We start from the raw sequence: 57,671 nt of genomic DNA, 5'->3' as shown, positions 1-57,671 counted from the left end.
AATGTACAATATATGCAATTTGAGCACATAAAAAATATAGATATAGAGGATAGTGATAGTTTAAATAAAGAAATATTTAAATTAGATAAGTACTTGAGGTGGATAAGCGATGTTATCAAAAAGATTAATGAGAGTATAGAAACTCTAAGTACTGAACATGCTTCCAAAATGAATGACTTATCATTATGGAAAAACTTAATAGGGGAAAGTAATAACTCAATTAAGCTAATAGAAGTTTATAATCATAGGAACAATACTATTACCAATTTAGATAATAAGCTTGAAGAAGTTTACCGTCTAGAAAACTTTCTGAAAACTGTACAAGAAAATGAGGACAAGAATAATTTGATTAATCAATATAAATCAGATATGAAAATTTTAAGGAGTAATATCTCAAAATTGATTAATAAACAAAATGAAATAACCAAGTTCATTGACAATGCATACAATAAAATAGGATCACAAGCCCTTGAGTATTTTAATCAACAGGATTCTAGTATTCAAAAATATTTTAGATATTTGAATCCGATGCCCACAAGTAATAAGGTAATATTTAAATCAGAAAATAAAGATGAACTTGAATTAATAATGTCTGTTGAGGGAGAAGATGGAGATTATACTGATTTGTCTAATGTCCAATATTCAATGAGTTCTGGGCAACTTAATGTTTTAGCCATTTCTTTATTTTTAGCTATTAATGAGGGGCAAACATTAAGTAAACTAGATTTAATTGGAATAGATGATCCAATACAAAATATGGATGATGTTAATCAATTTTCTATTTGTGATGTTTTTTCAAATATAAGAAAACAATTAATTTTATCTACCCATGACTATGATTTTTTAAAACTGTTTATTAAAAAAAATGAGCATAGAGTTAATGATATCAAGGTTTTTATGTTGGAAAGTGATCGGTTTGCAAATACTCTTGTAAAAGAAGTCACGTTTTAAATAGACATCTTTCTTTTGGTTTTGTACTAAATTAGAAAGAATTTCACGATGAACAGTATCATAAATAAATGGCTTTTTTAATAGTTAAAGCACCATTCTAGAATAAGTGGAATGGTGCTTGTCTTCTTTAGATGAACATTTGTTTGGCGAAAGCTTGTTTTTGGTTTTGCAATTCTGTCAATTTATTCGACTCTAATATAATTCTTTCATCAATTTTATTAAAAAAGGATCCCAGCATCTTTTGTTCTTCATAACAGGGAATGTTACAAAAAATAGCTGCAATTGTTTTTTTTGATAAACTAGGAACACCAGTAGACTCATCATATTTGTTCCAGTTTATATACTGAAACATAAGATAAATAAAATTGAGGTCGTAAGATTCCCTAGGTATACAATAAAAAAGTGTATCTACAGTCCAAAAGGGTGCTTTTAATTTTTGAGGTTGATTGATACTCCCTTTTCTTCCAATACCGATCGCGTCTTTATCAGACAGTGCTTTATTAACACTTAGCATATAGCCTCCCGTTCCATAAACCGGTATACTGCCTATATCTAAATGTTTATAATCTCTACCAGAATGGACTTTAATGATTTCTCCTAAAGGTTTTAATTCCCAATTAGAAAATACTTGTCCATTTCTATCCTTAAACCGTAATTCCTGGCTGAAAATTTTCTGCATAAATCCTTTTTTTTGTTCTTTCAGCAACTCGAGCTTTTCTTGTTGAAGTTTGATTTTTCGATCGAAATAATTCATGAACTCTGCTATTTTAAATTGTTCATTTTGAGAAGGCATAGCAACTTCAATTGAGCCTAAAATAGACTGACTCACATTAAACCGTGTACTTCCTCCTGCTTTAGAGCCAATTTCATGACGTATTCTTGGTGATTCAAGATTGAGTTTTAAAAAGTATGGATGGTATTCTCCTTGCTTTTTACCACGAATTACAAATCCACCGAATAAAGCAAACTTAATTTTATCTAAGTAAACAGAACTTTTACCTACATCTTCTCTAGTTTCTGAGCTACGTAAAAATAATAGATCTCCATATTCAACTTTATTAGAATCCTCGACCTTTTGGGAAACAGATACAGAACCAATAATATCATCATATTTTATTGAATTATTATTTAGGATGTCTAATACATTAATAAATTTGCGACCATAACCATAACTGTCTTTATCAGCGTTGATACCATTGTTAAATGACATTAAATTGCTAAGAAGAGTCTTTTTCCACTCGTCATTAAAACCTCTAAATCTCAATTTAGGCGCATTCATATCTTACAGCCCCAATTCTTTAAAGTACTTCTCTAACTCACAATCCACTTCTGTAATTTCTTTCTCAATTTCTTTTAGTCGTTGAGCTACGGATTGTAAATCAATGGGTTCTTCCAATTCAAATGTGTCGACATAGCGAGGGATGTTTAAGTTATATTCATTTTTTTTGATTTCCTCTAAAGTAGCTGCATATGAATACTTATCGATAGTTTCACGTCTTAAGAATGTATCAATTATCTTCTCAACGTGCTTATCTGATAAAAGATTTTGATTTTTTCTTTTTTCAAATTCATTCGATGCATCAATAAATAATATATTCTCACCATTTTTCCTGCATTTTTTGAATACCAAAATACAAGTAGGAATGCTCGTGCCGTAGAATATGTTCGCGGGTAATCCAATAACCGCATCCAAGTAATTTTTTTCTTCAATCAAATACTTTCGAATAACTTCCTCTGCAGCACCACGGAAAAGAACGCCATGTGGTAATACGACTGCCATTGTACCGTTATCGTCTAACTGATGTATTAAATGTTGAATAAAGGCAAAGTCCGCTTTTGATTTAGGTGCAAGCTTTGCATAGGCACTAAAACGTTCATCATCTTTAAACTTGTCATCATCAGCACTCCATTTTGCACTATATGGAGGATTCGCTACGATTGCTTCAAAGCGTTTTCCTAAATGTTGAGGCTCTTCTAGTGTATCCGCATTACGAATATCAAAGCGTTGGTATGGAACATCATGTAGTAACATGTTCATTCGAGCCAAGTTGTATGTCGTAGATACTTTTTCTTGACCGTAGTATTTGTGTACTCGTGCTTCTTTACCAACACGTAATAATAAAGATCCTGAGCCACAAGCACCGTCATAAACATCACGAATTTCGGTTTTTCCAGCTGTTACGATTTTCGCTAAAATTTTTGATACTTGTTGTGGTGTATAGAATTCTCCAGCTTTTTTCCCAGCGTTAGCCGCGAATTGAGAAATCATATACTCATAAGCATCACCTAGAACATCTATTTCTGCATTGTTTTGTTCAAATGGTATATCTGCAATATTCACGATTACTTTGCTAATAAGAGTTGAACGGTCTTTTACTGTACGTCCTAGACGAGATGAAGCCAGGTCCATGTCATCAAATAAGTTTTGGAAGTCATCTTGACTCTCTGTACCTAATGTGGATGTCTCAATTGCTTTGACACCATTTTGAAGCATTTCCACATCAAAGTTTCCATTTGCTCCTTTTTCAATTTCATCAAGGAAATGTGAAAATAGGAACTGTGGCTCTACAACATAGCCTAATTCACTAATCAAGTAATCTGCTAATTCTTCACGATACTCTTCATTTTTCCAAGCATCTGCGTACGAGATGTTATCCTCTTTCAATAATATGTTTGCGCGGGTTTCTACTTTTTCCGAAAGGTAGCGGTAGAAGATTAACCCTAAAATATAATCTTTAAATTCGCTAGCATCCATTTGACCACGTAAGTCATTTGCCATTGCCCATAATTTTTTGTGTAACTCAGCTTGTTGCTGACGTTGTTTTTCACTTGTTGTCATGTGTAATTCTCCTATTGCTGTGTATTTAAAAAAGCTCAGTTTGCACTAGTAGTAAATACTAAGCACTATATTTTTCAGTGAATTCACGAATAAAAGTCGTAATAGCCTTTATTGCCTTATTCTTCTTCAAGAAAGTACCAGATAAAGAGTCCATTATTGTACCTTTTTCTATTAGGTTCGAGTATTCATAGGTTGTGACTTGTTCACGTAGTATAGTATCTTCTATTTCAACTTGTTGAGCAAATTCTGTTAATTCTTTTTCACTCATTTCTTCTTCATAACGATTGTATGCATCCATGACTGATTCATTAGGTGATAAAGTTGGTGCAACTTTATCTAAGAAGCCTTTAATCAGTTCAATTTTTAGACGAAGCTTTGGATCAGATGCATGATCTAGTTCCTGTTTGATAAAACGAATTTCTTTCTCACGTTCTTTTTCGTCTTTCGTGTTCAAGTTAGCAATCAGACTCAAAATGTAGCTTACATTAATTCGATCTGTATGCATTAGCTCTAATTCGAAGTCAATATCATGCAAAATCGATTCTCTTGGTACTTCGCTACGCTTGAAGTCTTCATATAGCTTAAAATATTTGCTCTTATAATCTTCATATGATTGCTGTGAAATGGTTAGCTCTTTTTCATCAAACTTAAAATCAGAAAAGGACTGTAACCGTTGAAGCAATTTCGTGACATTTTTGAAGGCGATAATAAACTGTCGTTTTTCTTCTTCTCTTTCCAGTGCATCTACTTCTTCTGGAATGACAGCAATTTCCCTTAATTTTTTCACTGCTTCTCGAAAAGCTTTTAGGTATTCCTCATAGCTACCCATTAATACCGTATCAACATTATCTGTTCTAGAGAATAGCTTTATCGCTTCATCTGTATTGGATTTTAAATTGCGATAGCAGACGATATTTCCATATGGCTTTGTAGGTTTCTCTACACGATTTGTACGACTATACGCTTGTAGAAGGTCATGATAAACCATGTTTTTATCAACATATAACGTATTCAGTGGCTTACTATCAAACCCGGTTAAGAACATTTTTACAACCAATAAAATATCAATTTGCGCATTCTTTACTTTCTTAGAAACATCGGAGAAGTAACGTTCCCAGGTCTCTGTCGAATAGTCTGTGTCGTACATTTTGTTATAGTCTGTAATCATCCGGTCTAGAGCTTCACGAGAATGCTCAACAGTACCAACACTTTCCTCATTTTGTCCGTATGAGTAGATTCCAGCAATTTTTAAATTGTGATTTTTCGATTTTAGAATATCGTAGTACTTAATTAGTGTCGGAATGGAATCAACCGCAAACATAGCACAATAGCCTTTACTATTTGAACGACGAACATGGTTATTTAAAATATGGTCTGCCACTAGGTTAAGACGTCTCTCATCATGCCATACTTCATCTGTATCAATGGCCTGTACTTTTGTTTTATCATCTTCATTAATCCTAGCGTTGAATGTACGAATATATTCCACAGAGAATCCGAGTACATTTCCATCGCGAATGGCATCTTTGATGAGGTAATGATGTAGACACTTCTCAAATAGGTCAGCAGTAGTACGACCGTCTTGGCTCTTATTTTCGACAAAACGTGGTGTTCCCGTAAAGCCGAAGTATTGAGCATTTTTGAAATGGTGATCAATCTCTTTTCGCATGTCCCCAAATTGGCTGCGATGGCATTCGTCAACGATAAAGACGACGTGCTCTTGTTTGTACGGTTCCATGATCTGAGCATATCGTTGATTTTTCACAGCATTGTTCATTTTCTGGATGGTTGTCACAATAAATCGTTTCATTGGATTTTGGATTTGCTCGATAAGTATTTCGGTTTTATCCGTACGATCAACCGCTCCTTTTTGGAACTTGTTGAATTCCGAAATTGTTTGAGTGTCTAGGTCTTGGCGGTCAACAAGAAAGAATACCTTCTTAATGCTTTCTTCATCTGCTAAGATTTGACCAGCTTTAAAAGAGGTTAAGGTTTTACCAGAACCCGTTGTATGCCAAATAAAGCCATTATTATTGGTTTCTGTTGCTCGTTGTACCAACGCTTCAACAGCGTACACCTGATAGGGCCGCATAACCATTAATGCTTTGTCTGTATCATTAATGACCATATAACGACTTATCATCTTTGCTAAATGGCATGGCTTAAGGAATGCACTTGAAAAGTCCTGTAAGTTCGTAATCAGTTCATTGGCTTCATCTGTCCAGAAGAACGTAAAGCCAAACTGAATGTCATAGTCAGAGTTAGAAAAATACTTTGTATCGACACCATTACTCACTACAAAGATTTGCAGGAATCGATACAGACCATGGAAGGTATGACGACGGTAACGCTGAATCTGATTGAATGCTTCTTTAAAATCTAATCCACGTCGTTTCAGTTCAATTTGGACGAGTGGCAAACCGTTAATTAGGATCGTTACATCGTAACGGTTTATATATGTTCCTTTAACAGTAGTTTGCGTCGTTACCTGGAATAGGTTTTTGCACCAGTCTTTCGTATTCATGAGTTCTACGTATAACTGTGAACCGTCTTCGCGTTCTATTAATAATTTGTCACGCAAGATTTTCGCGGAATCGTAAATACTTTTGCCCTCTATGAGTGTAAGAATCCGATTGAATTCTATATCTGTTAATGGTTGTCCATTTAGTTTGTGTTCATTAAATGCATTGAGTTGCTGCTTCAAATTCGCTAATAATGCGTTATAGTCAGCAATCTTCACTGCCTTGTAGCCTAGATCAACAAGCTGTTTATGTAATTTTCTCTCAAGCTCTGCCTCAGGCTGGTATGCCATGTTGTAGCCCCCCTTGATACCAGTTTCATCTTCCCTTATTATACTGCAAATTAATGGGTGAAGTTTCGTTTTTTGTGGTGGTTTCCAGAAATTGTTGTTGTGTAGAAGTGAATACATTAAGAAGACAATACTTAAGTTCCCGTATGTGAGAGGAGTTTTTCTTATTGAAAGAAAAAGAACTTATGTTCGGAGATAAAATGTTGTTATATGAGGAATATTCTGTATAATTAAAATAAAAAAGTCGAATTATTGGAGGTCGGATAATTTGTCGCTCATTGAAACTTATAGAAGGACCATTAAGAGAAAAAAAGAAGAGTTAAGTAAACTGAGGACTTCAAAAGCTATAGTGGTAGGAAAAGTACCATCCCATAAGAAGAAAATTCTCTCAGCACAAGCAACTATCGGTAGAACAAAATCTGCTACCACAATGGGTTCTAAATCTAGAGAAATTGAAAGGGAAGAAAAGAAACTAGCTGATATTGATAAAAAGGTTGCTGAAATTGACAAGAAGATAGCAAAAATTGAAGGAGACATAATCTCTGAAGAAAAAAAGCTAGGTCGTGAAGTAGAACGAGAGCAAAAAAAAAGAGATACTGCTGAAAAGAAGAGAATAGCTGCTAACGAGAAACGTATGAAGGAGGTAAGTGGGATGTTGGATAAACACGGTAAAATGCACCAAGAGACCAATAAGACGTTGGAAGAATTGAAAAACCTCCCAGAAAAGATTAAAGTCTTATTCATGGCTTCTAATCCATTAGATGCTCAACCTCTAAGATTAGATGAAGAAGCGAGAGCAATACAAGAAATGATCAGAAAATCAGAACATAGAGATTCTGTATCCTTTGAAACTCGATGGGCGACTAGAGCACTTGATGTAATACAAGCAATTAATGAAGAAGAACCTACAATCATTCATTTTAGTGGTCACGGCTCTGATACAGATGAAATAGTCTTCCAAGACAATCAGGGAAATGCAAAATTTGTCTCTAAGGAGGCAATAGTTCAAACAATGATGAGTGCATCAGCTGACATTAAATTGGTATTTTTTAATACCTGTTTTTCCTACGGACAAGCAGAGGCGGTGGTACAACATGTAGATGCTGCCATCGGGATGACAACAACAATTGGTGATGATGCAGCAAGGGTATTTGCTGCACAGTTTTATTCTGCTATAGGTTTTGGATTATCTGTAAAAAAAGCATTTGAACAAGGTAAAGCAGCACTAATGCTTGAGGGAATTCCAGAAGAAGATACTCCACAATTGTACGTAAAAGATGAAATAAACCCTAATGAATTAATTATCGTTAAACCTCAGTAAAGTTAAGGAGGGCTGAATATGGATGAAATTTATCATTATCCTCCTGAATTGTCTAACTTGTTAGTAGATACGATTCCATTACTTTTTAGATCTAAAAAAGATGTTCTGGTCTTTTTTAAAGGCTCTGGGGTATCGAAGCAGTACACATTGGATATAGAAAACAGAGTAAGAGTGGATCGTCAAAGTGTAACAAAGTATGAAATTGTTAGAGTTGTACTCAGTAGGCTTAATGAAGCTGGTGAAAAGGCATTACGGGAGCGCCGTGAAATTTTAAAGAGGATAGTAGAATTTGAGAGTTTTTCGACCTGCTGGCCGGATGATCAGTTAAAGGCCAGAGGGCTGGTAGCTGAAATTCAAAAAGTTATTAATACCAAAGATGCTTTTACAAGGATGAAAATTGCTCGTGAAAAAGAAGTTGAGAAGAACTGAAAAGAGTATCATTTGAGGGTTGAAGAGGCTCAAAATCGTCGATTAGAAAGAAGTAAAATTAAAGAAGATTTTAATCATCTATTTTCAATGACAAATCCCCACAAAAGGGGTAAGGCGTTAGAGAATGTTCTAAATAATCTGTTTAAAAATTATGGAGTCCTCATAAGGGAATCATTCGCTTTGAATGGAACAGATGGAGAAGGTATCATTGAACAAATTGATGGAGTAATAGAGTTAGATAACAGAATATTTCTAGTGGAGATGAAATGGTGGGATAAACCGGTAGGAGTGGGTGAAGTATCTCATCATTTAGTCCGTATTTTTAATAGGGGTCATGCCTGTGGAATTTTTATTTCAACGTCACCATTTACACAGCCTGCTGTTACAGTATGTAAGGAATCACTTTCAAAGGCATTGATTGTTCTAGTAAATTTGGAGGAAATATACAAGGTCCTCGATCAAGAGGGAGATTTAAATGAGTACCTTAAAAGAAAGATACAAGCCGCCATCATAAACAAGGAACCATTACATTTTCCTGTATAGAGAGGGTCTCCTAATTGGAGAGTTACTTTTTTTCTAGTAAGAAATGCAGGACTTCTCCGTCAAAACTTGTTAATAACGGTACCAGAAAAATTCAACTGAACATTATTATGAAAGTTTTGTGATCGATAAAGAACTTAGTTCACGAAATATTCGAAAATAGCCATTTATCCCTGCGTTGATAGGGAGAAATGGCTATTTTTTATTGAACTTTAAAGGGAAATCAAATTAAATGAGAGTTTTTCTGAAGAGAAATTATATACTATAACCCTTGCAATTTGGATATGTCAATGTTCTGCAGAAACAGGATGAAAAAACAAGTCAGTGATTAGTGTTGCGTGTACGCAACACAAAAGAATAGCATTTACATTCATATTTGGAAAAAATTATAATGTTCTTGAGGTGAAAATCGTGTCGAATCTTGACTTTAAAACAATTATTGACGGCGTCGGATACAATCAATTTGGAAAAAGCGTTTTGGCGACCCAACTCCGTTTCTCTACACTTGAGGCCCTGTTTGAGGTAGATCCTGAAGTACAACGAAACTTGGACCCGATACGAAGGGGGGAAATAAGACAATTTATACTAGATTCACTGAAATCTATGGAGTTTTATTTTTCACCTTTTATCTTTTCAGCTAGAGGAGCGATTAAACAAACTGAACATGGCTGGGAGCTGGAACCGGGAAGTAAGCTGTACATCCTCGATGGCCAGCATCGTGCGGCTGCCCTAACGTCTGCATTAAGCCATTTGCAATCACAAAAGGAAGCAGCAGAAGAAGTTGGGGACGTAATAGAAGCCCAGACTATTCAAGAGTACATAGAAAAACTAAAGGACTATCCTGTAGCGATGCAGGTGTATTTGGACCTCACTACGCAAAATGAGAAGCAGATGTTTACGGACATTAATACTGAGCGAAAAGAAGCGCATAGTGGACTCATTATGAAATACGATCATCGCGATAGCTATACGGAATTGACGAGAAAAGTAGCCAATCAATTGGAAGAACATTTTGAAATTGAACAAGAATTATCTAGACTAACGCATCAGAACTCCGCAGTCACTTCACTTACAATTATGAAAAGATGCTTGCTCGCATTGTTTGAAGGATATATAAGTGTCAAAAAGGGCGAACCGAATTTTGGTAACTATAAACAGGATGAAGTCATGGACATATCTCTGGCATTCTTTGAATCGTGGGTGAAGTTATTCCCAAAACAAATGGCCAACCGCAAAAAATATGTAACGGGCTTGACCGGAATTCAGGTTGCATTGGCCCTTACAGTCCATGAACTCAACAAGAAACATGGAATACCTCACCTAGAAGCCATTCAGCAGCTTCAGTTTCTTAAGCCGTACTGCAAGTGGCAACATGATGATCCACTCTTTTCCCATATTTACGATCCAGCAAAAAGAAGAATCACACATCACTCATCGTCGACTTCAATCCAAAGAACAGTTGTGAGATTTTTAGCCAATATAACTAAAGAAAGGATTGGATGAATGTGATCCTCAACGATGTTTTTACAAAAAGACAATTGATTGCAACGTATTCGATAACTGAGCTATCAGGCTTAGTTCATGATGGGCAAGTGAAATTACGCCATCTAAACAAACTGCATGTAAGAGCTATAAAGAAATATATATTGGAAAATGTAGTAACTGAGCAAATTTATTTTCCGCCTATGGTCGCGAATGTGGCTGGAATTGGGACAGAGAAACCATTGGAACTCACGATAGTTGATGGAAATCAAAGACTAGCAGCTCTTTGTCAAATTGAAGAATTAGGTTATAGGGCAGCGAAAAGTGACGATCCTGAGGAAATGAAAAAAGGTTACAAGTTGCTTCATTTTATCCAACATACGGAAGTGGCCATTCAAATTTTTGAAGGACTATCAGAAGAAGAAACGGATCAATTATATATTGATTTGAATACAAAGGGTAAAAAGGTGGCGCTGTCCAAACGGATTTCCTTTGATTCGAGAAGCCCATTGAATATTATCACAAACTCCGTTTTGAAAGCTAATACACAATTAAAATTAGCAGGGGTTGAAATTGAAAAAGTTTCAGTCGTACGGCCAAAGAACAAAAAGCTCCTTTCTTTGTCACATCTGCGCCAAATTGTGGCGACTTTTATAACTGGAAATATGACGAATAGTACGATCGAGAATGAAAATTTTGAAACGTTCTTAGAGGCTGAGGACTATGTTCAATTAATTAATGCTTGGTTTGATGAATTATTTCGACTGTATCCACCTGAACGAATTGGAGATTTTCAGGGATCGATGTTGGCGAATCATCCTTTGCTGATCAGTGTTGCTTTTTTTGCGAATAAAGGCTTGGAAAAGTTTCCGTTTGAAGTGCGAAAAAAAGAAATGGTCAAGCGAATGCGTAGATTGAAAGATGTCAATTTTAATAGAGAGAACCCGGTTTGGAAAGAGTTTAAGGGAACGAATAGAGCAGGTTACTATTATTTGGCCAATGACAAAGCAAGTCTAGTAAAACTTGTGCGTTGGCTAGAAGGGCAAGGGAGGTGAGTGGAATGTGAGCAATAAAATAAAAACCCCATAGGTAGCACAGTCCTGGCAGACAGTACCTATGGGATTCGTAAGTTGGGTATACCAACCTTAAGTTAGTATACCCTTTTTCGTAAAAAAATCACAGATCTAAGATGTGAAGAAAAATCAACGAAATGAAAGAGGGATATGAAATGATTATTCGGAAGAACTATTTAATTAATGCAAAGACAGTTCTATTTTACGGAATCTATTATGAAAATGGAGCACTATTCACACTTGTAATTGAAGGTAATGATAAATTTCTTGTCGCAATGGCACCGCTTAAACTTATTGATAAGACGCTGATTAGTTATGGATCAAGCTTTAAAGGAGCACTGGAAAGTTCGCGGAAGCTATTAGGTGAAAATAGAAAAATGTACCCTCTCAAAATTGATGCCTCCCTGGACATTTGGATATTTCCTTCAAAGTCATATAAAAAAGAGAATTGTGTTTGGTTTGCGTTGAATCATGTGGAAAATACGAAACTATTAGGTATTAAAGACACAAAGGTGTTTTTAGATTACGGACATGAGATTAATATTGAAATGCGAGAGACTTCCTTCCGCAACAAACGTGGAAGTGCTGAGGATTTGAGGGATATAATTTTACGAAACACGAAGGGGGAGTTGAAGTATTCGGATGTCCCAACGGAACGCTGGACCATTGTGGAAGAGATGGGGAAGTATGAGTGTAGGGGAAAGAAAGAGGAAGAATAGCAGAAAGAATAAAATCCATAGATACATCAAGTTTTGGTGTGATTGAAACTAGGGAATTATAAAAAAGTCCCTACGAAGTAAAAAATACGAGTCTAGAAAAATCTATCCCAATAGGATAATTTGGTATAATAATTTAAATATTATATAAAAAAGGAGAAAAAGAATGAGCAGCAATAATGCTAATAGTAATAATGTTAATACTCAATCAACACCTAAACCAATTGGAGTAACTCCTAGAAGGGAAACAAGAGCTGGAGAAAGACCATCATTTCAAGCTCCTGTGCCACCTAAAACTAAGTAATTATTTTTAATGAAGTTTTTTTGGGATTTAATTCATTAATTATTAGGCCAGATTTTGTGTCTACATATGATCTTGTGATTTCATAGTTGTAAAAAGCGTGTGCTATATCCCACCCTTTTGAAGTATCGATTATTAGTGACTTCTCTGTTTCAAAAGGGCGGGACATTCTAATAACAGGACCACAGATCTTCTCTACAGGATTATCTATCTTATAAATCTCTACAATAAGTTGAGCCTCTTTTTGTTCCTCTAACCTATAGAAGAAACTTTCCCAAACAGTCGGATCTTCAGAAAGTTTAATAATTTTTCTTTGAATTCGTACTTTATTTATGATTTCTAGAACTCTAATATATAAATACTTAGACCAGATATATGCAACAGTAAAGCTAAATATCAAGCTAAGGATTAGATAATAAAAAAGAAATAAGAGGTTATTAGATAAATAGGTTAAGTCTTTTAGACTTAGGATAAGATCTAGATTTAAAAAAGATAGATTCACTTTTAACGCTCTAAAAATAAGGTTGAGAAGTAAAAACAAACCATCATAAACAAGAACTGTAAAAAGAGTGGTAGGAGCCCATAATAGTGCTGTTAATCCGACCATTTCGGTAGTTGTGTGTTTTACTACTGGATTGATCCCGAACATTTGAAGCCAAAAGTAAGTAATTAATCCAGGTAAGGAAAAAATAATTAATGACATAAATTGTTCCACCAAAACACCCCGTATATTGTCCCAAAGTAGATTGTTATGTTCGTAACAGTTTCAAAATCTAAAAAAGGAAAGCTTTGTTACATTTAATATTTTTTTTTATATTTAGTAGATCCATTGCTTATAAAATTGCCCGGATTTTTCACCAGTACCAAGTCCTAAAAATAATGCGTACTTATAATTTAAGTTTTGTTGTGATTTGTAATATTGTAGTTTCTTCATGTCAAATTCATCAGCGTGTAAATTCTTTTTCATTTCAATAACTAATAGATTATTTTTTGTGCCCCTTTGATGCACTATTATATCGGGATTTACAAGTCTATTTTCATTGCCGGATTGAGATTTGAGATCCTCTAATATTTTTTTATCTCCCAAATTCCTATTATACTCACAATCAACACACCATTCTTTAAATTGTTGTTCTAAATAGACGGCTAACCTATGTGAAATGGATCTTTCGTTCGAGTTCTTCATTAGAAGATAAATGTCTCTCGAGAAAAGAAGGTTTAATGCAGTATGTACTTTTTCTTCAACCAGCTTAAAATCCTCATTCAAAATAATGTTCCCCCTAAAAACTATAGCAAAATTCTAAAAAGTTGAAAGTTACCTGAATATAGCATAGTGATTGTTAGTGATAAAATTCCTAAGAGTTAAAAAAAACAATTTTGTAGTATTAATCCTCTAATTTATCTATGATTTAAACAGACCCTCTAATTCTCTATACCATATCAATAATTTCAGGTTCATCATTACTTTCTGTGTTTTGATCTTGAATAAATAGCTTGTAGGCAACATTCCCTATGGTATTTGTAGCAACTGCATCTACGGTACCACCAATAATTCCTCCTGCTAAAGGCACCATCTTACCTAAATTTATGACTCCTTTTTCTCCAAACTTTGTTAGTAATCGAAATCCTACAGTTTGGTTGATTTTTTTAACTACTTCGAAAGGAATTTTTTTAATACTGGTTACTACAAGTTTTTTTCCTATCTGAACGCCTGCATTTTTAAGAATATCTTTAGCACCATTTCCAGCCAAACATGCATAAACAAAAGATTTAACCTGGTCATCTTTCACGTCATAACCACCCATATATGCAATAGCTGCAACCATTCTCATTTGAACTAAAATAACGCTAGTTATATTGGCGGGAACAGCAACAGGTAATGTAATTAGTCCCCCCAATCCCGTTAAAAATCCACTAGTAGCACTTTTAGTGTTTTGCCATAGTATTAAATTCTTAACTTTTTCATCTAATGTCCCACTCTTTTGTAAGTAACTATCAGCTAATTCTATGGCTGTGTCCATTCCAGGAACACCACCATTAATCGCTTTATCATAAGACCAATCTAATGCCTTCATTATTGCATCGTGTGTTAAAGATTTTGTTTTAGACATTATTACTCACCTTTCTTCTAGGAAAATATGGTAATATTATACTATAAAAATTCGTGCGAATATTACTATTTTTTCTCTAGCAAAACATTACATAGAGGTGTGAGCATGTTGTTAAAGGAAAATGGTTTTCCAAAGTATCTAAAAAGGATGCTTATTAGGCAAGGGTTTAAAAGCTAATCAGATCAATGCCTATAAGTAGAGAAGTCAATATAAAAATGATAATTTTATTCAAATGTCGGAGAAATGGAAATATAACCCCTAAAAAACACTGAATAATCAGTGTTTTTTAGGGGTTTGTATACTTTAGGGGAGCATCCGTGAAGAATGTTTATCTTGAATTAAATACAACGGCTCAAACTATTTTGAATTTGATATAATCTGAAATATATAATTTGCTTTAAAGGAAGGTAGCTGAATGAGCCAACAAGTAAAAACTTCCGTAATAAACATAAAGGAATTGTTAGAACTTAATTTGTTTATTCCAGAATATCAAAGACCATATACATGGAGCACAAAGAATGTTGTCCAGCTTCTAGATGATGTCGTAAAGTTCTCTAAGTATCCTGAATATCGAATAGGAACCATCATTTTACATAAGAATGAGAAATTAGATATTGTCGATGGGCAACAACGCATTATTACGAGTTTGCTTATCTCTAGATTTTTAAAATCTAAGGATACACAAAAACTAACTATACTAGACATTCCTAATCATGAAAAAACAATTGAAAATGTCAAAAATAATTTCAAAATCATTGCCGAATATTTCGAGCGAAATCCTAAAGCAAAAGATATTCTTGAAGACTATTTTTTAGAAAATTGTACGGTTTTAGTTTTAGAATTGAATAAATTAGACGAGGCATTTCAATTATTTGATTCCTCCAATAACCGAGGGAAAGCCTTGTATCCTACTGATTTATTAAAGGCTTATCATTTACGAGAGTTAACAGGAAACGAAGAGAAAAAATTAGAGATGGTTGAGTTATGGGAAAAGATTAAACCCGAGCACATTTACATCCTATTCTCTGATTATTTCTTTAGGATCAAACAGTGGTCCAGGAATAAACCTGTTAAAGATGCAGGCTTCACGAACAATCATATTGATTTGTTCAAGGGCGTAAGTGAAGCAGATGATAACAAACATAACAATTGGTCAAAATCGCTATTAATGGCTAAAAATTTTGTAGATACGTATAATAGGCAAAATCAAACGATGATTGAATTTAATGCGATGCCCCCTTTAAACTATCCTTTCCAGATTGATCAACCAATGATTAATGGGGAGTACTTCTTTAAATTTGTAGACTATTATTATTCGTTAGCTAAACGTTTAGGATGTCTAGAAGGGGAAAAACAAAGTGCAACAGAAGCAACTGAGATTGTTCAGTTGATCAACCATTTGGAAAAAAATAAGTATTTCCGATATGTAAATTCTTTGTTTAAGACCACTTTGTTATATGTAGTAGATAAATTTTCTTATAAAGAACTAGAGTCGATCGAAAAAATATGTTTTAAATATGCGTTTTATCCCCGTTACAATTTCGAGCAAGTGCAAAAGAAAACGATTAATAAATTTGTGCTTGATAGTGAGTGGGGAGTTGCTAACTTCTTTAATCACATAAATGAATCGTATTCCATTAGCGATGTCCTTCATTTTGAAATAACGACAAGTCATGAAAAACTCAGGAATGCAAATAAAATGCAAGAAAAATATGAAGAAGTACATAGCTTATACTTTAAAGGTGGTAACGAATGAAAGATTTTAGTATTAGGGATATATTTACCGGGAACTACAGCATTCCGATATATCAAAGAGCGTACGCTTGGAGCGATAAGGAAATCGAAACGCTTGTTGATGACATCTATGATTATTATTCTCTTAAAACTAATCAAAATTATTATATCGGTTCGCTTGTCGTGCACAAAGATCATGATGATTTGGAGAATGTCATTGATGGGCAGCAACGATTAACAACATTGTCGTTACTCATCTGTTATCTAAAAAATGAATCTAACTATAAAGATTTAGTGAAGGACATTCACGTTAATCTTCATTTTGAAAGTCGGAAACGCTCAACTGATATTTTTAAGCAGTTAAAAAAGAATAATGAGAAAGTATTCGATGAATCAAACGAATTAGTCGATGGCTATCGAATTTTAAAAAAGAAATTAAACAGCGAGCAATATGACGAAGAATATTTCCAGTACTTGATTGGTCATGTGATCCTGATCAAAAATGTATTGCCAAAAGATACGGATCTTAACCATTATTTTGAGATCATGAATAACCGTGGGGAGCAACTTGAAAAGCATGAAATTGTGAAGGCTCATTTGTTGGGACGACTAGATGAATCAGATGAAATTGGTCGAAAGGTTTTTACAGAAGTTTGGAATGCCTGCCAGCGATTAGATAAATATGTACAAATAGGGTTTAACCCGGTTATTCGTGAGAAGATTTTTGGCGAAAAATGGGATGAATTTATGCCAAAGGAATATGCTTCCATGAAAAAAGTATTCGAAGAAGGTAACGAAAATGACGAATCGTTTTCTGGATCTATAACAATTGATGAGATTATTCAGTGGGGAGATTCAGATAAAGAACAAAATAAGAAGTCCCATAAAGAGGACGATGATACTGGAAGATACCATTCCATTATTAATTTTCCTAACTTCCTGTTGCATGCATTGAAACTGTTTATTGGTGAGAGGTTTGACTGGAGATATGAGTCTAAGGGGCTCTCTCTGGATGACAAGAAATTAGTCGAACAGTTCGAAGTTCACATCACGAGCGCAAAAGATGCAGAAGGTTTTATGTACTCGCTGTTGAAAACCCGGTATGTTTTTGATAGTTATGTCATCAAAACGGATAATTTAAATGATGCGACAGATGATGACTCCAATTGGAGTTTGCATAAACCGTATAAATTGACAAGCAAAAGTGGTAATAAATTATCACCGCGTAATACTTTTAGAGATGAGAATACGCAAGAAATTGTAGTCAAAATTGAGTCCATGTTTCAAGTGACAGACCCGCGTCAAATCTATAAGAGCTTCCTTTTTGGTATTTTAAACATTTTGAACGCATGGGTCGATAATAAAGAAGATGAGAAACTGCTTGTAAATCAATTGCTTGATTTCGCAAAAGAGCGGTTTAGAGCTGTGACTGTTGAGGGTACATTTTTTGATAAAGGTGTTCATACACCAAACTATGTTTTTAATTTCTTAGATTTTGTACTTTGGTATCAACAAGTAATTGAGGGAAAGAAACATCGTATTAAAGCGAGTGACTTTGAATTTAAGTATCGAAATTCAGTCGAACACTTTTATCCACAAAATCCTAATCAGGCTGAAAATCATGAACGACTAGACAAAGACCATCTTGATAATTTTGGCAACCTTTGTATCATGGCAAGGAGACATAACTCACTTCGTTCAAACCTAATGCCAGCAGCAAAAATCAAAGAATTCAGCTCAACGAGTCAGAGTTTGAAATTTGAGTTAATGGAAAAACTGGCTAAACAGAATGACGATTGGAATGTAAAGGAAATCATGGATCATGGTGATGAGATGAAAAAACTGTTATTAGAATTTATCTCTTAAGAGATAGCGATCTTCCCTAATTGTTTGCCCAATCGTGGAAGCAGGGAAAATGTATGCAGGTGGGGCAGCCCCCCATAATCCGCAGGTGAGCCCGATTTATGGGTCCCTAGAAGGGTTAGGGCAGTTGACCGTTTTTGCTGGGACAGATGAGATTATGTTGCCTGATGCAAGGCGCTTGAATCAGCTTGCAAACGCGAGCGAATCGAAGATCGGATATTTTGAATATCCGGGTATGTTTCATGCCTGGCCCATTTTTCCCATCCCTGAGGCTAGGCAAGCCATCGAGCAAGTAAGGAGCATTGTGAGAGGAGGAGAACATTGTTAAGATGAAAAAAGCTGTCATTTTTGGAGCGAGTGGGTTCGTAGGATCTAATCTTCTGGAACAATTGCTGATCAATGATGAATATGTACAAGTAACGGCCATTGTTCGAAGAAGCTTGCCGGTCAACCATCCGAAGTTAAAGATACTAATCGGGGATTTTAATACTTTGCTTGACTTGTAGAATCAGATTGAGGCGGATGAAGTATTCATTACTCTTGGTGGTACAACACCACAGATTGATCATGATTATCCGATTTTTGCCGCACAAGTTGCCAAAGAAAAGGGAGCGAAATCCGTTTTCGTGGTTACCGCAGTAGGTGCCAGCGTACATTCACGTATGTCCTATGTGAAAATTAAAGGTGAAATTGAGCGAGATTTGATTACATTGGATTTTGAACATACCCATATCTTCCGTCCATCCATGATTATGGGGAACCGAGGGGAGTTTCATCTGGTAGAAAAAATCATGATGGCCTTATGGAGAATTCTTAACCCATTTTTCATAGGAGGAATGAGCCGCTATAAAGGGATGGAAGCAAAAAACATTGCAAGAGCAATGATCTACGCAGCAAAAAATCGATTTGAGAAAGTAAAGGTATATCATTGGAAAGATATGAATGATTTATTGCTGAACAATAAGGGATAATCTTGGAATGCTGCATAATATTTTTAGGTGATGGAACATAGGCCCGATTCCACTAAGTTAGGAAGAGGGCAAAAAAACCAATCTCTCATTTATTGCCACATGCACTTCACGCACGTCGAAACGCCTCGAAGTTAGTGCCAAAAAATTAGAATCTGCAATAAGCATTTAACCGATGTGGCGTATGTGGCGTATCTCGTGTTAAAAGAAGGCAACTAACCTTTATTAGGGGAAGCTGCCTTTTTGGCGATTCCTGCCACGTCGGAACACTTCTTTTTGACTAACCGGAGCGAAGGGAAACGTTACACCTCAGGGGCTAAGGCCTCATTTTTTCGTAATCGATGACGTAGGAATTGACAGGTTAACCACTTTCCTCGTAAAGTTGCTTATAATGCAAATTATTACGGAGGAGAACAAATGCAATTCATTAATAATATGCTGCTGGATATGGAATTAGATCCTAGATTAGTAGAATATCTTGCGATTATCATCAAGATTCTGTTGATTGGGCTAATCTGTATTGTGGCGAATTTTATTTCAAAGAAAATCGTGATCAGGATCATCACACGTATCGTGACAAGGTCCAAAGTCAAGTGGGGTCCAATCATTTTGGAAAGACAAGTATTCCGAAAGTTATCCCATATTGTTCCTTCGATTATTATTTATTCGTTTGCTTCAACTTTTCCAACCTATGAAACAACCATTGAGAAGTTGGCTATTGCCTATACAATTATTGTCGGATTGGTGTTTTTACAGAGCTTACTAAATGCGCTAAATGATATATATCAAACCTTTGAAATCTCCAAGGTTAAGCCGATTAAAGGGTATATTCAGGTGGTTAACATTATTATCATGACGATTGGGTTCATTTTAGTCATCTCGAACCTAATAGGAAAGAGTCCTCTTATTCTATTAAGTGGGATTGGTGCTCTCTCAGCTGTTGTGATGTTAGTGTTTAAAGATTCGTTATTAGGACTAGTGGCAGGAATACAGTTGACGGCGAATGATATGGTTCGGGTTGGTGACTGGATTGAAATGCCGAAATATGGAGCAGATGGGGATGTTATTGATATTTCTTTGAACACTGTAAAGGTTCAAAATTTCGATAAAACGATTACGATGCTCCCGAGTTATGCTCTTATTTCCGATTCCTTTAAGAACTGGAGAGGGATGCAAAGCTCAGGCGGTCGACGAATCAAGCGAGCTTTGTATATAGATACCAGTAGTATCACGTTTTGCAACGAGGAAATGATTGAGAAGTTTTTAAAAGTTCATTACCTTTCTGACTACATTATTCAGAAGGAAAGAGAAATTACCGAGTACAATGCCAAAAATCAAATCAATCGGGACAATCCTGTGAACGGTAGGGCCCTTACCAATATCGGTGTATTTAGAGCGTATATCAGCCATTATCTCAAAAATCACGATGGAATCAACCAGAATATGGGCTTAATCGTTAGACAGCTGGAACATAGTGAACATGGGTTACCTTTGGAAATCTATGCATTTACAAAATCTGTTGAGTGGGCAGTGTATGAATCTGTGCAATCTGATATCTTCGACCATCTTTTTGCAGTGGCGCCTGAGTTTGGACTAAGAGTATTCCAGAATCCATCTGGGGCTGATTTAAGAAACATGGTGGAAGAATCGAGTAACAAAGACTTGGTTGAAGAAAGAAGCTATTAATATCGCAACAAAACCGACTGGATGAGCATTTCACAGTCGGTTTTTCTATTAATATTTAAATACCGAGTACTTGAGCCTTTTTCTTACAAGCTTTAACAAAATCATCAAAAATGGATATGGACGGCCCATCCTTTTTTACGGTCATACATTCAGGATGCCATTGTACTCCTAGGACAAAGGAATGCTTTCTACTTTCAAAAGCCTCAATAGCCCCATCCGATGACCTTGCGCACACTTCAAAGTTTTCCGGAACTTTTCGGACTGCCTGGTGATGAAAGCTATTCACCTTGAATTTTTCTGCTTGAGTGATCCTGTACAGTAAAGAATCTTTGTTTACATCAACATAATGGGATGCATGCCAGATTGGAGCTTTTTGCGAGTGTTGTAAAAGGGTTCCAGGATACTGCGCATGGATATCCTGATAAATATCTCCACCAGCTACAATACTTAGGACTTGGCACCCCCTGCAAATAGCTAGAATGGGCTTATCAAGGGCTAGGGCTTTCTTGATCATGCTTATTTCAAAGGCATCCCTTTCTGGATAGACACTTCCGAGATTAGGATGAGGCTCTTCACCAAATAAGGTTGGGTCCACATCATTTCCTCCTGTAACCAGTAACCCATCCATTTTTTCTACTAATAAATCAATATTTTCTCCATCTAATAGATTGGGAAGAACAATAGGAATTGCTCCAGCTCCTACTACTGAATTGATATTGTCCATGGAAACGGAGAGATGGCGACCTTCTAAATCTGAAGTAATACCTATAATTGGTTTCATATAACACCTCTTTTGGATGATGATTATTGATACTATCCTATTCATAAAATAAGAACTTTAATACATTTAGTTAATTGATAGATTTATACACTACTGTTTTAGGATACTTGTTAGTTTAGTACAGTAATCAAATCTTCCTCTTGTCTAAAATCGCTTTCAGTTCATTAAACGAATGGCAATCATGTTCAAGTACTAGTTCCCAAACCAATTTTGAATTCTTAGGACCGACGCTAGAGAGCATGTATTTACTCCATAATTCCATTTGCTCTTTCTGCGTTAATCCAATTCTGTGTTTTAGAAGAACTTTTAGATCACTATAAGTGAAATTCTCCTCTGAAGGGGTAAAAGAAGTTCTTCGTTCTTCCAATTCTTTTAAGTGTATTTGCTTTCTTTCATTTTCTTGCCTCAATTGTTCCTCGTGTTCTTTTTTCTTTTGAATAAGGATCTCATTAAAATGATTCCTTAGTTGAAGGTCTATATCTGGATTACTTAATTTAAATCCATCGTCTATAACAAGAGCTTCAGAAAAAGATATTTCGTAGCCTCGATTTAGTAGGAATGCACGATAAGGTCTTACAATTCGATCTTTTAGAAAACGTTGGACCTTTACAATTAGTTTATCTTCAGTTGAAAAAATGTAGTAAAGGCTTCTTACATCTATCTCTTTGTTAAGCGTAGTAGAAGGGTAGTTAAAGTATTTAAAGAACATAGAATCTTTCATATTTTCCTCAATCAGTCTATCCCAACGTTCATCTTCTTTTGTTTTTGCCGATATTGCGAGTTCTGCATCCCATAAAACCATACTATTCTTTTCTAATTCAATTGATTGCTCCTTCATTTCAATAAACCATATAGGTTCTAGTCCTTGTTCTACAAAATATTCATGTCTATTTATTATGTCCTGTGCTAGTTTGCTATCTTGAGAAGGACTTACATTTGTAATGACTGAGATTGAATATGCTCTGTCATTAACCTTCACCGAAATATCTGGATAATATTTATAACTAGGATTCGCTTTGTAACCGTAATTCACAATAACGTTAGGATTAATCTTTGCTTTAATGGATAACTCATCATAAATGATATCTACTAGAACTTTATGAATTTTTGTTTCTCGTTCATTTTGTTTTTCATATCTTTTTTCTGCTCTATCAATTTTCCTTGATTCTTCACAAGCCTCAGAATGCTGATGGGAAAAATATAGCCCTTTTATATCGCCAAATTTAACAATTAACTTTGCTTCACAATACGGACACTTATACAAACTCTTATTTGCTAGTTTTTTATAATTTTCTACTGCGTCTCTAGATGTTGAATATGGGAGTTGAACAATTTCTTCGTCGATGACGTGGATTGCTTCTCTCATTTTCTCACCTCAGTTATTTTTTCATTTCAAGAGATACACTGGTGATGTGGATAATTAATTGGATGTTATTTCGATGGGCCTAAATCATTTGGTGTAAGGTGTGTAAGGAGCTATTGATCTCATTTCAATCGAGTGAAAATGGATTATATTTACAATATTCGACAAATAATAAGTAAATTCCTTCCTTAATTTCACTATTTTGTACATAGCGGTTATATCCTTGAAGCGATAAGAAAGACCACTGTTTTTGCTGCATTAAGCGTCACAAAACGTGGAACACAAGCTTCCTATCCAGGTCCTGAAATATTAGGGAAGTTTATGAAGGAAAGAGTTTTAAATAGGGAAATTTGAAAAAGGCATTTGGGAATAAGCGTATTCCTAAATGCCTTTTGAGTTTGCTGAAATTCATTTTTAGAACGGGACGAGGGACCTGTCCCCGTGGCCGCCGCCTTGTCTCGTTTAAAATACTTTCGTTGTCCAGTCTTCACAGTTCCAAATATCTGTCGCAATTTCACGATAGAAATCAGGTTCGTGGGATACCATTAAGATACTTCCGCGATATGCCTTTAGAGCACGCTTCAATTCTTCTTTTGCGTCCACATCTAAGTGGTTGGTAGGCTCATCTAGAATTAATAAATTTGTTTCTGTGTTAATAATTTTACACAAACGAACTTTGGCTTTTTCGCCACCAGAAAGGACTTGGACTTTACTTTCAATATGTTTCGTCGTTAATCCACATTTTGCAAGAGCAGCACGAACTTCAGCTTGATTCATACTTGGGAACTCGCTCCAAATCTCTTCTATACAGGTGTTGGAGTTGTTCTCTTTCACTTCCTGCTCGAAGTAACCGATGTATTGATATTCACCGCGTTCCACTTTTCCTGAAATCGGTTTAATCAACCCAAGAATACTTTTTAAAAGAGTAGACTTACCAATACCGTTTGCACCTACGAATGCAATCTTTTGTCCACGTTCCATTTTCAAATTCAGTGGGCGAGAAAGTGGTTCATTGTAACCAATAACCAGATCTTCAGCCGTGAAAATATAACGACTAGCAGCACGAGCTTCTTTGAAGTTAAACTCTGGTTTCGGCTTCTCTTTCCCTAATTCAATAACTTCCATTTTGTCGAGCTTCTTCTGACGGGACATCGCCATATTACGAGTCGCAACACTTGCCTTGTTACGAGCAACGAAATCTTTCAAATCAGCAATTTCTTGTTGTTGACGCTTGTAAGCAGATTCTAGCTGTTGTTTCTTCATTTCATGTATTTTTACGAAGTTATCATAGTCACCAGCATAACGATTCAATTCTTGGTTTTCCATGTGATAAATTAAATTAACTACATTATTCAAGAATGGAATATCATGTGAAATCAAGATAAATGCATTCTCATATTCCTGTAAATAGCGCTTCAGCCATTCGATATGCTGTTCATCCAAATAGTTCGTAGGCTCATCTAGTAATAGAATTTCGGGCTTTTCTAGCAAAAGCTTAGCTAGCAAAACTTTCGTACGTTGACCACCACTAAGATCATCTACATCTCGGTCGAGCCCAACATCGTCTAATCCTAGTCCGCGAGCAACTTCCTCAACTTTTGAATTAATTTGATAAAAATCATTACTATCTAGCGTTTCTTGTAGCTCTCCAACTTCGGCAAGTAAGGCATCGATATCAGCGCCTTCATCACCCATTTTTCCATAAAGTTCATTGATCTCTGTTTCAGCATCAAAAAGATATTGAAAAGCAGAACTCAAAGCATCACGCATCGTAGTACCTTTTTGAAGTACAGCATGCTGATCTAAATAACCAACACGAACTTTTCGTGACCACTCCACTTTTCCCTCGTCAGGTTGTAGATTCCCGGTAACGATATTCATGAAAGTAGACTTACCTTCACCATTTGCACCAACTAGTCCGACGTGCTCGCCTTTTAAAAGTCGAAAAGACACATTATTAAAAATTGCACGGTCACCGAAACCGTGACTTAAATTTTGTACATTTAATACGCTCATTTTCTTAACCCCTTATCTATTGTCACATGTGGATATCTTACTAAATTTAGAATGTTTTTTCTATCTTGAAGTTATATTTTTGTAAAAATGTTATTTGGTTTTTAAGGGTAATTGAAGTCTGCCCCTTGTTAATTAACCGGTGAGTCACAATAGTCCAGAGTCTATTATACAACCGAACCAGGATGTAAGATATGAGGTTTTCCTATGTGGGAATAGTTGTACAAAAAATGAAAGAATTGGTTGGATTCTTAACTAAGAGACTACGCAGACGAAGCATCTTATGTTTCTGATTTGGAGGACGCTGGCGTTTTTTACCATTGAAAAATAGGCGGAAAAATTCCGGCTAAATCAAGAAATTCACCTATTCCCCTTACAAATAGGAGGAATTTTTCCGGTTTAGCTATACATTTTTATGATTTTAAGGCTCTTTAGGTCATTTAAGCGGAAAATGTCCGCCGAATTTAGCTAATATTCATTCATTTTTCAAATTAAACGGAATTTCTCCGGTTGAGTGGGGACACCTGTCGAAAATCAAAAAATCAAGAATAAACAATAACAGAGGCTATACTAAAAAAGACTTTGTGAATTTTCCCTAAAACTTCGGAATGGAAATAGTAGATTATATAGACAAAACGTATGATTTTCTGTATCTTAAGTAAGGCATATTTCTAAGGAGGAATTAGACATCATTGAATACTCAAAATCATACCTCAGTAAAAATCGTTACAGCTGATCCATCTGCACTTGGGCTGTTTGGTTTAGCAATTGTTACACTTGTAGCATCATCACAAAAATTAGGACTGACAGAAGGCACTGCATTGATCCTGCCGTGGGCTTTCTTTTTAGGTGGTCTTGCACAATTGATTGCAAGTATCTTAGATTCAAAAAAGAATAATGTATTTGGAACAACGGCATTTGGAGCTTTTGGCTTATTTTGGTTTGGTGTCGGAACAACATGGTTGATTCAAATGGGTGCTTTAGGTGAAAAGGTCCTTGCTAACGCGGATTCGAAACAGTTAGGTGTTGCATTTATCGGTTATTTAATTTTCAGCTTATTTATGACGGTCGGTGCAATGGAAACCCATAAAGTACTGTTTTTTATTTTTGTACTATTTGATTTCTTATTCATCGGATTGTCCCTAAGCTCATTTGATATTATGTATGAATTTTCACATATGCTTGCAGCAATCTCTGAATTGTTCATTGCTTTACTATCATTTTATGGTTCTGCAGCAGCAGTTTTAAATACACATTTTGGGCAAGTGGTTTTACCAGTAGGTAAACCATTTGGCATATTTACAAAACAAAATAAAAGAGAAACGAAAACTGAAAAACAGTTCAAAATTAGTTAAGCACCTATACATCTTAATATTCGTATTTTAGAGCACCTCCATTGGGGATGCTCTTTATTTTTTATTGCTTTTTAATCTGTAAAAAAGGGCTTATTGGCATAGTAATACATGGTTGCCATCATCAACTCGCCGCCTATTAGGTTTCCGATCGTAACAGGAATTAAATTTCGAATCATTCCAGCGACAGAAATCGTTTCAGGATGTTGATGAACAAGAGCGATAGCAAAGGTACACATATTTGCGATACTATGTTCATATCCCGAGATGAAGAAACAAAAGACAAATAGCATCATGGAGAACATTTTCGCTCCGTTCTCCACAAAGGACATCGGAATAAAGAACGCTAAACAAACCAACCAATTACAAAGGATACCCCTGAAGAATAATTGAGGTAGAGACGCATGAAGTTTGTGTTCCACAACGCTCATGAGGAAGGTAGTCGATTCCGTCGTTTCGAATAACCCTGTTACATAGATCAAAAAAGCGAAAACAATTGCACCGATAATATTTCCGATGTAGCTATAAAGTAATAAATGAAATACTTGCTGCCATTTCATTCGGTTCCTTAAGGCACTAAAGGTATAGTAAAAAGTATTCCCTGTAAATAAATCACCGCCACCAAATGCAATCAAGATAATCGCTGCACCAAAAGTCAAAGCAGCCATAGGGTATGCAAGAGGTGACTTAATCAAATAAAATAAATTCCCTGTTTTAAAAGCTACTATAACACCAAATCCAATGAACATACTGGCAAGCACGGCTCTAGAAATATAACGGGCTCGGCTTTGTTCGAAGATTTTTAGTTTTTTCATTGCTAGCTTTTCAACTTCAAGCAATGGTTTCGTTTCCATAAAATCACCCATTTCTAAATTTCCCAACCTAACGTTTTTTTATTTTCAAATTTTGCGATTGTGCCCGTTTAACTAGATAAATCTCAAAAGTCTCTCACTAGTTATAGTTATTTAATATTTTTTAATATTAATATAATTTTATTCTTTTATTCACATGACTAAAGAACTATACTGGAATTATAAGGTATTTGAATATTGGCGATTCCATTACCAATTGTGGAGGATAACATGCGGCTTGTTTCTCTTAATAGTTGTGAAGAAGGCCTAATTCTTGCTAGGCCTATTTTTGATGAAAATAATCGGGTTTTGCTTAATGAAGGAAGTATTCTTTCCGATGCCTTTATTCGAAGGCTGAAAGAGAAAAAAATCAATCATCTTTATGTTATATCTGAGATTACCGAAGATATCGGAGAGGTAAATGATAATATTTCACCTCAACTTCGTTTTGAAACAACCAAAAAACTGAACGATGTTTTTTCTGCAATAAAAGAAAATAAGACAGGAAAGAAAACAAGTATTGCTCGAGCGACGACCATTAGAAATCTTACCGATGTCTTTGATAGAATCATGAAAGAATTGATGGATTCAAAATATTTATTAAATATGCTCAGCCATATGCAAACAACAAGTGATGAATTTTTTGAGCATAGTATCAATACCAGTCTTTATTCGATTTGCATGGGGAAATATTTAGGGTTAAAACAAGATGAAATAGAAGTATTAGGGATTGGTGCACTTTTTCATGACATTGGAAAAACACAAAAGACAGAGAGTGAAGGTTCATGGGAGATGCATCCGGAGATCGGCTTTAATTTACTTCGAAGAGAGCCAGAGTTCAACCTACTTATTGCTCACTGTGCCTATCAACATCATGAAAACGTTGATGGAACTGGTTTTCCAAGAGGCATAAGAGGGAGTGAAATTCACCGTTTTGCTAAAATTATCAGTGTAGCTGAAGCCTTCGATCATCTAGTTACAAAAAAGTTCTTACTTCCCCATGAAGCGATGGAAGTAATTTTAGCCAGAACATTTACTCGTTATGATAACACCGTGGTAGATGCCTTTAAAAACTCTGTAGCGATTTATCCAATAGGGGTTACTGTTATCCTTAATTCTGGAGAGACAGGGGTAGTGGTAGGTCATAACAAGCTTCATCCACAACGGCCCAAGGTAAGAATCTTTAAAAATAGCAATGGGCAAAAGCTAAGTAAAGAAGAGTTTTATGATATAGATTTAATGGAATTGCTTAATGTCATGATCGTAAAATGTGATGCAGTCATAGAGAGAAGTAAATAATGTAGGTCTATAGAACTTTAAAAGAAAAGCTGAAAAGGTTAGTGCGGATGATGGAATCTGCTTCCTACTATAGGAAGTCAGTTCTATCCTATTATAATAAAGTAGATTAAAGGACATGAGTCAGTTTCGCACTGAACTTATGTCTTTTCCTTTTGCCTAAATGTGTATGGTATTATAGGTATCCAGATACATGAAACACGTCCCTAATGGAATCTTTAAAGGGAAAAGACAGGTGAGTCAAATTACAACTACGAAAACATATATCAAAGAGTGGCAGCAAGCGCTGCAACAAGAGATAAATTACTTGAAAAAGTTTGGCGGGAGCCGCTATATGGTTACAAATGGAAGGATGTTATCAAGTGATAGCGGGTATAGCTATTATTTTGATACAGCCATCTCATTAAGAATCCCTGTTGGTTCCACGATTAAATTGGAATGGGGCACGATGAAAAGCGGTGGAAAAGTGCTTTCCTCTGAGGGAAGAGGAGTCATTCTTTTATTGGAGAAAAGCTTTGGAGACCTTATCTCAGATGCCTATTTACTTCACGATCCTTGGGAGCTACTGGAGCAATTAATTGAGAGATTAGATGAAATCAAGAAAAGTAAGCAAAAGCGGCTTAGGGTAAAAAGATTAATGAATCCTTCTTCAGAAATCAAGCATCCGAAACAAAAGATTAAGAGTAATGTCCATGAATTGATCTTACGCTCAAAATACAATCCAGTCACATTTGTCTGGGGACCTCCTGGCACGGGAAAAACCTATACCTTAGCTAGAACAGCAGCCAACAAATATCTTCAGCAGAAAAAAGTGTTGATTCTCTCACATAGCAACCAAGCTGTTGATGTGTTGATGGGTGAGCTGACTGATTTTATCAAAAAGAAAGACCAGTTCCGAGAAGGAGATGTGCTCCGTTTCGGCGGGAACGCTCAAGATATGCTAACCGCTCATTTAGAAATAACGACTGGTCAGCTTATGGAAAAAAAGGATCCACTCCTTGCTCAAGATCGAGAGAGACTAATAGAAGAACGGCGCAATTTAAAGAAAGATTTAGCAAGCTCTTTTAACAAGCGAGATTCAGATCAGCTTCTGGAACTTGAAATACAGATTGCAAGAGTGTTGGAAAAAGTACGGAGGAAAGAAGTCGAGTTCATAAAAGAGGCTTTTATTGTTGGAACAACACTTGCAAAGGCAGCAAGTGACAGCGCGATATACGAACAAGAATATGATCTGGTCATTCTCGATGAAGCCAGCATGGCCTATGTTCCACAGGCAGCATTTGCAGCTACCATGGGAAAGCGGGTCATTATTTGCGGGGACTTTAAGCAATTGCCTCCAATTGCATCAAGCAGGGCTCCGCTTGTGGAAAAATGGCTAAAAGAGGATGTGTTTCATCATGCAGGAGTGGTGGAATCGGTGAATGAGGGAGGGCTTCATCCACAGCTTTTATTATTAAACGAACAGCGAAGAATGCATCCTGATATCTCGGCTTTTACCAATCAGTACATCTATCATTCACTGGTAGGAGATCACGAAAGTGTATATAAAAGTAGAAATGAAATTGTAAGCAGGGCTCCTTTTAAAAACAAAGCGGCAGTGCTATTAGATTCCAGTTTCACTGGTTTGCATTGTATTCCCGATCAATCAACCAATTCAAGATTCAACCTTTGGCAGCTGCTCTTATCGTTTCAATTGATTCATGAAGCATATATGGGTGGAACGAAATCGATTGGGTACGTGACACCATACCGGGCTCAGGCAAACTTGATGGAACTGCTGCTTGAAGAAGTCTATGAGGATGAACGCATGCAGGCGGATATTATTGCGGCTACTGCTCACCGGTTCCAGGGGAGTGAACGGGATGTGATGATCTTTGATACGGTTGATGGTGAACCACAAGAACGGGCAGGTATGCTTCTAACCAGCAAGGACAGTGAACGTCTATTGAATGTAGCTATTACCCGAACAAGAGGGAAATTTGTCCACGTCAGCAACAGAAATTTTATTGAAAAGCGTGTTTTTCGGGGGAAAACATTACGGAAACTCGTTGATCACCAGGTCCTGAACAAACAAGTCGTCACGACAAGAGAAATTGGGACATGGATACAGCATCAACACACAAAATTAAGATGGATGCATGCTTTGAAACTGGATGCTGTTTTTCAGGACCTAAAATCGGCAAGGTCATCGATTACGCTCTCATTACCAGAGGGTACGGTGTTGTCTGAAGAATGGATGAAGCAGCTAGTTGACAGAGGAGATCGGGTGAAATGGACCCTGATTTCAGAGGAAATGTGGGGCAAACCTGATACTTGGCTGGACAACTGTTTCCCGTTTCCGTTTGTCATGATTGACGAGAAGGTATTGTGGTTAGGGCTGCCACTTGAAGGTGCCAAAGGAATTCGCCCTCCTTATGTGGCGGCGAGATTGAATTCAAGTAAAGTGTGTGAGTACTTGTTGAAACAGAGAAAATGAGGAAATTTATTCCTCTTTTAGTAAATAATAATGTAGGCCAACTCTACTAGAACCTTCTACCTGCCCTATGCTAGAATTAGTTATTCAAAATGAACTAACGATAAAGGCAAACTTATTGAAAGGTAAGGACGCAAAGCCACAGGCCTAAAGCAGAAATGTGATGGCGGCTGGGTTACCGAATAAGTGGTTTATATCGTTTAAATCCACTCTATTTGGGGTGGGTTTTTTTTAGTGCTAAAAAAGGGGAGTGGCGGGGTTGAAGCTAGTATTTAAAAATACATTCGTAATTAGCTTATTAATTACGATATCGATGATCAGTATTTCTGCTTTTGGTTATCTGAAAGCTAAATCATTTCTGTATGATAGGTTCCAGGATCAGGCTTATGATCAACTAGAGTCTGTAAAAGCGAACATCGATATATGGATACAGGGAAAAGAAGAAACGCTACAGTATATGGCCGAAGCGGATGAGTTAAAAGATAGTGATGTAGCCAAGGTGGATGCTTTAGGGATTCGAATTGCAGAGAGAATGAAAAATCCGGATGGATTTGCCTTTATCGATGCAGCAGGTTTTTTATATCTAGGTGGAGCGAAGATTCCAGCGATTGACTTTCCACATTATATCGGGGGAATGAAGGAGCAGACAACGGCTTATGATCCGGTTCCTTCAGAAACGCCAAGTTTAAATGGAGCTCCGATTGTATTAACGTCTACACCTGTATACGGGCACAATGGAGAGCTTGTTGGGGTTGCTTCTGGTGGATCGCCAATCGAAAGCCTCATCAACATTATTTCGAATATCACGTTAGGTAAAAGTGGATACGTGACAGTCTTTACGAATGATGGAACGATCGTTGCTGGTCAAAATAAAGAAGATACGCTGAATAAGAAAATAGCAGACTATGAAAATAGTGATTTGGATAAATTAGTGGAAAAAAGTATGAATGGGGAAACAGGTGTCATTGAAACGAATTTTAATGGCGAAGATAGTCTGATTTTTTACAGCAAAGCAGGTGAAATGGACTGGGGAATTATGGCTTCGGTTCCTAAAAATGAAGCCTATGCGGATGCGACTTCCTTATTGAATTATTTTATTATCATCACCATTGCCTTCATTGTGTTAGGTGGGATTATTAGTTATGCGATTAACCGTAGATTGATCAAACCGATTAATGAAATCAACGATCGAATCGAAGAACTAGCAAACAACAAAGGCGATCTAACACAAAGATTATCGATTAATCGAAAAGATGAAGTAGGGAAACTAGCAACCAACTTTAATTCCTTGCTAGATAGTTTACAAGATTTAATGGGTGGGATTCTGCAAAAAGGAGAAGTGGTGTCCGAGAACACGACTGCCTTATCCGAAAGAGCAGAGGAAATGGCACAGCTATCTAGTGTTGTGACGAAGAATGTTCAAAAATCAGCAGACATCACAACGGAACAAGAACAAGGAAACAAAAAGAATCTAGAATCGATGCATGTCATTACGCAAAGTGTAGCTGAAATTAAGGACCACTCTTTACTTGTGTCTGAGAAAACAAAACATGCGTATAAAGAGGTTGAAGAAGCGAATGAAGCGATTAAGTCATTCATTAGCCAAATGTCTGAAATTCAGGAATCGGTTAGAAGTTCATCGGAGATTGTAAGGAAATTAGGAAATCGTTCGTCTGAGATTGGCAAGATTGTTGAAATGATTACAGGGATCACAGAACAAACAAATTTACTTGCCTTAAATGCTTCGATTGAGGCAGCACGAGCTGGAGAACATGGAAAAGGATTCGCAGTTGTGGCTAATGAGGTGAAAAAGCTTGCAGAACAATCGGCGGGATCGGCAAAACAAATTTCAGAGCTAGTGAACGAAATTCAGTCAGAGACATCGAATGCTGTGACGGAGATTGAATCTGGAACAAATCGATTCGGAACAGGCATGGAGAGGTTAAGAGATGTCAATGAAAGTCTACAGAATGTCTATCGCTCGACAGAAGAGTCTTCAAATGAAGTAGATATCATTTTTGTAAAAATTGAAAATCTCCTTTCGAAGGTTAAAGATGTGGAACGTGTCATCCATGATAATTTAGGGAAATTCACCGAGTCTACTCAATATATTCGTGAAGTGGCAGCCTCTTCCGAAGAGCAGCTAACATCGATTCAAGATATTACTGCTTCGATTGAAGAAACGGCTCATTTTGCAGAAGAACTGAGAGAGTTGTTGAATCGATTTAAAATATAGAATTTTTGGCCCGATTATCTTTACGGATTGTCGGGTCTTTTTCATTCACCAATTTGTCATTTTTACTAGAGCAATAGTGCTTTATAAATTGACTTAGAAGCCCGGTGGTTTTAAAATAAATCGTATGCGATGTATCGTATACGATTTATTTAAGAGGGGGATGAAACAAAGGGATGGAAAAGGCAGTTTTTATACGAGAATCAATTGACTTTTTACAACAATATTTAATGAAGAGCCTGCAAAAATATGCGGAGGAGAATGGTGTGACGCTCCCCCAAGCGAGAGTAATTGCTGAAGTGTTTGCGAACAAGTCTGTCAGCATCAAAGTGCTTTCGGAAAAATTGAAAATGACACAAAGTACTGTTTCCGATATTGTCGAGCGGCTTACCTCTAAAGGGCTACTCATGAAAACTCAGAACCCGAAAGATAAACGTTCCGTGGTTATTTCGCTTTCTAGTGAACTATCAGAAGGAATCACGGCGAACATTTCGGAAATTAGTACTCTAGCATTATCAGAGGTTTTAAGTCTCTTAAAACCAGAAGAGCAGGAGAAGGTAACAGCGGGGATGGAACTATTGGTTTCTGCTGTGAAGGAAAAGATGAAGCTTGATGGGATGGACCATTATGACTTCTTTGATGTCGTCTACTTTCCTGATAAAAACAAATAAGAAATCGGAGGATGTAAGGTGAGACAGATTATAAAAGGCCGTTGGGCTATACTCGCAATCTGGCTAGTTGCCACGATTGTGCTAACCGTGATACAACCAGATATCAATGCCATCTTACGCTCAAAGGGTCAACAGGGAACCAGCAGTGATAGTCCCTCTGTTATGGCGGACAACATTTTGAAAAAGATGGACACAACAGAAGGGGTTAACAGCTTAATCGTTTTTTACGATAAAGATAAGATTTCTGATAAAGAAATGAAAGAAATCGGTATGGCTGTTGATGAGCTTCGTGATAGCGGCAAAGAGCTTGGGATTGCAGACTTTATTGATCCTTTCAGTATGCCTGAGGCAAAGAGTTCCTTAGTATCTGAAGATGGAACGACTCTGATGGTCAGCTATAAGCTCGATAAACAGGGCAGAGAAGTCGATGATATCAAAGAACAAATTGAAAGTAAGATAGATAGTGTACCCGTTGAATATTATTTGAGCGGGGAAGAGTTTATCAACAATGATTATTTGAAGGCTTCACAATCAGGCGTTGAAAAGAGTGCGGCGTTAACAGTTATTTTTATCCTAGTCGTACTGATTTTGGCATTTAGATCCGTTGTGACACCAGTGATTTCGTTAATCACGGTTGCGATTTCTTACCTTGTTTCAAGGGGATTGCAGCGCAATTAATTGATAAAGCAGGATTTCCAATTACGAGTTTGACGCAGATGCTCTTGGTTCTGATCCTTTTCGGAATTGGGACGGATTACAACATTCTCTTGTTTAACCGTTTTAAAGAAGAACTGTCTCATGGGCATTCAGTGGACGAAGCTATCGTTAATACGTATAAGACAGCTGGTAAAACAATTGCTTACAGTATTTTAACGGTATTTATTGCCTTCTTGGCTCTAATTTTTGCCGAATCACCAATTTACCGTTCTGGTGTAGTTGTGGTGATTGGGGTAAGTATCTTACTGCTAGAAATTGTTACCTTAACGCCGTTTATGATGAAGGTGTTAGGTCAAAAATTGTTCTGGCCTTCTAAAAAAGCAGCGGGTCATAAAGAGAATAAGTTCTGGGGAAAAACTTCTTCCTTTGGTGTGAAGCATCCGATTATTACTACAGCACTCATTATCCTGATCATCGGGCCAATGGTGCTCTTTAATCAGGAAAAGCTGAACTTTGACACGGTTGGAGAGCTAGGGGATAGTTATCCATCCTCAAAAGCGATTAATTTAGTAGCCGATCATTTTGGAAAAGGTCAGGCGATGCCTGCAACAGTAGTGATTGAAGCAGACAAAGCAATGGATAATAATGAATCACTTGCTGTGATTGATGATATAACGGAAAGACTTAAAGCTCTTAAGGGCGTGAAGATGGTTTCTTCTGTTACACAGCCTCAAGGGGAAGCGATTGAAGAATTTTATGTTGATAGTCAAATGGGATCCGTCACAGATGGGTTATCACAAACACAGGGTGGCGTCGATGAGATCAATGATGGCTTGAAACAAGCACAAGAGGGACTCGCCTCAGCTGATTTTTCAAAAGTTGGCGAAATGGTTGATGGTACAGCTAAGCTTGAAACTGGAATGAGTGCTTTGACGGATGGTCTAAAGCAAATCCAAATGGGAATCGATGATGGTTCAAGTAATTCACAATCCATATCCAACGGAATCGCGGAGATTCAGAAGAATCTTGCGTCGATGAGTACGGGCGTTGGTATGCTTGCTGATAACTATGGAAAAATGCAGGCTGGTTATGCGGAGATGGGTACTCATTACCAGAAGGCAGCCGAGGGACTTCTTGGGGTTAAGGGTGCACTTGCACAAATGCAAGGTATGGTGACTGCTTTAGGTAGTAGTTATGAAAATTCAGCGACTGACCCGAGCTATCTAGGATTGAAGCAAACGATCGACACGGTATTGGCTGGATTAAGTGACATTACACCTGAAGGAATTCAGACTTTGAATGCCAATTACAATGCGACCACAGCTGGTTTTAAAACAGCCAATCAAAATCTAACTGCAATGAGCAGTGGTTTAGCACAAATGGCAGCTGGATTGAAAAAGCTAGAATCTGGACTTGAGCAAGCATCTGCAGGAATCGGCACGATTGTGACGAATATGAACAGCGTGACGGATGGATTAGGCCAAATGAAATCAGGTCAGCAGCAACTTGCTGATGGTCTGAATGGATTCAGTGAATTCGGTGAACAATTGTCTGAGGTCAACAATGGTTTAGAACAAATCTCTGATGGATTGGGTCAAACGAATGGTTATCTAGAACAGTTGAACACGAAGACGTTCTTTATGCCTGAAGAAGTGTTGACGAACGAAGACTTTAAGCAGTCTTTCGAGATGTTCATGTCAGAGGACAAAACGATTACGAAAATGACGGTTGTTTTAACCGATGACCCTTACTCTGAACAGGCTTTAGATACGATTGAAGAGATGAATAAGACTGTTTCGGATGGTTTGGAAGGTTCTTATCTTGCAGGTGCAGATAGTGGAACATCTGGTCCAAGTGCAACTACCAATGATATGAACCATATCTTATCGAGTGACTTAACGAAAGCTACAACGATTGTTATTATCGGGGTGTTGCTGGTGTTGTTTGTTGTTATTCGTTCGTTCTGGATACCAGTGTTCATTACGGCGTCTCTTCTTGGAGCGTATTATGCCGCGATGTTCACGATCAATTTCATTTTCATCAATATGATGGGGCTAGAAGGAATATCTTCGTTTGTACCATTCTTCTCGTTCATCATCATCGTATCGTTAGGTGTAGACTATAGTATTTTCTTGATGATGCGATTCAAGGAATATCCGCATTTGCCAGCCAGAGAGGCAATTGTAGAGGCTTCAAGGCATATTGGTGGAGTTATTATCTCAGCTGTGATTATTCTTGGCGGAACGTTCGCTACGCTAATGCCTGCAGGGATCATCCTGTTAGTCGAGCTAGCAATCGCGGTAATCGTAGGCTTAATCATTCTTTGTTTTGTGTTGTTGCCGCTGTTCTTACCGGCATTAATGGCTCTTCCAGCAGCCTTCTATCGACGCAAACAGAGAGATGACAGTCATATTGGAAGATCAGCTTGAGAGATTTATAGTTTTTTGAATACATGTAACCCCCAGGTTGAATGCCTGGGGGTTATTTTGGTTGGTTTTGTGCTGGATATCTTGCTGGTGCTTTGCGATGAGTGGCATGAAGACACTACGGATAGAGTTTCGGTGAATTGTGTTCGCATGAACTTGGCATAAAGACATTAATTGGCTGGAGGGTGTAAACAATGTTCGCATGGAAGCTTCATGAAGACACTAATTGGGTGGAGCGTATGAACAATGTCCGTATGGGAGCGTCATGAAGACACTAATTGGGTGGAGCGTATGAACAATGTCCGCAAGAGAGCGTCATGAAGACACTAATTGGGTGGAGCGTATGAACAATGTCCGCAAGAACTTGGCATAAAGACACTAATTGTCTGGAGCGTGTAAACAATGTCCACATGAACTCGGCATAAAGACAATAATTACAAAAATCCCGTAAGTAATGTCTTCATGAACCTGTAAGGTATGAAGATGAATAGCTAGTTGGATATATGAGTTGTTTTGGAAAGTGCCTTCCGAACGACTCAGAACCCTCTTCGGAACCAAGTTATAGTAAGAAAGCATAATTACTACTACCAATCAAACGTTTGATTGAAATTGCCACGCCGCATATGGGCTGCCACGTTCAACTCCAAAGTTAATTTTTCGTAATGTTATTCTGAAATAGGTAATTGGCCAAAAAGGGTAGAAAACCACCTAAACTATAGGAAGAAAGCAAAAATACACCTACCAATCAAACGTTTGATTGAAATCGCCACGTGGCATATGGGCTGGCGCGTTCAACTCCAAAGTTAATTTTTCGAAACATTTTTGTGAAATAGATTTTTCACCACAAATAGACCCAAAAGGGGCAAAATGTCATTTTATTAAGAAATTCCTCGCCGACCTTCCGAAAAATTCACCAAAAAGTATTTCATACTTTACCAATAGGATTTATTATATTATAGTTATGTTTGTTAAATTATTTTACATAAAAGGAGGAGACCATTTTGAATACGTTTCTAATTATCGTTAATATCGCTATTCTTTTAGCACTCATTATCGGATTATATATTCTTCAAAAGAAACACGTGAAATTCTCAAAACGAGTTTTCATCGGACTTGGTCTTGGTATTTTATTTGGGTTAATTCTTAACCTTGTTTATGGTACAACACATGATGTAACAGCAAAGACAATTGACTGGTTTAGCATTGTCGGGTCTGGTTATGTGAAATTGTTACAAATGGTTGTTATGCCATTAGTATTTATCTCGATTGTTGGAGCGTTTACGAAAGTAAGTCTTTCTAAGAATCTTGGTAAAATTAGTTTTTACGGAATTGGAATTCTATTAGTAACAACAGGGATTGCTGCTGCAATCGGGATCGCTGCTACACTTGGCTTTGGCCTAGATGGTATCGAACTTCAAGCTGGAGATGCTGAAAATGCACGTAATGAAGCACTTGCAGAGCCAATTGCACAAGTTGCAGGATTAACTATTCCTCAACAAATTCTTTCTTTCATTCCAACAAATCCATTTGCTGATTTAGCTGGAACACGTTCAACATCTACAATCGCAGTTGTTATTTTTGCAGCGTTGATCGGAATTGCGTTCTTAGGAATCAAACGTAAGCAACCAGAACAAGCTGAATTATTCGCGAAAATCGTGGATAGTTTATATGCAATCACAATGCGCATTGTGACATTAATTCTACGCATCACTCCTTATGGTGTGTTAGCGTTGATGACAAAAGTAGTCGCAACAAGTAACTTTGATGCGATCGTTAACTTAGGTAAATTCGTAATTGCTTCTTATGTGGCATTGATTGCGATGTTTATCGTACACTTAATCATTATTAGTCTAGCAAAATTAAGCCCTGCAACTTATGTTAAAAAAGGATTACCAGCTTTAACATTTGCATTTACATCTCGTTCAAGTGCAGGTACATTACCACTTAACATCAAAACACAAACTGACGGATTTGGTGTTTCTCAAGCGGTAGCAAACTTTGTTGGACCATTCAGTTTAACAATCGGACAAAATGGATGTGCTGGTATTTACCCAGCAATGTTAGCGGTAATGGTTGCACCAGCTGCTGGTATTAATCCATTAGATCCTGGTTTCATCTTCACATTAATCCTAGTCGTTATCATTAGCTCATTCGGCGTTGCAGGTGTAGGTGGTGGAGCAACATTCGCTTCTCTAATCGTACTTTCTGTACTTAACTTACCTGTAGCAATCGTTGGTCTATTAATCTCTGTTGAACCTCTTATTGATATGGGTCGTACAGCACTAAACGTTAGTGGAAGTATGACTTCTGGTATCTTAACTGGTAAAATTACTGGTGAGTTCGACCAAAATGTATACAACGAAAAAGCTGGCTTAGACGAAGTCGTTGAAGCTTAAGTTTAAGAGTGTGATATAAAAATCGAAGGCAGTTCTCCATTTTATGGGGAACTGCCTTTTTGATTTATTGGGACATCTCCACAGTGCAAATATATGTATGAAGAATAGTATGAATAGAGGTCAAAATGGATTTTTTAGAATGAACGAGAAATTCATTTGTACAAGTTGATAGTGCGTAAAAACGTGTATTGAGGGAGTGAATTGAATGAGTCAATCCAGAGCTCGTATTACTGCGATCGGCACTTATATTCCTGAACGTGTTTTAACAAATGATGATTTAGAAAAAATGGTTGATACAAATAATGAGTGGATTGTTCAAAGATCAGGGATTAAGGAAAGGCGTATCACGAGGGAAAATGAATTCACATCGGATTTATGTATTAAAGCGGTGAAAAATTTAATGCAAAACTACGATAAAACCGTTGACGATGTAGATTTAATTATTGTTGCCACAACTACATCGGATTTTGCATTTCCAAGTGTAGCTTGTCAATTACAAGAAGTATTCAAGATGAAGAGTGCCGGTGCCTTTGATCTGAACGCTGCATGTGCTGGATTTACATATGGATTGCATGTGGCCAACGGTTTAATCTCTTCCGGTCTCCACAAAAAAATATTGGTTATCGGAGGGGAAACTTTATCAAAAGCTTTAGATTACACGGATCGTTCAACTTGTATTCTGTTCGGTGATGGAGCTGGTGCAGTTTTAGTTGAATACGATGAGGAAAATCCAAGTTTTATCTCTAATGTTCTAGGTACAAATGGGAAAGGTGGAATTCATCTTTATCGTTCTGGCTTTTCAAAAGAAATGCATGGTATGAAGTTGATTGGTGATGGAAATTTGGTTCAAAATGGGCGTGAAGTATATAAGTGGGCAGTAAGAACGATTCCCAACGGCATACAATCTTTATTAGCGAAAGCCAATTTAAGGACGGAAGACATTAACTGGTTTGTACCTCATAGTGCAAATTTAAGAATGATTGAATCTATTTGTGAAAAATCAAATATTAGTATGGATCATACATTATATAGTGTTGAAAAAATGGGAAATACCTCATCAGCATCGATCCCATTAGCACTTCACTTGGGAATCAAAGAAGAAAAATTACATTATGGAGATACGATGGTTTTATTTGGTTTTGGAGGTGGACTGACATATACCGGACTTATTGTTAAATGGGGAGTTCCTGATCGGTGAAAGAGGGAATTTCATCATTGAAACGATACATCTGCCAAATAGATATCGTTCAATTTAACTCTGTTCTGCAGAATTACTGTAATGCACATTTAATATTCAGCAAGACAAAGCAAGGAACAATTATGCTCCTTGCTTTGTCTTTTTAAAGGTCCAATAGTTATTCAAAATAAAATTTATAATGGGAATCACCAAGGTTGTGGCCAATTCTCCGATTGCATAATGAAGAGAAAAGACATTCACAATCAAATACATAATCACAAAATTTAATGTGAAGCCAATAGCCGAAACTACTAGGAAGCGCAGCAATTTATCATAAGAAAAATCGCTGCCAAAGGTAAACCTTTTATTCAAGAAAAAAGAAATGACTGTCATGATAATAAAGGAAATAGCTGATGCAAGAACAGGCTCATTGTCAAAAATCTCTACGAAAAGAAAAACGGAAAGAAAATAGATGAGTGTGCTAATGCAACCTACTAAACTATATTTTACAAATCTAAGTGATAGATCCTTCATGATAGCTTCTTAGTCAAGCCCTTCAAAACGCCAACTTCCTTGTTTGGACGACCTTTATAGTTAATTAAAACGAGTAATTGGAACAGCGTTAGCGGCAATGACGTTTTTTTGTACGCTAAATACTTCGGTTCCCAATTGGACGTGAATTTCTTTTAAACTCTTTTAACCCCTTAAAATTGTACATGGAATTGCCGTATAGATACGCAAAACGGATTATTTTTTCACCTGTAAAGGAATGCTTGCAGCTTCCTACATTGGATAAAGGTGTCATGCCCAAGCTACACGTCTGGTACCCGTCATTTTTTGCCCAGTTCAAGATATGAATGAACAAGACATCCATTGTGCCATGAGGACTATCTGAATACTTTCTCATCAGGTCGATGGTCTACTAATTTCTTTAGTAGCCTTTTTAGGAATCCCCTTCCTCAAAAATCCAAATGGATTTTAGGTAGGGGTAGTTCAATGTCAATTCAATAGGAAAAAGGCTCCAGTTCGTGAAAAGTTGAAACATTTTCGAAAGTAATACGTATTTAACCAAAGGATTAATTGGGAAAAATATTAACTATTCGACTGATCATATAGGGGTGAAGAATTGAAGCATCATACTATTGAGGAAGTTTTAAAAGATATTCAAGTCCTTTCTACCAAAGATAATGACCCTGTAATTGTTAAAGGTTTTTCCGAAGTATTAAAATGTGTCGGAATTGGTACAGATGCTGCAGTTTTTCAAATAGAAGATGACACACGCTATGTGTATAAGGTTTTTAGTGATGATAAGCTAGAAACAATGGAAAGGGAGAAGCAGGTTTATGAACATCTGGGTGAATCTCCCTTTTTTCCCATTTACTATGGAGCAGGGAGTAATTTTCTTATTTTGAGCTATGAGAAAGGGATTACTCTTTATGATTGTTTGTTAAAGGGGGTACATATCCCCAAACAAGTGATATGGGATGTGGAAGAAGCGCGTGAATACGCCATATCAAAAGGCTTGAACCCAAGAGATATTCATTTAAAAAACATTCTTTTACATGAAGGAAGAGGGAAGCTTCTTGATGTTTCCGAATACTTAAAAGAAGGAAATGATCATCGCTGGACTTATTTAAAGAAAGGCTATGAAGATTACTATGAATTAATAGACGGCAGAGAAGTGCCTTTATGGCTCATCGAAACGGTGAGAAAGTGGTATAACCTCACGCCGAATGGACAATTGGATTTTCAAGAGTTTGTTCATAAGCTTATAAAGTTATTTCGAAGAATAGGTTAGAAGGAGAGTTCCTGTGGAGAGAAATGAAACAAAAGAACAGCTGCAAAAAGAATTAGAGGCCATCCACATTTGGGAGAATGAACAAAAGGGTCTATGGATTTGGGAAAAGCTTGGTCGTCTTCCCTTTAAAATCCTGGATCGCCTTACACCGCAGTTCATTCATAACAAGATCGGGCAGGCCCTTGATGAATTGGGGAGTTATTTGCAAACGGGTGGACGATATTTGTCAAATGAAAAGGACGTTCTAAAAAGATACAATCGTAAAACGGGAGCTGAGGATGCTACATTAGGGTCCATTTCTGCATTACCGATACAGATGATGGATGAAGTCAGTGATGAATTAATTCGTTCGCGAAAAAACATCGCGATGACACAAGGTGCCACTACAGGAATAGGGGGAATTTTCACCTTATCGATTGATATTCCACTCCTTCTTGGGATATCCCTTAAAACACTTCAGGAAATTGCCGTCGCCTATGGATACGACCCAAATGATAAAAAGGAGCGTATTTTCATCGTCAAATGTCTACAATTTGCTTCTTCAGACATTGTTGGGAAGCAAGCGATTTTAAAGGAGTTGTCAGCCTATTCAGACCCCGATGTGGAAACGAGAGACGAAACACTATCTCAGGTTCAAGGCTGGAGAGAGGTCATCATGACCTACCGAGACAATTTTGGCTGGAAAAAGTTGTTTCAGATGATTCCAATTGCAGGGATTATTTTTGGTTCCTTTATTAATAAATCGATGATTCATGATATTGGGGAAACGGGGAAAATGCTGTATAAGAAACGCCGTGTCAAAGAAAAGCTTGAGGCGCTTGCGCTGGGGAGTTAAATTACCCAGTAAACGTGAAATTTTCTGTTGACAGCTTTACTAATATGCTTGTATAGTAATCTTAATTTAATTGATAAATTATTTTTCCCTAAAGGGGAGTAGCTTTTACAGCAAAGTCGTCATTACGGAGTATTTGTACTCTCGGCTTTGTTGGCAGCAAGTGTGTAACTTGTTACACACAGGTTGTTAGCAAGACCTTTACCTATTGGTAGAGGTCTTTTTGGATCTTAAAGAACCTCTACCAAATGAACTGGTAGAGGTTCTATTTTTATAAAAGGCTGTTTTCGTAAAGATTGTTTTATTTTCTTACGAAAAAAAACTGTTGTTAAAATCCTACTGCCGTTGGCCAGCGGCCGCTGGCTATCAGCCGATTTTAACGTAGAAATAGCCATTTGGTACATCGTAACTAGTTTGCCAGCTCTTTTCTCATTGATTTGCAATCAGTTATCACTGAAAACAAAGATTAATTCATTGATTATTTGCACCAAAAGCAACAAAGTTTGAGAAAAGAGCCTTATAAAATAATTGGAGGACAAAAAATTGTTATTAAGAAAATTCATGTCTCTTGTGGGCATAGGCTCAGCAAAAATCGATTTAATTTTAGAGAAAGAAACGTATACACCTGGTGAACAAATCACTGGATACTTTCTACTCAAGGGTGGATTAATTGATCAGCAATTGAAGAGAATTGATTGCGATTTGGTAAAGGTTGAGAACGGAACAGAACATATAGTTGATTCAACTTCAATTTTGACTTCGCGATCACTTGAATCAGAAGCATCAAATAAAATACCATTCTCATTCATACTTCCAACATCATTGCAAATCTCGACAGAAGATATTTCATATCGTTTTAAAACAAGATTGACCTTTACTGAAGGCGTAGAAAGCTTAGATCAAGATATTATTCAAATCGTATAATCGAAAAGCAAAAAGAAGGGGATTCTACAAGATATTTCGAATCCCCTTTTTCTTATATACCAATCGTCTTAATAATATCTCCAGTGGACCATTCAGATTATTTTTTTCTAATAAAGTTGCTATAACGACAGAAAGGAACCAAATCCCAACGGCAATCATAGCAGCTATACCGTTACTCACTTGCCCTCCTATATCTAGTGCGACGGGTGATAAGAATAGAACAAGCATGGCCTCATTCCAAACATAGAATGTTAATGAACGTTTTCCTAAAGCCATTAAAGAATAGCTAAAGAGTGCAGGCTTTTTTAGCATGGCTCCGATTATTCCGAATATCGCAGCATAGGCTAATCCTCCAGCAATTCCTGTTAACATGTGGAGGCCATAGGTTAAACCTGCGATAAAGAAACTAGGGTGCCACACACTTCCTAAAAAGGATAAAGGGAATGCTCCAATTAAGGAGACTGTCAATCCTATTAGGGATATGAGTGAAAGTGTTCTAATATGTTGTTCAGGTTTAGTTAATAACTGATATCTAGCCATCCACATTCCTATTAATACGGAAGGAATAATGGGGAACATCAGATGAATCATAAGCGGAATGATCGGTAAAGAAAACAGCGTTCCCATCAGTGTAACTAGGTATGTGTCTGTAGCTGAAACCTCTGGAGGAAAACCATAATTTCCGATTTCTAGCATGTTGAAGCCCCATATTATAGGGGTGGTAACACAATAAATGAAAGTAATAATAGTAAAAGTTCGTATTAGTGTCTTAATCTGACGTTTTAATACCCAGCTAACGAGAAGTCCAGCTAAACCGTAAGCCATTAGAATATCTTGACCGCCAATGAAGACTGCTAACAGGATCCCAAATAGAATCAAATACCAGGAACGTCGTCGTATCGTTTTTACGGCCTCTCTTTCACTTTTTCCTTTAGAGATTTGACTATTAAATGCTAGTACCAAACCATAGCCTAATAATATGGCAAACATTGGTCTTGCTCGGTTATCGATAAAGAACATGCCGAACAAATTTACGACTTGATCAAAAAAGTTTAGACTTTCCGCCCTTTGCATGATCCCAGGTTCAGAATTGTACAAATATAGTGGGGCATGTGCGAGGACAATGAGCAGTAACATAGCACCTCGGGCTAGATCTAATGAAACAGCACGTTTTTTTCTTTCTGTTGTTTTATTGGTTAATGGAACGGACATATTGATCTTCTCCTTGGTCTTTGGCAAGTAGCCCTATTTCATTCAAATCTTTGCCTAAAATTATGATTTTGTCAAACGGTGTTACGATTACCTGATTTTAAAACAAAAAAATGGAGGGGATATCATGTAATTGATATCCTCTCCATTTTATTTATGAGGTTGAATCTCTTAAGCCACGCCAAGCACTTCGCGAATGCTTGTTTTGTAGACGTCGGCCTTTGGTCCGTAAATGACTTGAACGCCGTCACTTACCATGATAAACCCGTTTGCACCGAGTGTTTTCCAATGGGCTAGATTAGCCACTTTTGTTTTGTCGACTACTTTTACACGTAAGCGGGTGAAGCAAGCATCAACGTTGATGATGTTTTCCTTGCCGCCTAATGCCTCGATAATATCAAAAATTAAATCATTTTGTGATAACTGACCGTCGATTGTTTCTTTAACTGTTTCATCTTCACGCCCAGGTGTTTTAAGCTTGAACTTCTTAATCGCAAAGCGGAATGAGAAATAGTAAGCTACGAAATATGGAATCCCTAAGATAGGTACCCAGATGAAGTTAGAGCCTTTTGCTCCTTGCATCACACCGTTAAAGATAAAGCTGATAAAAGGTCCGCCAAACGCGCTGGAACCTGGAATATTAATTTCAAATACATACGCTAGTAGGTAAGCGAGACCTGCAAATATTGCATGAATTCCGAATAATAGTGGAGCTGCAAATAGGAAAGCAAATTCGATTGGTTCTGTAATTCCCATGAAGATACATGGAATGATGGAAGCAATCATTAATGTTCCTACACGTTTTTTATTTTCATGCTTCGCCATATGGTACATTGCTAAAGCTGCTGCAGGTAAACCAAACATGGCAAATAGTACTTTTCCGTTCATCGCAAAGCGAGTCACATCAATATCAAACATTGCATCTTTTGAGGCAAGAATTGCTTGATAGATATTTACAGAACCTTCGACCGTTTGCCCATCGATAACCATTGATCCGCCAAGACTTGTAAAGAAGAACGGTAGATATACGAAATGGTGCAATCCGAATGGAAGCAAGGAACGTTCTGTGAAACCGTAAATGAAGCTTCCTGCTGCTCCAGTTGACTTGATTAAGTCTGAAAGATGAATTAATACTGCTTGGAAGCTTGGCCAAATGAAGGCAGTGATAACTCCAAGTACAATTGCTGCAAGAATAGATACAACTGGAATGAATCTTGTTCCGTTAAAGATTGAGAAAATCGGTGGTAAAATAATATTATAATAGCGATTATGCAGTGCTACCACGACGAAACCAATAATGATTCCGCCGAATACCCCAGTATCAAGGGCAGGGATTCCGAGAATCAATTTTTGCCCAGTTAAAAGTGCTGCTGGATCTAATTTTTCAAGGCTGATGAGTAAGCTACTCATGATTTTGTTAAAAGCCATGAAGCCTAGGAAAGCAGATAGTGCTGCGACACCTTTTTCCTTCTTGGCGTAACCGATTGCAATGGATATCGCGAAAATAACTGGCAAGTTATCAAATACGACACTTCCGGCATCCTTCAATAATTTCAGGATTATCACAACGAATTCATTCGTTAAAAACGGCATTGCTTGTTGAACGGACACACTGGTAAAAGCGGAGCCAATCCCCATTAAAATTCCGGCAATAGGCAAAATCATGACTGGTGTCATTAATACTTTACCTAGCTGCTGGAAGGAAGAAAACAATTGATTTTTGCTCATCCTTATCACCTCTGATATATTTGCGATTGTCGAAAGTCCCGGGTATCTGTAATCGCTTTCTTGAAACGCTTTCTGAATGCATAGTACCATGCACTCTGAAAGAAACAGAAAAAGTTTCAATTTCTGAAACTTTTTAAAAGATGATTTCCTATTTGGGTTAATTTTTGTATAATCATTAGCTCTCTTTATTCAGGAGCTGTTGGGCATAGGTTAAGTACAACACATTAATGACACTGTGCATCGCATATTCCTGAATAACAGGTGAATTGAAATGTTCACTCTTAATCTTACTAACCTGTAAAACAACCTCTGCATGCTTACATATTTCTGCTTTTGGGTCCGATGTTAAGATGACTGTCTTAATCTTCTTTTGATTCAACACCTTGCTCACTCGTTGAATATGCTTAGTAGAACCAGAGAAAGAGATGATGAAGGCCAGATCATTTTTGGACAAAGATTTTGCCTCGATTAACTGACTTTCCTCTGTACTAAAAGATGAACAGTATTTTTGCAATCTCGTGAATTTGATTTGTGCATTTTTCGCTACAATTTGTGAATAGGTTGCGCCAAAAAAAGCGATCTTATTGGATTGTTTGATTAAATTCAACGTTTTTTCGATCGCAGCCTGGTCGACTAGCTGTTCCGTTTCTTTCAATGACTTAATAATGTGGTCAAAGTAAACGGGAATGGAGAAAATATTCGCTGTCTCAGCACTAACCTCTATATTCATTTCATGCTCGATCATTTCATTGTAATCAATGCAGGCATTTTTCAAATCCTTGAAACTAATATCGCCAATCCTTTTACAAAATCGGCTAATGGACGCTGGTGAGGTATGGCATTGCTCGGCCACATCATAGATAGACATGTCCGGAAAAACCTTGGCATTTTTCAAAATGAAGTCGGCAATATTGGCCTCAGTTGAGGAGCGGTCCTCGCAATGTTCAATAAAACTAAGAAGTCTAATCCAAAATCGATACATCCATGACACCTCAAAATTCTCTTATTTTACTCCTATCTGAATGAAAAGCAAACTTATTTCACATTTTGAAACTTTTTCAATATCCACGAAAAACGGGTTTATGATGATGACAAGAAAGCGTTTCAAAATTTCTATTTCACCAGTGGAGGTTATGATAAATGAAAAAATTTAATGTATTAATCGTTGGCGGCGGAAGCACTTGGACACCAGGCTTATTAAAGAGCTTAGCAAATCGCAAAACACAATTTCCTATTAACCGCCTTGTGATGTTAGACACAAATGCAGAGCGCCAAAGTGTAATCGGCGAATATGCAAAGGTGCTATTTAAAGAAGAATATCCTGAACTTGATTTTCATTATACTACAGATAAAGAAGAGGCATACCGCGATGATTTAGATTTTGTCTTCTGTCAAATTCGTACAGGCGGCTATGCAATGCGTGAGCAAGACGAGAAAATTCCATTAAGCTTAGGGCTAATCGGTCAAGAAACATGTGGACCTGGTGGATTCTCTTACGGAATGCGTTCTATTAAGGACATGGCTGAAATTGTTGAAAATGTTCGTGCGAAGACGGACAAGGCTTGGATCTTAAATTATACAAATCCAGCAGCGATTGTCGCGATTGCGATTCAAAAATTATTCCCAGAAGACAAGCGCATTCTAAATATCTGTGACCAACCAGAGAACTTACTTCGTTCTTATGGAAGACTTCTTGGTGGGATGAGCCCACGTGATTTCGAACCGAAGTATTACGGACTAAACCACTTTGGCTGGTTCACTCACCTATATGATAAAGACGGTAAAGATTACTTACCAGAACTAGAGCAAATGATTCTTTCTGGCGGTTTCCGTCCAGCTGACTACGAGCAACGTGACAAATCATGGCTCGAAACATATGCAATGGTAGAGCAAATGGTTCGTGATTTCCCTGGTTACTTACCGAACACGTACCTACAATACTATTTATATCCAGATAAAGTACTAAAGAAATTAAACCCTGAATTTACTCGTGCGAACGAAGTTATGGCTGGAAGAGAAAAGCGAGTGTTCGAAGAGTGCCAACGCGTAGCGGAAGCGGGAACTTCACAGGATTCTAATGTTGTAGCGAATGATGCTCATGGTGAGTTTATCATTATCGTAGCTGAGTCTATTGCTTACAACCAGGGTCAGACATTCATTGTTATTTTAGAAAACAATGGCATTATCGAAAACCTTCCTAATGATGCGATGGTTGAAGTACCGGCTGCATTAACGATTCATGGTCCAAAGCCATTTGCTGTTGGTAAAATTCCAACATTCCATAAAGGCTTAATCGAAGGTCAAAATGCATACGAACAACTAACAGTTGAAGCGTATCTTGAAAATTCATATGAAAAGGCACTTCAAGCGTTAACCTTGAACCGCACAGTTGTATCTGCTCAACAAGCACGCCAGGTTCTTGATGCGTTAATTGAAGCAAACGGCGACCTTTTCCCTGAGTTAAAGAAAGCTGAAAGAGAATTAGAAACGGTAAAGTAAATTAGTATAGTTTGGCGTATGGGACGGCAGAGATGTCTTCCCATTCTTTATAGGATTCTAAAAAATAGGTATCTTGATGAATGATTGCTCATGAAGACAAGATTTACGAGATTTTTGCAAAAGTTGTCTTCATGAAGCGTTCATGCGGACATAATTAGTAGAATTCTTGAAATAGTTGTCTTCATGCAAGACCGATGAGGATAAAGTTTGTTAGAATTCTAGAAAAGGTATTTTTCAAAAACTAGCTTTAGGATATGAACAAGTTTTTTTGAATAAATAAACAACGAGGAGGTGTAGCAATGAAATTTGTATTAGCACCGGATTCTTTTAAAGAAAGTATGAGCGCGGAGAAGGCAGCGCTTGCGATGGAAGCAGGCATTCGCAAGGTGTTTCCTGACGCGATTTGTGAAATCGTTCCCATGGCGGACGGTGGTGAAGGTACAGTTGAGTCACTAGTCAGTTTGACGAAGGGAAAGATGATCGAGGCTGAAGTGACTGGGCCACTTGGAGATAAAGTGTTGGCACATTATGGTCTGCTTGGCGATGGACTAGTCGCCGTGATGGAAATGGCTAGTGCCAGCGGCTTACCATTGGTGAAGCCAGAAGACCGTAATCCACTGTTGACAACAACCTATGGTACAGGCGAAATGATCAAACATGCGCTAGATTTAGGCGTGAGCCGAATTCTTCTAGGGATCGGGGGTAGTGCAACGAACGATGGTGGTTCCGGTATGCTTCAGGCGTTAGGTGTGTCCTTTAAAGACAAAGAAGGTGTGGATCTTCCGCGTGGTGGTGGAGCATTAGGTCGTTTGCATACGTTTGATGTGAGTGAGTTAGATCCAAGATTAGCAACGGTAAAAATTGATGTTGCTTGTGATGTTAGCAATCCACTTGTAGGAGAAAATGGTGTATCTGTAATATTTGGACCACAAAAGGGTGCTACTCCTGAAATGGTTGAGCAATTGGATCAAAACCTAGCTCATTATGCTAAAGTAATCGAAACCCTTTTAGCGAAAAACATTTCCGATATCGAGGGAGCTGGTGCTGCCGGTGGACTCGGTGCAGGATTGTTGGCTTTTCTAAATGCGGAATTGAAAAAAGGGGTCGACTTAGTCATTGACTATATTAGTCTAGAGGATCGAATCATAGGGGCTGATTATGTATTTACCGGCGAAGGAAGCATTGATGGTCAAACCTTGTTTGGAAAGACGCCCTATGGGGTGGCGAAGCTTGCTCAAAAACACGGGATTCCTGTAGTGGCGTTTGCTGGAAGAATTGGCGAAGGTGCTGAAAAGCTATATGAGCATGGATTTACATCCATTGTTGGGATTTTAAGAGGAGTATGTTCTTTAGAAGATGCACTTAAGCAAGGTGAAGAAAATTTAACGTTTGCTGCAGAAAGTGTAGCTAGAATGATAGAAAGGCGTGGATAGATATGTTTTTTAAGAGAAAAAAGAAAGAGATACTGATTCAGAGTCCGCTTGAAGGAGAAATCCTTCCGTTAGAACGTGTTCCAGATGAGGTATTCTCTCAAAAAATGCTTGGAGATGGTTTTGCGGTTGCTCCGACCAACGGCACAGTTGTTTCGCCGGTCGATGGGGAAATCGTTAATGTGTTTCCAACGAAGCATGCTATTGGAATTAAGGATACGAATGGCAAAGAAATTCTTATCCATGTTGGGTTGGACACGGTCAATCTCCAGGGTGAAGGATTTACTTCGTACGTAACCGATGGCCAATCCGTGAAAAAGGGCCAAAAGCTATTGGAGGTCGACTTTGCGGGGATTAGAGATAAAGTGCCTTCCATCATTACGATTGTTGTTATGACGAATCTCGCTGAGAATGAAAAAGTGGTGTTGAATGAGCAAGGGGCCCAAATAGTAGAAGCTTAAATTTTTTGGAACAGGTGGAGAAATTTCTTTGCCTGTTTTTTGTTTTAAGAGATGCCTAAGCCCTTTATCATAAGCCCAGCACAGACTTTTATCTTATTTTGAAAATTTAAATTTTTGGGAGTTTACTTCCCATTTCCAATGTGTTAATATTCTTTTTATAAATTAATCTGATTGGAATTATCGGATTTAAGTGGTGAAGAATTTAATATCGTTTACCAGTCAACTGGAAGCACAGCAATTTTGATGTGTTTCCTTTTTGTTTTTCGGACCGTGGGAAGTTATCTTATGTCGACTAGACTACTAGAGACTTTAGTTCAGTGCTTTTTTAACGCTGAATTAAAGTCTTTTTTTAATGACAAATGAAGAGGAGAATTGTATGTCGAATTCAATTGTGTCTATCAATCAATTAAGTAAGACGTTTCACACGAACAAGGATCAAGTTCAGGCTCTTCGAAATATCAATCTGGACATTCAGGAAGGTGAATTTATTACCGTGATTGGACCGAGTGGTTGTGGAAAAAGCACACTGCTTAAGATTATTGCGGGGTTAGATTTGGATTATCAGGGTGAGTTCTTGTTAGAGGGGAAAAATGTGAAGGGACCAGGAATTGATAAAGGCTATATTTTTCAAGAACCAAGATTGTTCCCTTGGCTAAATGTCGAGCGAAACATTGCAGCCGACTTAAATATCCGTGACCCAAAAGTACGTGAAAAAGTGGATGAATTAATCAATCTTGTTAAGCTGACTGGTTTCGAAAAATCGTATCCAAGGGAGCTTTCCGGAGGAATGGCACAACGTGTTGCCATCGCAAGAGCATTGCTGAGAAATCCGAAAGTCTTGTTGCTAGATGAACCGTTTGGTGCATTGGACGCTTTTACTCGTGCTCATATGCAAGAGGTTCTATTGGATATTTGGAAAAAGAATAAAACGACAATGATTTTTGTGACCCATGATATTGATGAAGCGGTCTTTCTTGGAAATCGCATAGTGATTTTGAAGCCGCGACCGGGAAGCATTCAGGATATTGTCCCAGTCGTCTTACCGATTCCGCGTAAAAAGACATCTGAAAGTTTCCAAGAGATTCGTCTTCAAGTCGTCAATGAGTTTGAAAAAATTGAAGCCTTACAATCGGCTTTTTAAAAAGAAGGGAGGGGACGTTCGATGGATGGATCATCAGTGGAGTTAAGCCCAAGAAAGAATAGTAAGCTCGTTATCTATTTACTTGGAGCGGTTTTACCAGTAGGAGCCTTACTCCTATGGCAAGTGTTCGGTCAGCTCGGATATATCTCGACGATGTTATTTCCAACTCCGGCTACAATCTTTGGAGCGTTCATTCAGCTAACGACCTCGGGGTTGTTAATGGAGCATTTCCAAATCAGTGTAACGCGAATGGTGATTGGCTTTCTCATTGGGGGTGGGCTAGGGTTGCTATTTGGCATCGTGGTGGGGTTATCCAAACCAGTCGAAAAAGCACTTGATCCAACCGTACAAATGATTCGGATGATTCCCCATTTAGCAGTGGCGCCGTTATTCATTTTATGGCTAGGAATTGGCGAAGAATCGAAGGTCCTTTTGATAGCCAAGGGAGCCTTCTTTCCCTTATATATCAACACTTATTTAGGTATTCGTAGCGTTGATAATAAACTTTTCGAAGTGGCAAGAACACTTGGATTTAATCGCTGGAAGCTTGTGAGATTACTAGTCATTCCGTCTGCCGTACCAAATCTCTTGTTGGGGTTACGGTTGTCACTGGGTGTTTCATGGGTGGGGTTGGTCGTAGCAGAGTTAATGGCTGCCACTTCAGGAATCGGGTATTTAATGTCAGATGCAAGACAGTTTAACAATACGCCGGTCGTGTTTGTAGGCATTGCCATTTTTGCTGTAGTCGGTGTGTTTACGGATACGGTTGTTCGTTTATTAGAAAAATGGTTGCTGCGTTGGAAGGATAGCTACCAAGGATAAAGGAGGGGAATTCAGTGAGTGAGCAGGTAAAAACACAAGTCAATTCGCTCGAGATTGGGCGGAACAGGACAAAGTTTAGATGGAAATTCACGAAAGGAAATGATTTTGTCATAGGAGCAGCCATTCCAATTATCATTCTGGCAATCTGGCAAATCGTTGGGCAACTGAATATCGTGTCCCCGATTTTTTTACCGACGCCAACAGCCATTTTACAAACCTTTGGAGACCTTATTGCTTCAAATGAACTTGGTGTGCATTTGGGGGTTAGCATTCGGCGGGCATTGATTGGTTTTCTTGTTGGTGGAAGTTTGGGATTATTATTTGGTCTATTAACAGGATTCTCTTATAAAGCGCAATACGTCTTGGATCCGACGGTTCAGTTGCTGAGGATGATGCCTGGTTTAGCATTGGCACCCTTAATTATTCTCTGGTTTGGCTTTGGGGAAGTATCGAAAATCGTCATTATTGCCGAAGGAGCTTTCTATCCACTCTATCTCAACACATTTATGGGGATTCGCAATGTGGATAACAAGTTAATCGAGGTATCAAAGGTCTTAGAATTTAATCGTGCTAAAACAATCTTCAATCTGATTTTACCATCTGCCTTACCAAATATTTTACTCGGACTTCGTTTATCCTTAGCGATTTCGTGGTTAGGGCTAGTTGTTGCAGAATTACTTGGTTCCACGGCTGGAATTGGTTTTCTTATTAATCTAGGAAAACAAAATTCGGTGACGGAATACATTTTTGTCGGCATCATTATCTTTGCTGTTTTTGGAAAATTGGTTGATTCGTTTGTACGCATTTTAGAAAGAAAGCTATTAAGCTGGCGTGATAGTTATCAAGGTTAATTGATCACTCTTGACCAGACCACTGAAGAGGGTATCCATATAAATAAAGTTTCCGAGGAGGATATTTTTATGAAAAAAGATATTGAGCTAGTAGCGGATGTGCTCGTTATTGGTGGTGGTCCAGCTGGAACATGGGCAGCACTAACTGCTGCTTCAAAAGGTTCAAAGGTGGTCTTGGTTGATAAGGGATATTGCGGAACAAGTGGAGCGACTGCTCCGTCTGGAACTGGTGTCTGGTATGTGAATCCTGATGAAGAATCTAGAACGAAAGCAAAACTTGGCCGATTCGAGTTAGGGGGTAGGTTGGCAGAAGATACATGGATGAACCGGGTATTAGATCAAACCTATGAAAATATGAATCAACTATCAGCTTGGGGCTATCCTTTTCCATTAAACGAAGAAGGAAATCCTCATAAAACTGGTTTGCAGGGTCCGGAGTATATGCGTTTGATGAGAAAGATTGTCCATAAAGCAGGAGTTAAGATTCTAGATCACTCCCCAGCATTAGAGCTATTGGCTGATGAACATGGAGTTGGAGGAGCTGTTGGGGTTCGCCAGCAAACCGGTGAAACGTGGAAGGTTGAAGCGGGTGCTGTCATTATTGCCAGTGGCGGATGCGCGTTTTTAAGTAAGGCACTTGGATGCAACGTGTTAACGGGAGATGGCTATTTAATGGCGGCTGAAGCAGGGGCGGATTTTTCCGGAATGGAATTCTCCAATGCTTATGCGATTTCACCGATTTTCTCTTCGGTTACGAAGACAGCTTATTATAGCTACGCCAGCTTCTATTATGAGGATGGTTCAATTGTGGAAGGTGCTGGTTCGAAACGAGGTCGCTCCGTGATTGCGAAAAAAATATCGGAAGGAATCAAAGTTTTTGCGGTATTAGACCAAGCACCAGAAGAAATTCGTCCTTTCTTGCGCATAAGCCAAACGAACTTTTTCTTACCTTTCGATCGATTGGGTATTGATCCTTTTAAAGATAAATTCCAAATTACTCTGCGCTTAGAAGGAACGGTTCGTGGAACAGGAGGCATTCAAATTGTTGATGAAACAATGAAAACATTGGTACAAGGGCTATATGCAGCTGGGGATGCTGCCACTCGTGAATTGATTTGCGGAGGTTTTACTGGAGGAGGAAGCCATAACGCAGCATGGGCGATGTCTTCAGGTACATTGGCTGGAAAAGGGGCTTCCGAATATGCGCAAAGAACAGGTGTAGGGAACCGTGATTTGAAAGGCCTGTCGTCTGTCCCAATAACAGTAGGAAATTCTACATTTAAGACGGCGGAATATGTTCGTGCTGTTCAGGAAGAAGTCATGCCGTATGACCGTAATTTATTCCGTACTGAGCATAAGTTAGCAGGTTCAATTAACCGTCTGGATGATCTTTGGAAGGATATTCGAAACGGTTCGATTTCGATAGAAGGTAACGCGATTAAAGCGCGTGAATCGGTGGCAATGACGTTAACAGCTCGCCATATGTTCAATGCAGCCATCAATCGTAAGGAAACAAGAGGGATGCATAAACGAATCGATTTTCCACAAATTGATGCGAATCAGCATTATCGCTTAATCAGCAGTGGACTAGACGAAATTTCCGTAAGACCCAAGCCTGTGGAACAGGAGGCTATTTTAAAATGATTGAACTAGTCAGCGAGTCAAAGTGTGTGAAATGCAATCTATGCGTCAAAGTTTGTCCAACGAATGTCTTTGATAAAGTCGATAATGATATCCCAGTAATCGCCAGACAGGATGATTGCCAAACATGCTTTATGTGCGAGCTATATTGCCCCGTAGATGCTCTATATGTGGCTCCGCAAGCTGATTGGAATGTGTCAATCACCGAAGCGGTTGTGGAAAACAAAGGATTAATTGGAAGCTACCGCGAGAAAGTGGGTTGGGGACCAAAGAGAACGCCAGTGGCAAGTCATGGGTATATTTATGAATTATATAAACGAGCTAAATTTTGATGGTGGGAGAAGAGGGTCATGTCTATAAAAAAACATCCAGCAATTGCTTATAAAATCATAACCGTATTTGTATTCTTGGTTCTTCTTCAAGCTTGTTCTTCGGAAACGAGCAATGGTGAGAAAACGTTGGGAGAATCAAGTGAAAACGGGATTCCGAGCGTTTTGAACTATGGCTATATTGGCTTAAATGAACTCAATCTTCCATCAGGGGCTGCAGGTTGGGGCTTTCATAAAGGAATTATTCAAGAAGAGTTAAAAAAGCATGGCATCACTGAAATTACACTAACTGCTTTTCCAAACGGTCCAGATTTAAATGAGTCGCTTATTAGTGGAAGATTGCATTTTGGTAGTTTGGGAGACACGCCTGCAATTTTAGCAAAATCTTCTGGTGCAGATACGCGATTAATTGCGCAGCCATCAAAGAACAATGTTGGATATTTAATTGGGAAAAAGGATGGCCCGAAAACGATTAAAGAGTTAGAAGGGAAAACAATTGCGATTCAAAAGGGTTCTTTTATGCACCGTTATGTGATTGGGTTGTTGCAGCAGGAGGGCGTGAAAAACTATAACTTGGTGCACATGCTTCGTCCAGATGGGGAAGCTGCTTTGACACGTGGAGAGGTTGATGCGATGACGAATAGCGGTGTGAATGCTCTTGCTCAAATTGAACAAGGCTTCACTCATTTAGATGATGCTTTATCTCATCCTGACTTACTTGGTACAAGTGTAACGGTTGCTTCCGGAGAATTTTTGAAAAAATTCCCGGACTTCCCGAAGGTTTGGAATGAAGCGATTAAGAAATCATTAGATGATTTGAAGCAACATGAAGATGAGTATTATGAGCTGATGGCGGAAATCTCCCAAACGACGCCAGAGTTAATCAAGGAGACTGCTCCAATCGAGTGGATCGAAGAAGAACCATTTACGGATGATGGGTTAGCGTTACTTGATGGAACGAAGGATTTTCTAGTGGAAGAAAAACTAGCCCAAAAAGATTTCGAGATTAAGGATTGGATCATTGAGTGATTTGATTTTGAACGGTCATGAGGACAGCTTTCGTTAGGTGCTGGAGAAGTTCGTCCTCATTGGCATTTCATGAAGACGTTATTTGAGAATTTCTAACGAAGAATGTCCGCATGGGCGTTTCATGAAGACACTATTTAAGAATTTCTGGTGAAAAATGTCCGCATGGGCGCTTCATATGAAGACACTATTTGAGAATTTCTAATGAAGAATGTCCACATGAGCGTTTCATGAAGACACTATTTGAGAATTTCTAATGAATAGTGACCGCATGGGAGCTTCATGAAGACACTATTTGAGAATTTCTGGTGAAAAATGTCCGCATGGGAGCTCCATGAAGACACTAGTTGAGAATTTCTAATGAATAGTGACCGCATGGGAGCTTCATGAAGACACTATTTGAGAATTTCTGGTGAAAAATGTCCGCATGGGAGCTCCATGAAGACACTATTTGAGAGTTTCTAATGA

The 57,671-nt window shown here is 37.7% G+C and carries 48 protein-coding genes, 2 pseudogenes and 1 riboswitch (1 of these 51 running past the window's edge); of the genes and pseudogenes, 35 read left to right on the top strand and 15 right to left on the bottom strand.

The genetic code is table 11. From position 1 onward, the window contains the following. Window positions 1–951, top strand: partial view of an AAA family ATPase gene (locus FA727_RS21180; RefSeq protein ID WP_158318944.1) — the 3' end only. It extends 1,737 nt beyond the left edge of the window; 951 of the gene's 2,688 nt are visible here — the last part of the coding sequence; its start codon lies beyond the left edge, outside the window; the stop codon is at window positions 949–951. A 127-nt stretch (window positions 952–1,078) separates the two neighbouring features. On the opposite strand, the gene FA727_RS21175 is transcribed toward FA727_RS21180, so the two are convergent. The 3 genes from FA727_RS21175 to FA727_RS21165 are packed head-to-tail and all read right to left on the bottom strand — an operon-like array spanning window position 1,079 to window position 6,602. Next, window positions 1,079–2,230 (bottom strand): restriction endonuclease subunit S, encoded by a 1,152-nt coding sequence (locus tag FA727_RS21175; protein WP_136833480.1) that lies wholly within the window; start codon window positions 2,228–2,230, stop codon window positions 1,079–1,081. Between the two features lie 3 nt (window positions 2,231–2,233). Further along, window positions 2,234–3,790 carry a type I restriction-modification system subunit M gene (locus FA727_RS21170; RefSeq protein WP_136833479.1) on the bottom strand — a complete coding sequence of 519 codons (1,557 nt, stop codon included), beginning with the start codon at window positions 3,788–3,790 and terminating at the stop codon, window positions 2,234–2,236. A gap of 58 nt (window positions 3,791–3,848) precedes the next feature. After that, window positions 3,849–6,602, bottom strand: a complete 2,754-nt coding sequence (locus tag FA727_RS21165; RefSeq protein WP_136833478.1) for a type I restriction endonuclease subunit R — start codon at window positions 6,600–6,602, stop codon at window positions 3,849–3,851. A 265-nt stretch (window positions 6,603–6,867) separates the two neighbouring features. On the opposite strand from FA727_RS21165, the gene FA727_RS24855 reads away from it, so the two are divergent. The 7 genes from FA727_RS24855 to FA727_RS24200 all read left to right on the top strand — a co-directional run bounded on the left by FA727_RS24855 (window position 6,868) and on the right by FA727_RS24200 (window position 12,464). Next, a complete protein-coding gene (locus tag FA727_RS24855; RefSeq protein ID WP_136833477.1) occupies window positions 6,868–7,920 on the top strand; it encodes a CHAT domain-containing protein in 1,053 nt (350 codons plus the stop codon). Window positions 7,921–7,938: 18 nt separating this feature from the next. Then, on the top strand, window positions 7,939–8,349 hold the full coding sequence (locus FA727_RS24585) for a hypothetical protein (protein ID WP_206663853.1): 411 nt from the start codon (window positions 7,939–7,941) through the stop codon (window positions 8,347–8,349). Window positions 8,350–8,361: 12 nt separating this feature from the next. Further along, window positions 8,362–8,892 carry a restriction endonuclease gene (locus FA727_RS24580; RefSeq protein WP_206663852.1) on the top strand — a complete coding sequence of 177 codons (531 nt, stop codon included), beginning with the start codon at window positions 8,362–8,364 and terminating at the stop codon, window positions 8,890–8,892. A gap of 408 nt (window positions 8,893–9,300) precedes the next feature. Continuing rightward, window positions 9,301–10,392, top strand: a complete 1,092-nt coding sequence (locus FA727_RS21150) for a DNA sulfur modification protein DndB (protein WP_136833476.1) — start codon at window positions 9,301–9,303, stop codon at window positions 10,390–10,392. Further along, window positions 10,389–11,426: a DNA sulfur modification protein DndB gene (locus FA727_RS21145; protein WP_136833475.1), complete on the top strand. Its 1,038-nt coding sequence runs from the start codon at window positions 10,389–10,391 to the stop codon at window positions 11,424–11,426. The genes FA727_RS21150 and FA727_RS21145 overlap by 4 nt, the downstream gene beginning before the upstream one ends. Window positions 11,427–11,599: 173 nt before the next feature. Beyond that, entirely contained in the window at window positions 11,600–12,163 is a 564-nt protein-coding gene (locus FA727_RS21140; RefSeq protein ID WP_158318943.1) for a competence protein ComK, read from the top strand. Between the two features lie 163 nt (window positions 12,164–12,326). Further along, window positions 12,327–12,464, top strand: a complete 138-nt coding sequence (locus tag FA727_RS24200) for a hypothetical protein (RefSeq protein WP_158318942.1) — start codon at window positions 12,327–12,329, stop codon at window positions 12,462–12,464. On the opposite strand, the gene FA727_RS21135 is transcribed toward FA727_RS24200, so the two are convergent. The 3 genes from FA727_RS21135 to FA727_RS21125 all read right to left on the bottom strand — a co-directional run bounded on the left by FA727_RS21135 (window position 12,457) and on the right by FA727_RS21125 (window position 14,572). After that, a complete protein-coding gene (locus tag FA727_RS21135) occupies window positions 12,457–13,164 on the bottom strand; it encodes a hypothetical protein (RefSeq protein WP_246041997.1) in 708 nt (235 codons plus the stop codon). The genes FA727_RS24200 and FA727_RS21135 overlap by 8 nt on opposite strands. 114 nt (window positions 13,165–13,278) lie before the next feature. After that, a complete protein-coding gene (locus tag FA727_RS21130) occupies window positions 13,279–13,728 on the bottom strand; it encodes a hypothetical protein (RefSeq protein WP_136833472.1) in 450 nt (149 codons plus the stop codon). A gap of 163 nt (window positions 13,729–13,891) precedes the next feature. Further along, window positions 13,892–14,572, bottom strand: a complete 681-nt coding sequence (locus tag FA727_RS21125) for an EcsC family protein (protein ID WP_136833471.1) — start codon at window positions 14,570–14,572, stop codon at window positions 13,892–13,894. Window positions 14,573–14,987: 415 nt separating this feature from the next. Between FA727_RS21125 and FA727_RS21120 the strand changes: the two genes are divergently transcribed. The 6 genes from FA727_RS21120 (at window position 14,988) to FA727_RS21100 (ending at window position 20,823) form a co-directional block, all read left to right on the top strand. After that, entirely contained in the window at window positions 14,988–16,328 is a 1,341-nt protein-coding gene (locus tag FA727_RS21120; RefSeq protein WP_136833470.1) for a DUF262 domain-containing protein, read from the top strand. Next, entirely contained in the window at window positions 16,325–18,172 is a 1,848-nt protein-coding gene (locus FA727_RS21115) for a GmrSD restriction endonuclease domain-containing protein (protein WP_136833469.1), read from the top strand. Before FA727_RS21120 ends, FA727_RS21115 begins: the two co-directional genes overlap by 4 nt. Before the next feature lie 34 nt (window positions 18,173–18,206). Beyond that, window positions 18,207–18,497 (top strand): alpha/beta hydrolase, encoded by a 291-nt coding sequence (locus tag FA727_RS21110; RefSeq protein ID WP_136833468.1) that lies wholly within the window; start codon window positions 18,207–18,209, stop codon window positions 18,495–18,497. A gap of 1 nt (window position 18,498) precedes the next feature. Beyond that, window positions 18,499–18,675, top strand: coding sequence for an NAD-dependent epimerase/dehydratase family protein (locus tag FA727_RS24575; protein WP_206663851.1), 177 nt, complete (start codon window positions 18,499–18,501; stop codon window positions 18,673–18,675). Between the two features lie 120 nt (window positions 18,676–18,795). Continuing rightward, window positions 18,796–19,140: a Rossmann-fold NAD(P)-binding domain-containing protein gene (locus FA727_RS24570; protein WP_206663850.1), complete on the top strand. Its 345-nt coding sequence runs from the start codon at window positions 18,796–18,798 to the stop codon at window positions 19,138–19,140. A 414-nt stretch (window positions 19,141–19,554) separates the two neighbouring features. After that, a complete protein-coding gene (locus FA727_RS21100) occupies window positions 19,555–20,823 on the top strand; it encodes a mechanosensitive ion channel family protein (protein ID WP_136833467.1) in 1,269 nt (422 codons plus the stop codon). Between the two features lie 55 nt (window positions 20,824–20,878). Here FA727_RS21100 and FA727_RS21095 read toward each other — a convergent pair whose 3' ends face one another. The 3 genes from FA727_RS21095 to FA727_RS21085 form a co-directional block, all read right to left on the bottom strand. After that, on the bottom strand, window positions 20,879–21,604 hold the full coding sequence (locus FA727_RS21095) for a gamma-glutamyl-gamma-aminobutyrate hydrolase family protein (RefSeq protein WP_136833466.1): 726 nt from the start codon (window positions 21,602–21,604) through the stop codon (window positions 20,879–20,881). A gap of 127 nt (window positions 21,605–21,731) precedes the next feature. Then, the gene (locus FA727_RS21090; RefSeq protein ID WP_136833465.1) at window positions 21,732–22,970 is read right to left on the bottom strand and encodes a competence protein CoiA family protein; all 1,239 of its coding nucleotides are present in this window, start codon (window positions 22,968–22,970) and stop codon (window positions 21,732–21,734) included. 459 nt (window positions 22,971–23,429) lie between these two features. Then, the gene (locus FA727_RS21085) at window positions 23,430–24,983 is read right to left on the bottom strand and encodes an ABC-F family ATP-binding cassette domain-containing protein (RefSeq protein WP_136833464.1); all 1,554 of its coding nucleotides are present in this window, start codon (window positions 24,981–24,983) and stop codon (window positions 23,430–23,432) included. Window positions 24,984–25,672: 689 nt separating this feature from the next. Here FA727_RS21085 and FA727_RS21080 point away from each other — a divergent pair. Further along, on the top strand, window positions 25,673–26,335 hold the full coding sequence (locus FA727_RS21080; RefSeq protein WP_136833463.1) for an acetate uptake transporter: 663 nt from the start codon (window positions 25,673–25,675) through the stop codon (window positions 26,333–26,335). A gap of 71 nt (window positions 26,336–26,406) precedes the next feature. Here FA727_RS21080 and FA727_RS21075 read toward each other — a convergent pair whose 3' ends face one another. Beyond that, window positions 26,407–27,186, bottom strand: a complete 780-nt coding sequence (locus FA727_RS21075) for a formate/nitrite transporter family protein (RefSeq protein ID WP_136833547.1) — start codon at window positions 27,184–27,186, stop codon at window positions 26,407–26,409. 228 nt (window positions 27,187–27,414) lie between these two features. Here FA727_RS21075 and FA727_RS21070 point away from each other — a divergent pair, with 228 nt between their 5' ends. From FA727_RS21070 to FA727_RS21040, 8 genes and pseudogenes are all read left to right on the top strand, one after another. Next, the gene (locus FA727_RS21070; RefSeq protein ID WP_136833462.1) at window positions 27,415–28,482 is read left to right on the top strand and encodes an HD-GYP domain-containing protein; all 1,068 of its coding nucleotides are present in this window, start codon (window positions 27,415–27,417) and stop codon (window positions 28,480–28,482) included. A 241-nt stretch (window positions 28,483–28,723) separates the two neighbouring features. Beyond that, window positions 28,724–30,955, top strand: coding sequence for a DEAD/DEAH box helicase (locus FA727_RS21065; protein WP_136833546.1), 2,232 nt, complete (start codon window positions 28,724–28,726; stop codon window positions 30,953–30,955). Window positions 30,956–31,050: 95 nt separating this feature from the next. Next, window positions 31,051–31,135: riboswitch (cyclic di-GMP riboswitch) on the top strand. Between the two features lie 76 nt (window positions 31,136–31,211). Then, on the top strand, window positions 31,212–33,188 hold the full coding sequence (locus FA727_RS21060; RefSeq protein WP_136833461.1) for a methyl-accepting chemotaxis protein: 1,977 nt from the start codon (window positions 31,212–31,214) through the stop codon (window positions 33,186–33,188). Between the two features lie 173 nt (window positions 33,189–33,361). Next, complete coding sequence (locus FA727_RS21055) at window positions 33,362–33,856, top strand: MarR family winged helix-turn-helix transcriptional regulator (protein WP_136833460.1); 495 nt, start codon at window positions 33,362–33,364, stop codon at window positions 33,854–33,856. A 162-nt stretch (window positions 33,857–34,018) separates the two neighbouring features. Beyond that, window positions 34,019–34,899: pseudogene (locus FA727_RS25135) on the top strand (MMPL family transporter); the annotation flags it as partial. 96 nt (window positions 34,900–34,995) lie between these two features. Continuing rightward, window positions 34,996–36,942, top strand: coding sequence for an MMPL family transporter (locus tag FA727_RS21050; RefSeq protein ID WP_368732012.1), 1,947 nt, complete (start codon window positions 34,996–34,998; stop codon window positions 36,940–36,942). Window positions 36,943–37,940: 998 nt separating this feature from the next. Beyond that, window positions 37,941–39,335 carry an L-cystine transporter gene (locus tag FA727_RS21045; RefSeq protein ID WP_136833459.1) on the top strand — a complete coding sequence of 465 codons (1,395 nt, stop codon included), beginning with the start codon at window positions 37,941–37,943 and terminating at the stop codon, window positions 39,333–39,335. Between the two features lie 205 nt (window positions 39,336–39,540). After that, window positions 39,541–40,533, top strand: coding sequence for a ketoacyl-ACP synthase III (locus FA727_RS21040; RefSeq protein ID WP_136833458.1), 993 nt, complete (start codon window positions 39,541–39,543; stop codon window positions 40,531–40,533). A gap of 120 nt (window positions 40,534–40,653) precedes the next feature. Here FA727_RS21040 and FA727_RS21035 read toward each other — a convergent pair whose 3' ends face one another. After that, a complete protein-coding gene (locus tag FA727_RS21035; protein ID WP_136833457.1) occupies window positions 40,654–41,046 on the bottom strand; it encodes a GtrA family protein in 393 nt (130 codons plus the stop codon). A 115-nt stretch (window positions 41,047–41,161) separates the two neighbouring features. Continuing rightward, entirely contained in the window at window positions 41,162–41,419 is a 258-nt protein-coding gene (locus tag FA727_RS21030) for a phosphatidylglycerol lysyltransferase domain-containing protein (RefSeq protein ID WP_136833456.1), read from the bottom strand. A gap of 219 nt (window positions 41,420–41,638) precedes the next feature. On the opposite strand from FA727_RS21030, the gene FA727_RS21025 reads away from it, so the two are divergent. The 3 genes from FA727_RS21025 (at window position 41,639) to FA727_RS21015 (ending at window position 44,066) form a co-directional block, all read left to right on the top strand. Next, complete coding sequence (locus FA727_RS21025; protein WP_136833455.1) at window positions 41,639–42,310, top strand: protein kinase family protein; 672 nt, start codon at window positions 41,639–41,641, stop codon at window positions 42,308–42,310. Window positions 42,311–42,323: 13 nt separating this feature from the next. Further along, a complete protein-coding gene (locus FA727_RS21020; protein WP_136833454.1) occupies window positions 42,324–43,145 on the top strand; it encodes an EcsC family protein in 822 nt (273 codons plus the stop codon). 540 nt (window positions 43,146–43,685) lie between these two features. Further along, the gene (locus tag FA727_RS21015; RefSeq protein ID WP_136833453.1) at window positions 43,686–44,066 is read left to right on the top strand and encodes a sporulation protein; all 381 of its coding nucleotides are present in this window, start codon (window positions 43,686–43,688) and stop codon (window positions 44,064–44,066) included. Between the two features lie 24 nt (window positions 44,067–44,090). Here the strand turns inward: FA727_RS21015 and FA727_RS21010 are convergent, their stop codons facing one another. The 3 genes from FA727_RS21010 to FA727_RS21000 form a co-directional block, all read right to left on the bottom strand. Next, window positions 44,091–45,278, bottom strand: a complete 1,188-nt coding sequence (locus tag FA727_RS21010) for a DUF418 domain-containing protein (protein ID WP_136833452.1) — start codon at window positions 45,276–45,278, stop codon at window positions 44,091–44,093. A gap of 168 nt (window positions 45,279–45,446) precedes the next feature. Continuing rightward, window positions 45,447–47,003 (bottom strand): PTS transporter subunit EIIC, encoded by a 1,557-nt coding sequence (locus tag FA727_RS21005; protein ID WP_136833451.1) that lies wholly within the window; start codon window positions 47,001–47,003, stop codon window positions 45,447–45,449. Between the two features lie 175 nt (window positions 47,004–47,178). Then, window positions 47,179–47,985: a MurR/RpiR family transcriptional regulator gene (locus FA727_RS21000; RefSeq protein ID WP_136833450.1), complete on the bottom strand. Its 807-nt coding sequence runs from the start codon at window positions 47,983–47,985 to the stop codon at window positions 47,179–47,181. A 158-nt stretch (window positions 47,986–48,143) separates the two neighbouring features. Here FA727_RS21000 and FA727_RS20995 point away from each other — a divergent pair, with 158 nt between their 5' ends. From FA727_RS20995 to FA727_RS20955, 9 genes and pseudogenes are all read left to right on the top strand, one after another. After that, entirely contained in the window at window positions 48,144–49,502 is a 1,359-nt protein-coding gene (locus FA727_RS20995) for a 6-phospho-alpha-glucosidase (protein WP_136833449.1), read from the top strand. A 299-nt stretch (window positions 49,503–49,801) separates the two neighbouring features. After that, window positions 49,802–50,935, top strand: a complete 1,134-nt coding sequence (locus tag FA727_RS20990) for a glycerate kinase family protein (RefSeq protein WP_136833448.1) — start codon at window positions 49,802–49,804, stop codon at window positions 50,933–50,935. A 35-nt stretch (window positions 50,936–50,970) separates the two neighbouring features. Continuing rightward, window positions 50,971–51,393 (top strand): annotated as a pseudogene (locus FA727_RS20985) (PTS sugar transporter subunit IIA); the annotation flags it as partial. 376 nt (window positions 51,394–51,769) lie between these two features. Next, entirely contained in the window at window positions 51,770–52,534 is a 765-nt protein-coding gene (locus FA727_RS20980) for an ABC transporter ATP-binding protein (RefSeq protein WP_136833446.1), read from the top strand. A gap of 21 nt (window positions 52,535–52,555) precedes the next feature. Next, on the top strand, window positions 52,556–53,356 hold the full coding sequence (locus tag FA727_RS20975; RefSeq protein WP_136833445.1) for an ABC transporter permease: 801 nt from the start codon (window positions 52,556–52,558) through the stop codon (window positions 53,354–53,356). Between the two features lie 14 nt (window positions 53,357–53,370). Further along, window positions 53,371–54,207: an ABC transporter permease gene (locus tag FA727_RS20970; protein WP_136833444.1), complete on the top strand. Its 837-nt coding sequence runs from the start codon at window positions 53,371–53,373 to the stop codon at window positions 54,205–54,207. Between the two features lie 69 nt (window positions 54,208–54,276). Next, window positions 54,277–55,851: an FAD-dependent oxidoreductase gene (locus tag FA727_RS20965; protein WP_136833443.1), complete on the top strand. Its 1,575-nt coding sequence runs from the start codon at window positions 54,277–54,279 to the stop codon at window positions 55,849–55,851. After that, complete coding sequence (locus tag FA727_RS20960; protein ID WP_136833442.1) at window positions 55,848–56,180, top strand: 4Fe-4S binding protein; 333 nt, start codon at window positions 55,848–55,850, stop codon at window positions 56,178–56,180. The genes FA727_RS20965 and FA727_RS20960 overlap by 4 nt, the downstream gene beginning before the upstream one ends. Window positions 56,181–56,198: 18 nt before the next feature. Then, window positions 56,199–57,206 (top strand): ABC transporter substrate-binding protein, encoded by a 1,008-nt coding sequence (locus tag FA727_RS20955; protein ID WP_136833441.1) that lies wholly within the window; start codon window positions 56,199–56,201, stop codon window positions 57,204–57,206. Window positions 57,207–57,671 lie beyond the last annotated feature (465 nt).

The sequence above is a fragment of the Robertmurraya kyonggiensis genome, from assembly GCF_005116465.1.
Taxonomy (GTDB): Bacteria; Bacillota; Bacilli; order Bacillales; family Cytobacillaceae; genus Robertmurraya; species Robertmurraya kyonggiensis.
This window is presented reverse-complemented; position numbering and strand designations above follow the sequence as displayed.

Coding starts and splice junctions, on each gene's coding strand:
- FA727_RS21175 (WP_136833480.1), bottom strand. CDS start 2,230: ATGAATGCGCCTAAATTGAGATTTAGAGGTTTTAATGACGAGTGGAAA.
- FA727_RS21170 (WP_136833479.1), bottom strand. CDS start 3,790: ATGACAACAAGTGAAAAACAACGTCAGCAACAAGCTGAGTTACACAAA.
- FA727_RS21165 (WP_136833478.1), bottom strand. CDS start 6,602: ATGGCATACCAGCCTGAGGCAGAGCTTGAGAGAAAATTACATAAACAG.
- FA727_RS24585 (WP_206663853.1), top strand. CDS start 7,939: ATGGATGAAATTTATCATTATCCTCCTGAATTGTCTAACTTGTTAGTA.
- FA727_RS21145 (WP_136833475.1), top strand. CDS start 10,389: ATGAATGTGATCCTCAACGATGTTTTTACAAAAAGACAATTGATTGCA.
- FA727_RS21140 (WP_158318943.1), top strand. CDS start 11,600: ATGATTATTCGGAAGAACTATTTAATTAATGCAAAGACAGTTCTATTT.
- FA727_RS24200 (WP_158318942.1), top strand. CDS start 12,327: ATGAGCAGCAATAATGCTAATAGTAATAATGTTAATACTCAATCAACA.
- FA727_RS21135 (WP_246041997.1), bottom strand. CDS start 13,164: ATGTCATTAATTATTTTTTCCTTACCTGGATTAATTACTTACTTTTGG.
- FA727_RS21125 (WP_136833471.1), bottom strand. CDS start 14,572: ATGTCTAAAACAAAATCTTTAACACACGATGCAATAATGAAGGCATTA.
- FA727_RS21120 (WP_136833470.1), top strand. CDS start 14,988: ATGAGCCAACAAGTAAAAACTTCCGTAATAAACATAAAGGAATTGTTA.
- FA727_RS21115 (WP_136833469.1), top strand. CDS start 16,325: ATGAAAGATTTTAGTATTAGGGATATATTTACCGGGAACTACAGCATT.
- FA727_RS24575 (WP_206663851.1), top strand. CDS start 18,499: ATGAAAAAAGCTGTCATTTTTGGAGCGAGTGGGTTCGTAGGATCTAAT.
- FA727_RS21100 (WP_136833467.1), top strand. CDS start 19,555: ATGCAATTCATTAATAATATGCTGCTGGATATGGAATTAGATCCTAGA.
- FA727_RS21095 (WP_136833466.1), bottom strand. CDS start 21,604: ATGAAACCAATTATAGGTATTACTTCAGATTTAGAAGGTCGCCATCTC.
- FA727_RS21090 (WP_136833465.1), bottom strand. CDS start 22,970: ATGAGAGAAGCAATCCACGTCATCGACGAAGAAATTGTTCAACTCCCA.
- FA727_RS21085 (WP_136833464.1), bottom strand. CDS start 24,983: ATGAGCGTATTAAATGTACAAAATTTAAGTCACGGTTTCGGTGACCGT.
- FA727_RS21075 (WP_136833547.1), bottom strand. CDS start 27,186: ATGGAAACGAAACCATTGCTTGAAGTTGAAAAGCTAGCAATGAAAAAA.
- FA727_RS21070 (WP_136833462.1), top strand. CDS start 27,415: ATGCGGCTTGTTTCTCTTAATAGTTGTGAAGAAGGCCTAATTCTTGCT.
- FA727_RS21055 (WP_136833460.1), top strand. CDS start 33,362: ATGGAAAAGGCAGTTTTTATACGAGAATCAATTGACTTTTTACAACAA.
- FA727_RS21050 (WP_368732012.1), top strand. CDS start 34,996: ATGGTGCTCTTTAATCAGGAAAAGCTGAACTTTGACACGGTTGGAGAG.
- FA727_RS21040 (WP_136833458.1), top strand. CDS start 39,541: ATGAGTCAATCCAGAGCTCGTATTACTGCGATCGGCACTTATATTCCT.
- FA727_RS21035 (WP_136833457.1), bottom strand. CDS start 41,046: ATGAAGGATCTATCACTTAGATTTGTAAAATATAGTTTAGTAGGTTGC.
- FA727_RS21030 (WP_136833456.1), bottom strand. CDS start 41,419: ATGAGAAAGTATTCAGATAGTCCTCATGGCACAATGGATGTCTTGTTC.
- FA727_RS21010 (WP_136833452.1), bottom strand. CDS start 45,278: ATGTCCGTTCCATTAACCAATAAAACAACAGAAAGAAAAAAACGTGCT.
- FA727_RS21005 (WP_136833451.1), bottom strand. CDS start 47,003: ATGAGCAAAAATCAATTGTTTTCTTCCTTCCAGCAGCTAGGTAAAGTA.
- FA727_RS21000 (WP_136833450.1), bottom strand. CDS start 47,985: ATGTATCGATTTTGGATTAGACTTCTTAGTTTTATTGAACATTGCGAG.
- FA727_RS20995 (WP_136833449.1), top strand. CDS start 48,144: ATGAAAAAATTTAATGTATTAATCGTTGGCGGCGGAAGCACTTGGACA.
- FA727_RS20990 (WP_136833448.1), top strand. CDS start 49,802: ATGAAATTTGTATTAGCACCGGATTCTTTTAAAGAAAGTATGAGCGCG.
- FA727_RS20980 (WP_136833446.1), top strand. CDS start 51,770: ATGTCGAATTCAATTGTGTCTATCAATCAATTAAGTAAGACGTTTCAC.
- FA727_RS20975 (WP_136833445.1), top strand. CDS start 52,556: ATGGATGGATCATCAGTGGAGTTAAGCCCAAGAAAGAATAGTAAGCTC.
- FA727_RS20965 (WP_136833443.1), top strand. CDS start 54,277: ATGAAAAAAGATATTGAGCTAGTAGCGGATGTGCTCGTTATTGGTGGT.
- FA727_RS20960 (WP_136833442.1), top strand. CDS start 55,848: ATGATTGAACTAGTCAGCGAGTCAAAGTGTGTGAAATGCAATCTATGC.
- FA727_RS20955 (WP_136833441.1), top strand. CDS start 56,199: ATGTCTATAAAAAAACATCCAGCAATTGCTTATAAAATCATAACCGTA.